Source organism: Streptomyces sp. PH10-H1 (genome assembly GCF_030063355.1).
Lineage (GTDB): Bacteria > Actinomycetota > Actinomycetes > Streptomycetales > Streptomycetaceae > Actinacidiphila.
The window spans coordinates 1-51585 of record NZ_JASISZ010000060.1 but is presented as its reverse complement, the minus strand read 5'-3'; the positions used below and the strand labels follow the sequence as shown (position 1 = coordinate 51585).

Below are 51585 nucleotides of genomic sequence, written 5' to 3'. Positions count from 1 at the left end.
TCGCGCGGGCCGGCGGGTGGCTGATGGGCCGCTTCGCGGCCTCTGAGCTGCTCTTTTGCCGCTTCGCGGCCAAAGATAGCCGCTTCGCGGCGGGCTGGCAAAGAGGGAGGGGGCGGCTCCGGTTCTTCGGGTGCAGGTAATCGAACTGAAACGTGAAAACAAATACTCGCTATGCCACAATCGCCTTTTGATTAGATATCGAATTGTTTATGAATTCGTTGGTCGCCTACTTTCTGACGCATCGTCAGTAAGGTACTTGAGGCGACTCTACTCTATCCATCTCCTCAACACAGCGTCTCGCTCTGGGACCTGACGGGATGTGATGCACCATGTAGAAACCCGAAAAACCAGGCACTACCCCAGGTGTTCCCAAGAAGTTTCGGCCGTAGGCCGTTTCCTCTTGCCCCGCAGGGGCGGGCCCCGGCCGCGAAGCGGCCTTAGAGGGGCCCTCCGCGATAGCGGCTGACCGAAGGTCAGAATCTTTTCCGCCCCTTGGCCGAAGGCCATTGCGGGGGCGGTTTCCTCTATGGGTCCGCGAAGCGGAGCCACGTCCGCCCGTGGCCGAAGGCCACTTGAGAGGCGGACCAGCCCGCAGGGCTGTCCATTAGCCGCGCCTTTTCGGGCATAGCAAAGGGCGGCGAGAGACTCGCCGCCCTTTGCTTTCTTTGCCTATTTGTTACTCTCTTTCTTCCTCTGCTACCTCCTCTTCGTAGTGCGAGTATCCGGAACGGACAATCTCCTCAGGGTCTACGTCGTTGATCCGAGCGAGGTGGAAGAGATTCGCGAGGAGGTCTCCGGCAATTTCCCTGAGTGCCTCGTCATCGACGTTGAGAGTGCCGTCGGTGTAGTTCTGGCCCGTCTGCCTGCCGAACGCTGCAAGGGCAGCGACAGCCCAGCTAGCGCGGGTCCGGTTGGCCTCGATGGGGCCTTCTTCGTCGATGCTCACTTGCCCCATCCCCACCACGAGCGGATTTCGTCGGTGGTGTCGTCGCTGTAATTGCTTTCGATCATTTCCTCGAACGATGTTCCCGGCTTTTCGAGACACGCAATTGCCGCGTTGACGGCGAGATTGATCGCGTCCGATTCCGGCTCGCCGAGCCCGAGGGAGTCATTTACGACGTCGGCACCCTCGTTCACAGCGTCATAGACCTGTACCCACGTGTAGGTAGGTCGGGGCTTGATTCCTTCGCTTCTGGCATCAAGGAACGCCATAAGGGCTACTCGGTGCCTTTCGAGGGACGCGAGCTGACCGTATGCGCTATCCGAGGATTCGAGGTACTCCTCGATTGCTTCGGACATTTCCGCGAGGGATACGGCGGGGTCAGTGACGTATCCGAGTGATCCCTCGGTGTCGACCGTCCAGATTTCGTTTCCGTCTAGTTCGATGTCGCGCGGGTCGAGAAGATTTCCGCATGTGTCGCACACGAACAGCGTGTCGTATGTGATTCGGAATTGTGTCAGTCCGCCGCACTGCTGGCAACAAATCGGAGTCACGGGAGCTTTCCTTTCGTCGGGGATTTTCCGTGTTGAGTCCGAGTCCCTTCCTCGCGATTGCGGGGAAGGGACTCGACCGATCTACTTCTGATAGGCGGTGATTCGCGCCCGAACCTGGGCGGCATCAATGCATCCGGGGTGCCGGTAGGGCGATGCGGGATTTCCGTTCCGGCCGCGCAGGTGGGACCAGTAGCGCGGTCCCTGCCAGTCGCAGAGCTGGCAGGCCATGACCCACGGGTTATCTGCGCCCGGGTAACCGCCCATCGGGGTCCAGAGGTATTCGCTCAGTCCGGCCATAGCGAGCGTGGCCGCCTCGACGTTGCGGGCTGTGGCGGGCATACGCGGGTGCAGGAGCAGTGTCGGACCGAACGTTCCGCTGGCCTCGACGATCCCGGCCTCGGTGCTGCTCTCCGGAGTGATACGCCCGGCGTCGAATTCATCGACGAGGTATCGCGCGGCGGCTTCTCCGCCGATGCGTCCGGCGGCAACGCGAACTTCTTCGCTCTGTCCGTCGGCGACGGCGAACCAAGCGCCGTGCCAGCGGAACACCAGGCCGATACGCTGCCCTGCGACGAGGACGGGATAGCGGCATTCTTGGTCGGCGTCCCCGAGCGTGTAGCGCTCGGTGTTTTGGGTCGTGTTGAGGGTGGGCGTGCTTGAGTTCACGGGAGCGTGCCTTTCGTTGTGTGCTTCCGGGGCGTTGCCCAGGAGGCCGCACGGCACGGCGTGTGCTTTTTGGCCCGGTGCGCGCCGTAGGCGCAGGGCCAAAAACCCTTTTGCCGGTGCGCGCCGTAGGCGCAGGCAAAAGGGCGGTCCGCGAAGCGGACCGAATTGCCGGTGAACGCGCCGTAGGCGCCCGGCAATTCGCCCGGAGGGCCCGCCAGGGCCCTCCGGGCGGCGCGCGGCGTGCCGTGTGGCACCCTGGGCCACGCCCCGGAAGGAAAGGTCTGTACGCCCGTTACCGCCCTGCTGCGCCTTGCTGCGCCCTGTGCTGCTCCCGGGGAAAAGGCGAGAGCCTCCGCACCGGCTGACCGGTGCGGAGGCTCTCTGTGTGGTGTGGGGGGCGGTTACGTCGTCCCGTTGGGTAGTCCGCCGGTTTCAATCCATTGGATGACGCCCTTGGACAGTTCCTCATTCTTGGCGGTTTCCAGCACGCCGAGGAGGGCGTTGGACAGGTCTCGGGCCGACTCTGGATCTTGTAGGCCGAGCTGTCGCCATGCGGTGTAGGCGTTGCTGACGCATTGCGCCGTTTCGGCGTGCGGAGCGCTGGCCTCTTGGCGGCGCTGCGCCGTGCGTAGGAGGAGCTCGGTGAGGTCGTACAGCTCGATGGACTCGCTCCGTGATCCCCACGCTTGGGTGCCCAGCCACGCCCACCCGGTCAGCATGTTGACGGTGTGAGGATGGTGGGGCCCGAACTGCTCGGCGAGCTGGCTCGCGAGGCGCTCCGCCGAGGCGAGGGCGGCGGGGTAGTCGCCCGCCGCCCGCTCCGCGTGGTGATCCCGTATGGCGGCGGCGTACGGTTCTGCGGGCGGGGGTCGCGTCCAGTCCGGTTCCGGGGCCGCGAGGGGTGCTGGTTGCGGTTGCTGCTGCTCCCGGGGAGAGGCCGGGGTGGGCGCCTGTGTTGGTGCCGGCGGGATGTAGCGGGCGCGCTGTGGGGTGGCCTGGGCGGGCGCCGGGGCGGCGGGTGGGGCCGGTGTGGGGTGCGGCGTGCTGAGGGTGGTCACGGAGCCGTTCACGGCCACTATCAGCGGCCAGACGGAGCCGTCGGCCTCCTTGGCGAGAACCCGGACAGGACGCCCGTGTAGCGCGGCCTTGATGGTGATCTCGGCAAGTGCCGCGATGCGTGCCGCGTCGGGGGTGGTGGTGGCCGTGGGGATGGGCTCGCCGTCAATGATGGCCTGACCGGTCGAGGTCACGGTGATGGTGTAGACGGGCGCAGCGGGGACCGTGTCAGGGTCGGTCGTGGTCATGGTTCTATCCGCCCTTGGGGAAATACGGCGGGGCCCAGCCTACGTAAGTGGCGCCCCATTTGGTTTCGATGTCTGTTGCGGGTACGACGTCGATGAATCCAGGCCGCTCGATATCATTACTCGCAATTTTCCCATCACCGAGGTAGAGCGCTACGTGTCCGGCGCGACTTCCAGTTTCCCAATACATGAGCGCCCCCGGTGGGGGGTTTCTGTCTTTGTCGTGCTTCATTGCTGCGGGCATTTCTTTGTAGTGGTCTATGGCATACGGGACCCCGGAGAATGTCCAGCCTTGCGAGTTGGCTACGAATGCGAGGCAGGCCCGGTACCAGCCGGGGGTACTCGAAGTGGCTTGCAGGGTCGCCCATGCGATGGCTTCTGCCGTGGATCGCGGATTCTTGACATCGGGTGGCCATCCGGCGGCGCCATCGTGGAATGGCTCGCCGGGCTTGCCTGGCGTGCCCTCGGTGTAGCACTCGGTCGAGCCGGTTCCTCCGCTTGCGGTTCCGCCTTGTGTGCCTTGGTCGACGTTGCCTTTCTCTGTGCCAGGGCGGTTGAGGTCGATCGTCGCGAGTCCTGCGATCTCACGGGCGGGGCCCTCTTGCCCTTTGTATAGGTCGGGGTAGGCGGAGTGCTGCACTGCTTGAGCGGCGGCGCCGAGGTCCATGGACGGCCAGGCGAGGATGTCGGTGAGACCTTGGGGGCTGCCGCTGTCGGCGCCGAAGAAGAACATTGAGGCGGCGTACCCCGGTTTCATGATCTGTTCTTTGGTCCCCCAACCTTGCGACGGCCGTTGCTGAAAAAGGCCGATGGAGTCCCGGTCTCCGTGATCGAGGTTGAGGAGCGTCGACTCCTGCAATGCAGTCATGAGGGCCACGAGCGTTGCGCGGCCGGGCAGTCCGCGGGCTTTGGCCACGGCGTCGATCGCCTGCGCGTTCTTGATTTGGTCCGCTCGCGTCTGTTCCCCGGGGGCGTCCGGTGCCCCGTTGCCCCCGGTGCTGCCGAGGTCGGCGCCGGGTTGGCCAATGGAGCCGCACCCGTCCGCAAAGGCTTTCCCTCCGATCCCTGCCCCGAAAATGCCCACGACCAGGAGGAAGACGAGGAAGCAGACCGCCCCAACGGCGCCGACCTTGAGCATGAGGCCGCGGCCGGCGACGTTGGCGGCGGCCCGTAGGGCGTCGGCGCCTTCCACTACAGGCCCACTATCCGCGAGACGCGCCATTTCTCGCCGTCGAGGGTCAGCTCGGTTTGGAGCACCGTGGTTTCCGTGGTGGCGGTGTATCCCTCGATGGCGACGGTGGCGGTGACCTTGCGCCAGACCCGCAGGGGCGTATCGACGGGTAGGCCGGGAGCGGCCGGTCCTACCTGCACCGCGCGTACAGTGCTGACGCCTCCTTGGCTGACGAGCTTGTCCCAGCGCGGGTCCCTGTTGCTCGCCAGATTCTCGACCAGGCTCGGGGTCATCCATGGGGCGGCCCGGAGGACGGCGGCGCTGTGGTTCCGGTCCACGGGCGGGTTACGGGTGAGGTAGTGCTCGACGGCCTGTTGAGCGACCTTGTCGGGTGCACGCAGGTCCACCGTCGGGGACGGACGCGGCGACGTCGGCGACGAGCTGGCGCTCGGCGTGCCGGCGGGCTTGTCGTCTTGCGCGGATGTCTGCGGACCGGCGGTGACCGTGACCGGTTTACGGGCGTGCTCAGTTCCCACCAGGCCGGGCCAGAGCCACTTGGCGGCCACGCCGAGCGCGAGCACCACCACCACAATCAGGAGGGCGCCGGCGGCGGTAACGGGCTCCCGTTGGCGCTCCGTTTTGATCCATTCGGCGGTCCGTCGGCGCTCGCCCTGGCGGTGGTCGCGCCGTGCTTGGCGGCGGTCGCGGCGTCGTCCCTTGCGGGCCTCCTCCGGGTAGTCGTAGCCGGTTTTGAGCATCTCCCGCCACTCCTGGGGCGAGCGCTCGTCATCGTCTTTCCTGGCCATGTGTCACCCCCGGCCTTGTCGTGGAACCCGGCGGGAGGCCGGTGCGGTGGTCCGTGCGGGCGGTTGTGTGCGTCCGGTTCGCCTCGGGGGCCCGTTGGGGGTGCTGCGGATGACCGTCGCCGGAATGATCCTGGGGTTGGCGGGGCCCGGCGCCGGGGCCTGCCGGAAACCGAACTGCGGGATCGCGGCGGATTCTGGGCGCAGCACGGACGTGGGCGCTGTTCGGCGAGCGGAGGGCGTGCGAGGGTTCGCGGTCGGGGTTGCGGTACCGGTGCCGGCCGGAAGCGCGGGGCGGGGACGGGGCGGAATGCTGCGGGGCGTTGGCGGGGTGTGGTCCCGCTCAAGGGTGATGGTCGGTGCACTTGGGGGGCCGGGCGGCAGAGGGCGCGGTCCGGGTGGATTGGGTCCGCCGCCGCCGGGTCCGGCGGGCAGGGCGGGCGGATTCCTGGGGGCGGGCAGTGACGGCGGTGGTGGGGCCGGGGGGCGGATGCTGGGCAGGGGCGGGCCGTCCCCGTCTCCGCCTCCTCCGCCGCCGCCGGGGAGGGCGTCCCGGCCGCGCAGGGTACGAACCGGCTGCGGGTGGTGGGGTGAACCTCGGCCGGGGAGCAGCCCGGACAGCGCTTGGCTTGCCCGGCGTGCGGCCAGGAGACCCATGATTGCGGTCCCGGGTGAGCTCCCCCCGCTCACTCCAACGATCTGGGACACGATCGAGCGGAATCGGAACGCGACGACGGCCGCGGCGATCGACAGGCCCGAGCTGGGCAGCCATCCGTACTGATCGAAGAGTTGGGTGGTGGCGGTGTTGATCGTCAGGACGCAGCCGAGGACGAGTGTCGCGATGAATGACTCCAGGGTCCGGCCGAGGAGTTGATCGAACCAACGCAGCCCCCATTGGCGGGGGCGGCCGGGGATGACCCATAGGCAGGCGAAGAACACGCCTGCAACCAGGAGCATCAGCGCCCCGAGGAGAGACGCCAGGCTCGTAAAGGCCAGCATGAGCACCAGGGCGGCAAAGATCACGATGGAGAGGAGCGAAGGCAGACACACCATGATCCGGCCGACGGGTGAGTGTCCTCTCCTCCACTGTGCGGAGTCACCGCCGACCGCGTCCTCGGAGACGTTGTCTTGCAGGAACTGTTTCCGGGCGTCCTTGTTCGCGCCTTTGTCGAGTACCTGTTTGCCGTACAGCTCGCACGCCTTGAAGCTCCCGAATTCCGCCACGCACCAGGGCGTGGCGACGTAGCTCCTCCACACGGCATCAGCGGACTTGCGGAGCATGTCGTCTCGCCCGTTGCCGCTGAACTGGGGCTCGTGGCCGATCTTGAAGGGGAAGTCACCGGAGCCGTCGCCCAAGCCTTGAGCGGTCGCGTTCATGGCGACGCCGGCGCCGATCTGACGGGCGGAGTCAACACCGCTGACCCAGGTCCCGGGCGAACTGAGCAGGGACACGGAAACCACGCCGGATACCAGCACCCACGCGAGCTGTGACAGTCCGCCGCCGCCGCCTCCGCGCTTGTGCTGGGCGAAGGCGACGAGGCCGCCGACGGCGAGCGCGGTTGGCAGGAGCGTGACGGTCAAGCCTTCGGACGCGCCCCCGATGGACTTCGTGATGGCGTTTTCCAGGGCCGGGATCGAGGTGAGTTGGAAAATCCACGTGACGATGACGACGACGGCCGTACCGATGACCGCGATAAGCGCCATGCAGATATCCGCGATGGCCTCGGCCATCGGGTCCAAGATGTCCCACTTGCCATAGTCGCTGTCGAGCTGCCACAGGTTCGGGTTCGAGTAGCTCTCGTACAGCGTGCCCTGTCCCGCCGGCACCTTGGATGTGGGGCTCGGCATCAGGTCACCGATACCGGCCGGGTCGATGTCTTGGGCGGATGCGTGCCCGGCAAGAACCATCAGCGTCGTGAACGCGAACAACAGCGGGATGGCGAGCGTCCGAAGGCGCAGGTAGTAGATCGGCATTGCGTGTTACCCCCCGGACAGTGCGGCGGCGACTGGTGAGCCGTGCCCGCTGTCCCCGTCTTGGACGTCCTCGTGTTGGTCGACGTGCCAGGCCCCGCCCTCGTCGACCACGCGCAGCGCGCGGCGGGCGGTGGTGGCGGGCTTGCCCGGCCACTGGACGGTGTAGGTGATCAGGACGCCGTACCCGGCCGGGTGCACCCGGGTCGCGGCTACCTGGACCGTCCCCCCGGCCGTCACAGGCCCGATCGTCGCGCGGTCCGGCCCCGTGGCCGGCGGATGCGTCGGGAGCGGTTCGGGTGTCGACCCGTCGGCATAGGTGGGCGGTGAATCGGTGGGGGACGGCGTGAGGGTGACCGTCTCGGATGGCGTCGGCGTCGGGGTCGGGCCAAGGTGACTGGCCGTGCACTGGGCCACGGTTCCGCCGCGTAGTGCGGCCGTGCTCAACTCACAGGCCCGCTTCCAGTTCTGGGCGTTTGCGGCCTGTTGGTAGGCGCGGGCGGCGGTGAGGGCGTCGGCCGCCGGGTTTTCCTGCGGCGCGTCCTTCTTCGGCGTCGAGGAGCACCCGGCCGCCAGGAGGCACGCCGCGGTGAGTAGTGCGGCCGTAGCGTGGCGCGTCATACCGCTGCCTCCTTTACGGCGCCGACGACGTCGGCCCGGGGCGTGGTGTCCAGGAGCTTGAGGAGCTCGTCGCTCGGTACGTCCCATTGGACGGTGGCGCAGGAGAACCGACGGTCACGGATGATGCAGTGGCCGTGCCTGATATCTCCGTCGCTGAGGATGCCCACGGATTGAATGAGCGCCCGAGTGTGGGCAGTTTTGGGCAGACCCAGCAGCTCGGCAAGCGCGTCCTGTTGGTCCTTCGTGGTGAGCTGGAAACCGGCAACCATGGTCAACTGCTCGATCACACCTACCAGTTTGATCAGGCTCTCGCAGTCCTGCGTGTCGATGACGAGACTCGTGGACAGCGCTCGACCCACCCGGGCGATGTACGACAGGAACGCGGACCCTTCCTTGGTCGCGGTCAAGACGTGCACCTCGGGCACCGCGACGACTTTGCGCAGTCCGCGCAGGTCACGGCGGCCTGCGGTGGTGATGCCGTAGGCGAGCATGGAATGCATGAGCGCGACGGAAAGGCGCTGCAGAACGTTCCAGTCCTCCCGGTCGGTCTCGGCCCCGGGCAAGGACAGCCCGGGAATCTGGACGACCCAGATCCCCGGTTCCGGGGTGAGTGGTGCCTCACCGGTCGGGCGGCCCATGAAGGGGGCGCCGATGCCGGTTTCGCCGAGCTCATAGAGGGCCTCGCCGGTCTCCCGTGCCAGCGGGTCATCCATGCCGCGCAGGTACTGGATCACTTTCCACGTGGCAGGCTCCCCCGCCTTGATCACCTCATTCGTGGCGTGCTGAATCGGGGTCTCGGCGCCCCGGGCCCGCAGGTGCGGCGGAACCGCAATGCCGAGCTGGGCGGGAACCTCGATCTGGGCCCGCTCGGAGCCCTCTTTGTCGAGGAGCTGGAAAAGGTCGCAGACGCCGGCGAACCGGGGCCCGGTCTCGACGAGATGTGCGTTCAACCCGTACCGGCGCGCGGCGGTGACTACCCCGCCAAGGTCGCCCTTGAAATCCAGCGCGAGGCAGTACGCACCGCGGAATCCGGCGTCGAGAATCGAGAGCATCATGGACGTGGTTTTTCCGCGTCCGGATCGGCCGATGAAGGCTGAAGTCGTCGCGTCACCGCGTTCGCTGCCTGCTGTGATGTCGTTCCGGAAGGTCCCGGGGGTGGAGCCGGTGAGGTAGCCGACGATGGGGCCGGAGTCGTCGCCGACGCGGGCGCCACCCCAGAACCAGCTACCGGACAAAGCGGCGACGTCGCGCGTGTGCCCAAAGTCGGGTACGCGGAGCTGGTCTCCGGGTTGGCTTTCGAGCCAGAGCTCGCGTTGCTCCTCCTCGCCGACGCTGACCTCGATACCGAGGCCCCCGTAGTGGCCGATCACAGCGTCTACGCGGGCGCGCAGATCCACTAGGGACACCGTGCTCGTGATGATCAGACGTGGGTGGTCATCGACGAGGGTCACGTCCTCCCGCTGCATGTCGCGCTTGAGGCCAGTCATCACCTCTTCGGTGTCGAGGATCTCTCGGCCGGGGTCTTCCGCGCTCTGCTTGGCAGCGCTTTTACGTTGCTCCTTGGCGAGCCGTCGCGCCTCGTCAACCTTCTTGATGGCGTCGCGTTTGGGCAGCACTCGAAACCGCACGCTGGCCTCAGGGGATACCGGCAGGATCATCGACGCGGGGTCGAGGCCGTCGTCGTCGAGGATGTCCTCTTCTATCTCCGGCACGTAGTTGATCTCAGACAGGATGCGCAGCCACTCGCCGGCGCCGGGGCTTTCCATCTCCTCGGGGAATCCGGTCATGGCCAGGACGGAAACCCAGGCGGCGACCTCACCGCGGCCGTTCACCACCCGCAGGTGATCAGGGTGGGGCAGGATGCGACCCCTCGTCAGACTGGCGAGCTTGGCGCCGCTAATCACGCCGTTGTTCGCCGCCGGGAGCGGTGCGGCCCGCTGCTGTTCCCGCGAGATCATCCACGCGAGCATGTCGACGGAAGCGGGTTGCGCGCGCCACGGCGAGGTTTCCAGGCGCCGACCGAGGCGGCGCATCACCGCGTCGAGCCGTGCGAGCTCGCGCGAGGAGACTGCCGCCGAGGCGACACCGAGGCCCTGTTGAATGCCACGACGGCTCAGCTTTTGGGCCTCCCCCGTCCGCTCCGTCAGCCGAACACCGAGCACCAGATGGCGGCTCGGTAGGCCGATCTGTTCCATGCGGTCGACGCGCGTTGCAGCCCACTCCGGCCAGTTGCCGGCGGTGAACATCTCCGCTGCCTCGTCCAAATAGTCCGCAGCATGCAGCGGAGACCACAGAACGCGGAGGTGGCAGTCCATCCCGGCGAGAGTTCTCGCTAGGGCAGCGTTCGCTTGATCGAGCTCCCCATCGCGGGCCGATTCCGACATCAGATCGGTGTTCGCGTCGGCCAGGACGTACCAGCCCTCAGCGTGCGTGTCCGTGATGATGAGGCCGTCCGCGAGGGCGACGTACTGCGGCGGGCTGGCGGACCGATCCCCGCCGATGCCGAGGAATGTGCCGACCTTCTGCGCGAACTTCACGCCTGTGCCTCCATGTGCTTGCGTGACCTGCGGCCCCGGGCCCTGACGACGGCATCGGGTCCGTACAGGCGGGGTCGGGCGGCCAGGCGCAGCGGGGCGCCGGCTCCGACCGGGTTCGTGTCCTCTGTGCCGAGCCACCGTTCCAGCGCGCCGCCGCCCGGTGCCTCGATCAGGGCATCGGCGCGGGTGCCCCAGCGGGCACGGCGGCTGATCCATTCGCTACGGGTTGCGGCGCGGCGTCCGCCGCAGATGATCGGGCGGTGTCCGAGGACGGCGTACCGGATGCCGATCGCCCAGTAGGCGATGTTCCAGCGGCGATCGACCTTCCGGGATGGCTGTGTGCCGTAGATGACGATGACCAGCGGGGGCAGAAAGTACGCGGTGAACGAGAACCGGTTCGGCAAGCCGAAGAGGAGGAGTAGGGCGCCGCTCCACACGGCGTAGAGGATGAGCCCCAGGACCAGGGCGCGGCGGGGGGTGCCCTCGCCGAGGTCCACGCCGAGGAGCTCATGCTGACGGGTTTCTAGGTCAAAGTGCCGGGTGTATGTCTTGCCCACACGCATCAGGCGGCGCCCGAGACCTTGCCCCAGATGCCGCCCAACATCGCCTGGACACTGTCCGGGAACCAGATGAAGGCGCCCACGAACACCGCGGCAACGCCCATGGTCACCATCTCCCCCCAGTCCTTCTTCATGAAGTGGCCGACGGCCCGGACCGCCAGGACGGCGGCGAACACATTCCCGACGACAACCAGAATCCAGGTCTTGAGTTCCGCGCCTGTGGTCAGCGCGGCTTGGTAGTGGTGCACGGAGGCCCTCCTTTAGGGCAGTGGGTTTCGGTAGGAGCCGGGTTGGTCATGCCGTTCCGCCGTGGATGTTGGCGACCTGCCAGCGCTGGGCGTCGGCGGACGATACGCGGGTGAGTTCCACCCGATAGACCATCTCGACCGTGGCGCCGCCGATCGTCCAGGAGACGCGGGCGGTGCCGGTGCGGTCGGTGCCGCTGCCCGCGTCGGCGGACCAGGACCCCAGGCCCTCGAACTTCACGCCTTCGGGAAGGGGCGGGAGGGTGGCGCCCGGGGCGGTCACTGACTCGGTGTCACCGCCTGCGTAGGCGCGAAAGAACGTCTCGACGGCGGTCTGAGTCGCGGTGGTCAGCGCGCCGTCACTTTCGGATGTCGCGAGCTCGGGCGCTTTCGGACCGGTGGCGGGGATGCCGACGAGCCCCGGGGGTCCGGTCACGATGACGCGTCCGGCCGTCGCGACCACGGGGACATCGAGGCCGAGCCAATGGCTAGCGGCCGGCGCGGGTGTCGTCGGCGGGGCCTGGCCGGTGGCGGCGGGCAGGACCAGGACGTCAACGCGTACCCGGGCCTGGTTCTGCGAACCGAGGGTGACGGCGCCGGGATAGGCCGCCAACACGTCTTGTTTCCCCTTGTTGTTCCAGCCCATCGCCGTATCTGCGGACGCGGGCAGGACTGCGGCCAGGAGCGCGGCCCGCTCGGCGGGCTTGGTGTCATCCCACGTCAGGTAGGCGCGGGCGAATCGCGCGGCGACTGCCTGCGCGTCCGCGCTCGGATAGGCCGGTGCTGATTTCACCGGGGGCGGGGCCGCCGTGCGCGCGGTCGGCGGCCAGATCCAGGCCCGCACGCCGGTGATGGCGGCCAGGATGACCACCGCCCACAGCAGCCCGCGCCCGAAGCGGCGCGCGAACAGGGCCCCTGACCGCTCCTCATGCGTGGCCCACGGCGCGGCCGGTGCGGGTGTGCTCACGGCGGCGGGCCGTCCCGCCGGCTGCCGCTGTTGCTGGAGCTGCGCGGCGGCCGACTCCCAGGGATTGGCCGGGCGCTGCTCGGGGTCACTGCGGGGTGCGATTACCGCACCATTCGGCGCTGCGTTGTCGACCTGTTTTGCCTTCGGTTCCGGAAGGCCGAGCACCATCCGGACGACTGAACCCACCGTTGGCATTGAACCGCAACCTCCCCCGTACTCAAGCGTGTTAGGTGCACGACCTTAGTCCGCGCATTGATCTATGGTCAAAGTTTTTCGTAAGAACTTTCGGAGATTTCGTGGGGCGGGACACACCCGGGAATCCGCTCCCGTGGGGTGGAACCGGAATGGTCGGCAGACCGCTACAGTGCGGCCCCATGCGCGACAACGATCAAGGGACGACGCGGATACTCATCCGAGACGCGCGCACCGCACGGGGCCTGACGCAAGCACAGGTGGCCGCCGCCTTGGGCTGCTCTCGCAGCGCCGTCGCGACCTGGGAAACCACGGGCGGCTTGCCCCGGCCGGACCGCCTGCGCCAACTCGCCGAACTCCTGGGCGTGGCCGTCGCGGAGCTCCTCCCGGGCGGCGCGGCGCCGTCCCTCCGTCGATTCCGCATGGTTGCCGGCCTGCGGCAACTCGACGTCTCGCGGATGCTGCGTGTGGCGACGAGCACGTATTGCGATGTAGAGACGGGACGCCAACGAATCCCCGAGCGCTGGATTCCCCTTCTCGCTGCGTCCTTTTGCGTTTCCGACGGATCTTTACGCGCCCTATCCGAACGGGCGACCGGCAGTTGACGAGAGCGGCATGGGGGCAGCCGGTTGCCTGTCCAGAAGCGTACATCAGCACTTCGGCCCATCACTGGCCCCCTCCATATTTCTCCTCCCAGGTTGCCGCACACATTCTCTGGATGGCGTCGAGCGACGCTCCCGCCCCGCCTTCCAGGACGACACCCAGACCCCGCCTAATCCTGCTTTTCTTGAGAAGCCAACGCACGCGCGGCGCAATCTCGTCGAGAAGATCATTCGCACGATCGTTGGAAATCGGGGCAATAGGCCATCGCATGTACCAACAGGCGCCGATCAAGGCCGGGGCGACGTCGTCAGAATGTTCCGCCTGATAGGCCCACAGTCGACCGCCCTCTAGATCCAGAGTCACGAAACAGGCCCCAGTGGTCCGGAGATCGGATCGGCCCTTCGCTAGGTAGTTACGGATGACATCCGGCCGAGTGTTACTTTCCGGCACGCTGCGCCCCTTCGGTCTCCGGTTCGCCTGCGCTGGTTTCCTGGCGCGGAACCGTTCCGTTTCGCTCCTGCCATTGACGCCATTGCGTGAGCCAGGCCGTGAGCTCCGCCTCGGTGTAGAACGAGGTCTGCCCATCGGTGACACCCTCAGGGAAGGTGATTCCCCGGGCAATGCCGCGCTTTCCGTATGTCCGCACCGTGGATGCCTTCCACGGCACGATGCCCCGCTCGAACGCCTCGGCCAGAGAGAACGTTTCGGGCAGTGCCTCTTCGTCGATGGCCGCGCCGGCCTCGGGTACGGCTCCTGTTGCGCCCCCTGTTGCGTAGGCCGGGACGCCAGGGCCCGTAGCGTGCTGTGAGCTGGGAAGAGACACCGTTTCCCCCGCCCCTGAACCGGACGCAACAGGCGGCAGCGACACGGGTCCGTACTTCCCTCCCGGCAGGAACGCCATGACGCCCGCAGTCTCGTTGACCTCGGCCAGGAGCTCGGGCGTGATCCAGGGCGCCATTTCCCCGCGATCGAACCAACCGGGCGCCTGCGGGCACTGCGCCAAAAGGCGGGCAACGTCCGGAGTGATATAGCTCGCCTGAAACTCCCGCACATACAGGTAATCGGCGTTGGGGTCCTTGGTCTTGTCCGAGTAGGCCCCCCGGCCCTTCACTTTGGTATCGAATCCGAGAACCGGTGTGCTTTGCCCAAAGGCCACGCCCCACGAAACGCGGTCTTGTCCGCCGACGATAAAGCGTGCTCCGATCTGTGCCCGCTCCATAGTGCCGCCGAAAAGGGAGTTGGCGAATTGCTGCGTTCCGACGACGACACGGTGATCGGATGATCGGCCCTGCAAAAGGATAATGCCGAGCCAGTCGAGAAACGGCGGTGACCCCTTCGCTTTCAGGCCGTGTCGCCACCACGTATAGGCCATCTTGATAAGAGTCGGAAGTTCATCGACAACGAGCGTGCGGGGCACCAAATGACGCCGCAATGCGGGATCGGCACCCTTTTCCACCGCAGCCTCCGCAGCCATCATCGATGTAAGGAATTCACCGAAGGCGGAGATACATGCACGGGTCGTTTTGTGCACGCGGACGCCGGAGAACCCCTCCGCTTCGCGCAGGCTGTTTCTCTTCGTATCAAGAATGTCGATGAGTTCGCCATTCTGGCGCCCGTGCACTACGGGAATGTAGAGAACGGTGGACTTCCCGGAACCGGTGTCACCGGCCACCCCCCAGTGCGGGGTGGCCGTTTTCGTCTGGACAACCGCGTCAACGAGCATCCCGTTCTCGACCGCCTGCCCGACGTAGACACTGGACGGATCTCCCGTGGGCTTCCACGAAAGAGATTCAGGAAGTCGTGGGATCGGTTTCGGCTTTGGTTTCAATGTCCATCGTGCGTAATGCTCCGTTCCGGTGCGCTGCCACACAGCAACCCAATCTCCCGGCATACGCTCGTCGATGACGCGCTCGATTGCCGCTACCGCCTCGGGCCCGCCCATCCATTTCACTGGCACACGAAGCACGATTCGGGCGTCCGGTTCTGAAATGTCGGCCGAGACCGACAGCCACCGATTGCGGGCCTCGGTCTCCTCCATCCGTAGGATTTGGCGCAGCGCCACCCAGACGCCGGGCGCGAGGATTTCCTCGTCGGTCCACTCGCGGGGCCGCCACCAATCGAGTCCGGCCGGTCCGGTCACCGCAGCAACTATCAGCGCGCCCGCAATGCCCAGGAGCACCAGAGGAGTTGTGTCGGGATACCGCCACAGTCCCCACGCGAGCGGGAGAGGGGCCAGGCGGACCGCGGAGCGCGCCACCCGGGGCCATCGGTGCCATACCGCCAGGACGTGCCCGACGCCCACTAGGAGGCGCCACACGGCGCGGACGGGGGCGGTGACGGCGCGGGTGACCTTGGACGATCGGCGGAGGGGGGTGGCCTTGATGAGCGAGACGGATGAGGCGTGCGCGCCGAGCTCCTCGACGGGCCGTTCGCTGGGCTCGTCGTCGGGCAGGGGCGCCCCGGCCTTCCACCAAGTGGACTCGCTGCGGGGCGGGCCGGTGAGGTCGCGGCCTGAGACGTAGCGACCGATCCCGCCGACCACGGCGCCGGCTCTGCGCTCGATTCCCTCGTTGAACGCCTTGCGTTCGGCGCTGCCGGGCTTGCCCGATTGGTTGGCGAGCACGGCCAGGAGCACGAGCGCGGTGAAGGCCGCGCCGCCACCGGTCAGGGCTCCGCCGGGCAGATGAGCCAAGAGCCCGTGCAGATCCGGCATGGCTGACGTCATGTTCCCCTCCGTTCGCGCGGTTCTGACGGACTGAGATCATTCCGCGCCATTCAGTGATCCTCGCTCATACGTCCGACAGTCCGTGACCTGTTTTCCTGGCATAACGAGACGCCCGGCCCACAGGGGGCCGGGCGTTGGGTTCTTTTTGATCGGATCAGTTCGCGGACTCAGCGGGCAGAGCGGCCATGGCAGACGCCCACGGATACGCATCGAGGTTGCCGTGTTTGGGCGGATGCGGAGTGAATCCGTCGCCGCCGAGGAGCACACGCACGCCCTGTGCACGGAGGAACTCCACGCTGAGATCGAATACGGGGTGTGCGGCCTGAGCGTTGTTCAGGTAGGGCAGGGCGACGATCGGCAGGTTCAGGCCGAGGCCCTCGGTAAGGAGACCGAGGGCGAGAGTGTCGGCGTGCCCGCCCGCCCATTTGTTGGTCGTGTTGAAGGTCAGGGGCGCCACGAGAAGGGCGTCGGGGGCGGGCAGGATGTCCGACTCGGAGGGCAGTTTGTAGCGGTGCCGCACGGGATGGCCGGTGAGCTCGCGCAGCTCGTCGAGTTCCCCCGGGTCTTCCTCCTCCGCCCACCGATGGGCGGAGGGCGTCAGGATCAGGCAGACGTCCCATCCCGTGCTCTGGGCGGCGCGAATACCGGTGGCGATACGACGAGCGGGCGGGGCGGCGCAGGCGATCAGGTACAGGGTGCGTGGTGTAGTCACCCGGGCAGTCCACAGCGATCAGCCAACGCCCGCAACCGCCCTTCCGCGCTGCCCGCGCCGAGTAGCCGCAGGTCGTCGACGAGTTGCCGGGTGCGTGGCCGACACCGGACCTCCTCGGCCGCCTCCTCCTCGGCGCGGAGCAGCGTGCTCACGGCCTCCTCGCGTCGGCCTGCCTGAGTCAGCCCCCGGGCGAGGTCGGCGAGGTGATGTGCGCGGCGCTCGCGGGGCAGTGCGTCGAGGGCGCCGACGGGGATTGCGTCGGCGGCGGCGACGGCTTCCGCGCCCTCGGAGAGCTGGACGTGAGCCGCCGCCCGGTAGAGCGCGCAGTTCGTCGGACCGTAGGCCGTCCACAACGCGTTGCCGTCGCCGCCGAGCTGTACGGCGTGCTCGTCGGCCTGGTCCAGGAGCAAGGGCACTGCCCCGGCCGCAGCGTGGCCGTCGTCGAGGTCGGCCGCCGCCGCCGAGGCCATGGCCGCTTTGAGGTAGAGCATCCCGAGGGTGGACAACCCAGCCGGGCCGAGCGTCACCAACGCGGGCTCAAGGCGGCCGGCGGCGGCGATGGCGAACGCGGCGGCGGCCTTGGCCTGGCCGTGGCTGGTCATCGCGTCGGCCAAATGCCGGGCGGCGCTGGCCATGATGACGGGGTCCTCGGACCGCTCGGCGCTGGCGACCGCGCGATGACCGGCGGTGCATGCGAGGTCGCTGTCACCGGCCTTGATGGCGGCGGCCTCGGCTAGCTGGAACGTCATGGAAAGGGCCCGGAACGCCGCGAGTTGGTCATCGCCGCGGTAGTGGGCGGCGGCCCGGTTGGCGTCGACCAGGAGGACGGGCACGAGTCGACCGAGCGAGGCAAAGTGGCTGCTTTGGAAGGAAGTCCAGCCATACGCGACGGCCCGCCGCAACGCCTCGATGGTGACCGGTTCCCCGTCGCTGGCGTCACACGTACCGGTGATGACGTCGTGGCGCTGCACGGCTGCGCGGATCGTCGCCAATTCGCGGGCATCCACGCACTCGGCACCCGGCACGTCGGACAGCAGGACGTCTAGGCGTACCTGGAGGACGCGGGCGGCGTTCTCCAGGACGGACAGTCGGGGATCTCTCTGCCGTAGGCCGCCTTCGAGATCCTGAACCCAACGGCGGGACTGTCCCATGAGGGCCCCGAAGTCCGCTTGCGTCATATGGCGGCGCTCGCGCCAGTAGGCCACGCGCCGGCCGATTCCCCGACTGTCCATGTGTGGTGCTCCGGACTTCTGCGATGCACGCAGTGTGCGTGCCTACAGTCCGTTGTACTCCCCTTACGGTGCGGTTATGAACCAGTCCGCAAACCCCGTCAAGTCGGCCTGGTCTGCGCTGATCAGACCCGATACCCAGACGGTGCGTCTCCTGCGCAACGCCCCGCCCAATTCCACCGAGCTCGTCACCTGCGGCACGGCGTGGGACGCGCTTGTCATCGCGCCGCTTGAGCGCGGCCTCGCCGCCCTGGACGCCTTGGAGCTCCCCCACGATCGAGGGTATCCGGTGATCGCCGACTACACCCGCGAGGAGCTCATTCTCCTCGTTGCCCCGGGCAGTGCCCACGGCTGCACGATCCAGGGCGTACGCGTCCTGTCGCGCGGTTCGTGGCTCTTGACCCCGGTCGGCGTCCGGGGGTCCTGGTCCGCCACCTGGCTCAGCCGTCCGGCACCCGATGCGCCGTGCCATTACGTCGATGCGGACGACGTGCAGGCGGCGTTGGTCCGCGCCGACACGGAGCAGTCGACGGATTTCCGCCGCTCCCCTTGATCCCGCGCGCCGCCCTCCCCCCGTGGGGGCCGCGCGCGGCATTGGAGCCCCTAGAGCCCCCGTCTCGGCTCTAGGGGCTCTCCCCTTGCTCTGGTCCTGCGGGGCGCCCAAGAGGACCCTGGACATGTGGCGAGGAAGAGCGTCCGGACGTGCAGCCAATGCGGCAGCCAGCTACCAGAGGGCTGCCGGCGGTCGCGCCGGTACTGTTCAGCGGCCTGCCGCACGAAAGCGTGGCGATGGAAGCGTGAGCGCGAGGAATGGTGGCGGAGCAACATCGAGTTCGCCGCCGCCCTGCGCGAAGGCCGCCCGTACCACCGCCCCCGGCACCGCTGCCCGGTCTGCAAGGGCTGGTGGTTCACCGGCGAGGCCACGGGCGGCAACCGCAAGCGGGTGGATGCCCTGTACTGCTCGCCGAGGTGTCGCACTCGGGCCTACCGTCAGAGGCATTCGCGTTCAGAAGGCGTCACCCCGTGACGCCTTCACGTGACGCTATGGGGTTCTCGCATCGCGTCCGGCGGTCATGCCGAGTGCTCATATTCTGTGAGCTGGGGACATATGGGGTCGGGGCCACGATGCACGCACGCTGCGTGCTCTCCATCCGCTCGGCCGCTCGTACCGTCCCGCTATGGCCCACACAACGAATACCCCCTCGAACTTTGGCCCGCGCGACGGGTCCGCGGTCGAGCTGGCGAAGAGTGAGACCTCCCCGGTAGGGCATGAGCCGCCCGCCTTCGCACATGACCTTGTTCGCACTCTCCGCGCGGCGGGCTCCGCCGTGGGCGGACTCGTCACCCTCGGCTCGTCGAGCGATGTCTCAGTGAACGCACTCACCGCCGTGGTGTGCGCCGGCTCCACCCCGGCCGCCGCGCTGCAAGCGGCAGCAGACTTCGCGCGACAGGCCCCCGGCCTGGAACCTCACTCCCTCGCGCTGGCCCGAGTACCCGGACCATGCGAGGGAGTGTGGGAGTGGCACATCACCATGACCGTGAGTTCACGCGATCCCATGACCGGCGAGTACGGCGGTTCCACCCATCACGCCGACCCGGGGTCAAGCTGATGCAGTGACCGCCGAACGGCGAGCGCGACCCTAGGGGCTCTTCTCTATCCAGACGCGGGAGGTCACGCTTCGCCTGAGATCGGGCTCCGGCGCTTCTATCGGGAGCTACGACGGCCGAGGATGCCGGCCATCAGAATAAACGGGGTCAGCGCGACGACGGCGAAGAGGACGAGTCGGCCTGACCATCCCAGTACGGCGCCGAGCAGGCCAAGAACAGCAGCCGCAGCGCCAGAGGCAGCCCCAGCCGCCTGTACCAGGCCGTACCCTGCCGCTGTCGCCGCCAGGGCCATGACCGATACGGCAACGGCGAGCGCCGCCGCGTGGTGACCTCGGCGGTGCAACGGGCCAACAAGCCAGCCAAGCAGCCCAGGTACCGGCCTCACTCCAGGGCTGGACTCCACTTGGCTCACGAGTGACTCCTTAGTATTCAGTCGGGACAGGCCCAGTATCCCCGTCACGGACTGTCGCTGTCGTGAGTACGGCTACCTATCCGTGGGCCTTGGTAGCGCCTCCTCCCCCCGCCCAAGCACGAGCGCCCGACCCCTCACCAGGGGTCGGGCGCTCGCGTGTTTACCGGGTGCGTGCTGGGCCTACCGCTTGACGACGTCCCGGTGAATGTCGCGGTGTTCGGCCGTGACCCTGGCCTCGGCGCCGTACTGCGTGGCGAGGTAATTGATCATGGCGGCCGAACGATGACGGCCCCCGGCGCAGCCGACGGCGACGCGCACCGTTCCCGCCGAGGGACCGGCGCGGAAGGACTCGACGGCGGCGAGGATCGCGCGGGCAAGCTCGGGGACGCCGTCGGTGTCGAACACCGTCCGCATCACGAGTTCGTGTTCGGCGGTGAGCTGCCGCATCTCGGGGTTGATGTGGGGGTCACGGAAGTGCCGGCGCATGTCGACGACGAGATCGGCCTCGGGGGCCGGACCGTGTAGGAATCCGAAGCTGACGAGTTCGATCTCGGCGGGGCTCTTGCGCAGCTCCTCCGCGAGCTCGACCTCGGCCTCGGCGACCCCTTCCGCGGCTCCCTCGATCCCGGCCTCGGCGATGCGGCCGAATACCTCGATCCGGCGGCGGGCGTGCGCGATCAGTTCGGCCGAGGAGACCGACGGCGGAACCGCCTTGCTGCCATTGAGATACGGGGCGGCCTCCTCGCGGATCTCGGCGAATTCTCGCAGATTGGTCCCCGTCTTCTGGAGTTCGTCATGCCGGGCGACGACGTCCTCGAATGCGATCCGGGCGGCGGTGGCCACGCGCAGCCGGTCCGACTCGCGCTGTAACTCGGCGAGCTCGCGCAGCGCGTCGAGCGTGTGGCGTCCGGTGTTGCTGGTCATGCTCTCGGGTCCTCCCCCGGCCGCCGGGCGTGCTGCACGGCGGCTCTTGCTGATGCGGAACATGGTGTCGGGTCCTTAACTCTCGGCCGTGCCAGCGGCGGCTGCTGTCCGACCTGCCTCGGCGATGCGGCGGTGGTATCGGGTCAGTCCCGGACGGCGAGGTACGCGGCGATTGCCTCGGCCAAGTGGTGTGTTGCCTGGTCCAGGAGATAGGCGCCGCCGAGCGGGCCGCCGAGGTTGTAGAAGTTGGCTTTTCCGATGGCCTCGGCGGTCTTGCGCACCGGCCAGCGGCGATCAATCACGTAGTGCGTGGCACCGGACAGGGCGAGGGCGGCGGCGATACTGCGGGGCCGCAGGCCGAGGCCGAGGACGTGGTTTCCGACCAGGAGCGCGGCGGCCTGTGTGGCGACATACGAGGCGGCGTGTCCCCCATTGGCCTTGTGCCCTTCGGCGCCCGGCTTGGCCTTGTGCTGCGCTTGGTGGTCTGTTTGCACCCAGTGGTCGGCGACGTCGGCGGCGGCGCGCAGGAGGGCGTATACGGCGGGGTAGGCGGCGGCGCGGTTCACGGTCATGGTGGCGTTCCTTCCGGTTGCGGGACCGGGGCCCCGGTCGGGGCCCCGGCGGCGAGTGCCGGCGCTACTTCCGGCGGTCGCGGTCGCAGTCGTGGGCCGCCGGGTCAGCGAGGTGGGCCTCGAACGCGGCGGCCTCGTACGGGGTCCACAGGCGAGCGGCGATCGTCCGGCCGCAGTCCTCGCACGACCAGGTGCGCGGGCCGTTGAGGCGGCCGTATGCGAGGCGGTGCGCGGGCTCGGTGAGGTCGGTCACCGTGCGGTCGACGGCGGCCAGGGCGACGATCGCGACGACGACGATGTACGCGACGCGGGCGAATCCGCGGACGTGGTCCGCGAGTTGCGCATCGAGGAGCCACGCGGCGCCGAGAGCGGCGGCGGGTGCGGCGGCGACGTGCACCAGGCCGAGGCCGAGGAGGAGCAGCCGGGCCGAGGCTGCCGGGATCGTGTGCAGGACGTTGCTTTGGCTGGACGTGTTCATGTGGTCGGTTCCTTCCAATCAGTTCAGCGGTGGGCGGGTTGCGGAGTCAGCGGCCGGTCTTGCGCATCTCGTGCGAGTGGCACAGGACGGGGCCGATCAGGAGGCCGATTCCGTTCACGGTCCACCGGCCCTCGGTGAGCGGGCCGGGCTCGACCTCGTCCACGATTCGGCCGGTCTTACCGACCGCGCGGGAGTCGTCCGCACACGCGGTGATTTTGACTTCGTCGCCTGCGTCGAATCGCGGCATGGATTTCTCCTTGATCAGCGGTTCAGGGGCCGGGCCTCGGTCGAGGCCCGGCCGTCGAGCGGGGGCGGTCAGACGTGGCCGTGCAGGAGGATGACGGCCGTCACGATGGGGAGAGCCACCATCACGACGAGGCACAAAGCGCGCATGGCGCGGGACCTTTCGGGAGGACGGCAGGCCGGGCGCTACTTGCTGACGCGGCCGTTGCGGGTCGAGGTCTGGACGTCGAGGCCGGTCCGGTTCGTGCCGTGCAGGCGGATGTTTCCGTTGTAGGAGCGGGCCTCGATCTGCCCACTTGCGGCGGGCGAGGCGGCGAGGCGGATGCTCCCGTTGTGGGTGATCAAGCGGGCGGCGGTGCCGCTGTACGTGCCGATCTCGGTGTCTCCGTTATGTCCCTCGATGTCGGCCCACTCCTGGACGACGTCGGCGTCGGTGTGCCCGTTGTGGGTGCGGACCTTGATCCGACCGACGACTCCCGTGCGGATGTGTCCGTTGTGGCCGCTGTAGTCGAGGGCGGCGAGGACGCCGGACACGGTGAGGTTGGCGTTCCGGCCGTTCATCCGTACGCCGGAGCCGGCGGGGAGGGTGACGCGGACCTCGATCGGGCTCACGACGGCGCTGCCCCCGGAGATCCCGCCGGAGATGACTCGGCCGTTGACGATCGTGACGCCGGTCATGGTCTGGCCCCGGCCGACGCTGGTCACGTTCTGGATGAAGTTCCCGCTGCCGTAGACGCTCACGCCGACGTTGGACCCCTCGACCTCGGGGACCGTGATCGACAGGCGGTTCCCGTCCTGCGTGATGCGGGTGCGGCGGACGGCGTCAGCAGACGGGCCCTCGGCGTCCTTGGTGCTGATGACGACGCGGGCGACGGTGGCGGCCGGGTCGATCGTGACGAGCACCTCGCCCATGTCGGCTTGGACGGCAGCGAGGATCGGTCCGGCGGCGGCGGCGGTGTGGGTCTGCTCGGTCATGTCTTCCCCCTGTTGGGTCGGGTAGTTGGTGCGTTTCTTACGATGACATAAGTCGCAGATGAACTACAAGTTGAACTGTAAGTTGGCTTGAAACTGTCGAGACCTTCGGATACTCGCCCGACATGACGGCGCCCCCGGGCCCGGCTCTCGGCTCTTGGCTCTCGGGGGCGCACACGGGCCGGTGCCGGCCTGGTCAGTCCTCGCCGTCGGCGTCCTTGGCGCGGCGCATCTTGCGCTCGTGCCGGCGCTCGCCCGCGGCCCCGGCCTCCCGGATTCCATCTCGTGCGGCGCCGATCCCCTCGCGGCCCAGGTCGCTGACCGAGCTGACGGCCGCGGCCCCGGCATTGGCTACCTGTCCAGCGGCGGCGGCGGTCTGCCCGACGGCTCCCGCCACGGCGGCGACGGCGCCGAACGCTGCGGCGAGACTCCCGCCGGTCGCGCGCCCGGCGGGCTTGGCAGGTCCGGCCGGGGCGGCTTTGCCTGATTTCGCGGCAGCGGCGGCGGCGGCGCGAGCGGCTTTGGACTGCACAGCACCCGGGCCCTTGGCGACGAGAACGCCCTCGATGTTTCCGCTCTTGAGCTCCAGCCGGAACGGCTTGCCCTCCTGAGCCTGAGTGAGCGTGTGCAGCTGTGCCGTGGTCAGGTTCTCGACCTGAAAGAAGCACTGGGCCCGACTGCGACGTTTGCCCGTGGCGTCGGCGTGCATCTCGCCGCACGAAGCGTTGATGATGCCGCCCGAGGGGATGAGCGTCAGCTCGCGCGGGATGCTGCCCGCCCCTCGGCTCGGGCAGCGGACGGGGGCCCCGCCGACAGTCAGTTTCCGGATTTTGAGCGCGCTCATGGCCGAGGCTCCTATCGGTTGTTGATCGTTGCCGTTGCGGTCGCCTTGGCACGGCCGAACAGTCCGGCGGTGGCGGTGGCCGTGGCGGTGGCGGTCTGCTTCTTGCCGCCTCGGCCGCGCTGGACGACGGCGGCCACCAGGGCGACGACGAGCGCGAGGACTACGGCGATCTTGGCGAGGAGGACCAGGGCGGCGGCGAGGGTCGCGGCGGCCTCGGCAAGGAACGTGAGGGCGTAGGCACCCAGGGCGAGCGAGGCGGACGCCGAGACCAGGAGGAGCGCCGTCGTCTTGGCCCATGCGGGGATGGCGGTTGAGGCGGGGGCGGAAGCCGCGGGCGCGGCGCCAGCGGGGATGGACGGGGCGTAGTGATAGGCCGTGCGGCCGTCGAGGAGGCGGACCTCGACCACGGTCGGAATGGCCTCGGGCGCGGCGGTGGGGCGGTATTCGGCGGGGTGGCCCGACATCGGCTCGGGCCGGTACACGGGGAGGGCCTCGGCGCGCGGGGGGATGGTCTCGGCATAGGCGCGGGCGGTGTATTCCATGATCGGCGGCACTCCTCGGCATGATCGCTTTACGGGGGGTTTGTGACATCAGTACGGGCCGGGTCGGATCGGGTTACCGCAGGTCAGAGGCCCGTACGGGGCCGGTACGCGGGCCGGTGGACCGGTTCGACGTACCGGGCCGGGAGGGGCCCGTACGTACGGCGTACCGGGCGCTGACCTGCGGCGTTCCGATCCGTACGGACCCCGTCCCGAGGGACGTTTCAGGCAATCCCGGCGGCCTTGCGCAGGTCCGCGAGGTAGTAGCCGTTCGCCCTTCCGCCGCTGGTCCAGCTCCGGACGGTCAGGGTGCGGTCCGAGTTGGCGAGGGCCTCGTCGAGGGCCTTCCGCAGGGCCGTTCCGCCGGTCCGGACGTAAGCGGCCTGGTCCTCCTCGCCGACGGCGAGGGCTGCGGGCGCCCACGTCGAGGGGTCGAGTTCGGCGAGGCCGTCGAGGATTTCGGCTGTAGCGAGGCGGTCGGGGTTCTTCCGTTCCTCGAACACGGCGATCAGGTCGGCGAGGACCCCGCCAACGCGGGCGGCGCGTCCGGCCTGCCCCGCCGCCTCCCCGGCCAGCGTGCCGGCCTCGATGCGCAGGGCCCGGCCGCGCTCGCAGATGGCCCGGAAGGCGGGGAGCTTGATCAGCAGGGAGCGCATGAACCGGAGTCCGGTCTCGTCAGCGTGAATGCCCATGCCCTTGAACGCGGGCGCAAGATCCTTCGCGTTCCAGCCGCTTGCGCTCGAACCGGTGCCGAGGACGGAGTCACTCATCTGGTACGTGGCGCACAGATGGGCGATGCGCTGCGGAATGGCGTCGCGCAGCGCCGAGGGGACGGCGTCCCCGGTCGGCTTCTGCGAGGCGAGGAGCGGGATCAGACCGACGGCCGGGCCGACCTTGGCAAGAGTGATGAGCGCCTTCTCGATGCGCTTTCCGTAGGTGAGCTTGTCGTCCTCGTTCTCCTTGTTCTCGTCCTCCAGGTACCGCTGCAACTCGTCGATGATCAGGAGGACCGGGTAAATCTTGTAGTCGCGGGTGATCTCGGGCGTGAGCTTTCCCTCGGGGCACACCTCGTCGGGAAGCTCGAACAGCGCGTCGTATCCCTCTTCCATTTCGGCGACGAGGTCTTCGAGGACGCGGGCCAGGCGCCGGACGGCGGGCTCGGTGACACCCCGGACGTATGCCTCGGCAATGAGGGCCGTAGCGGACCAGTCCTTGCCGCCCTTTCCGTCGGCGACGATCACCCGGCAATGCGCGTCGAGGACGGCCGCAGCAGCAGCCGCACGGGCCGTGAACGTCTTGCCCTGGCGGGGCATCGCGCCGACCAGGAGGCCGAAGAACAGGAGCTCGATCGCGGTAATGCTGCCGGTCTCGTCCACGAACGTCGGGGCGCCGTCCCAGATGTCCCAGCTCTCGGCCGTCTCCAGCGGGGAGCGCACCGCGTCGCCTCCGAAGGGGTGCGAGTCAGCAACGCGCATGTATACGCCGCCCTCGTGCCCGTCCTGACGGATCGAGAGCTGGATCGCGTCCACGGCCAGGGCCGCCGCGAGGGCCTCGCGCTTGGCGCCGACTTCCTTCGCGGTCTTGCCGGCGGACCGGGGGAGGTCGAACCGGACCACACTCGCCCTGTCGGCGGGCTCGCGGGCGATGAACCCCCGAATGGTGACCTCCTCGCCGTCCTTGAGGATGCCGACGTTCCGGGCGCGCAGCGCGGCGTTCAGGCCCTCGTCGGTCAGGACCCCGGCGCCGGTGAAGTCGGGGGTGTCCATCAGCGCGAACGTTCCATCGGGCTGGCGGCGGATCAACTCGCGGCGGCCGAGGGCGTACAGGACGCCGAACACCGGCAGGAGAGAGGGCGCGGCCATGACCCATCCCCAGGTCTGACCGAGGGCCAACAGGGCGGCGGTGTACGTGGTGCAGCCGGTCAGGCCGTAGACGGTGATCGGCTCACGGCGGCGGGCTTTGGCTTCCTTGCGGCGGTCGGCGCGCAGATCGGCGATGTGCTCGGGCCCCGCTTTGGTGCGCCTGACCTTGTCCGCGATCTCGCCGTATTCGGTGGCCCCGAGGTAGGACCAGGCGTCACGGCCGCCGACGCGGGCACCCAGAGCGCTGACCTGGACCGCGCGCCACAGGTAGACCGGGGAGCGCAGGGCGTGGAACTGCGCGGCGTTGGTCCACTCGGCGCGGCGCTGCCGCCATGCCCCCGGGTCGGTGAGGGACGCGGGGATAAGGGTCCGCAGGGTCCAGCCGTCGCGCTCGTCGAGGATTTCGAGGACCCCGGCCTCTTCCTCGGCCGGGGCGCCGGCGGGGGCGTCCGCCTTGCCCAGGTGCACGGTCCCGGTGGTCAGGTCGGCGAGCCCGGCCGGGGAGGTTCGGGCCGCCTCGCGGGCGGCCTCCGCGATGCGGGTCAAGGTCTCGGGGTCGCGGTAGGCGGCGAGGTCGACGAGCTGCGCCTCGGTCTCGCTACCGGGGGTCTCGGTGGTGGTGGACATGCGATGTTCCCTTCTCGGGGCCCGGCCGCCGGGGGCGGGCGGCCGGGCATGGTGCATGGGGGCGGGGCGCGGTATCAGGTGGTGGGGCTGAGGTCGGCCGCGTCGAGTTCGCCGAGTGCGAGGTGAAGCCGGGCGCGGGCGGTGTCGGCGGCGCAGCCGACGGCCGTCCCGTAGGCGAGGGACTGCCGGGCGTCCTCGGCGGCCTTCCAGGCGGCGGCCACGTGGCGGTTCGACAGAGGCGCGGTCTCCAACGCGAGGTACACGAGGCCGAGTTCGGCGCAGGCACGGCCGAGGTGCGGGTGTTGCGCGGCGGCCTCGGCGTCGGCCCGGTCGGCGAGCTCGGCGGCGATCTGCCGGTACACGCTGCGGTCGGTGGCGATCACTTCGCACTCTCCTTCTTGGCGGCCTTGGCCGCCTTGGTGGCGTTGCGAACGGCGAGGGACTTTGCACCGGCCCGCAGGACAGCGGGGCCCCAGAGAAGGAGGGCCAGGAGGAGGGCGCCGATAAGGGCTGCGGGGCCCCATCCGTGCGCCGGAACGAGGCGGATCATCACGTACGTGCCGGCGGGGGCCGCGAGGATCAGGGCGCGGGGCGGGGTGTGGGAGGTGGCACTCATCGGGCGTTCTTCCTCTCGGCCTTGACGTGGTCCCGCAGCCGCATCGCGTAGCGGTAGTTACCGCCGCCGACGGCCTGCCGGACGTTCTTCACGGACAGGTGCGCGGCGCCGCCGAGGAGGTCGGCGAGGGCTCTCACCTGCGCAATGTGCGCGGCGTCGAGGGGCCTGTCAGGGACCTTCGGAGCGGTCCGGCCGGAGACTCGGCCGATCGCTTGCTTCCCTTTGCGCCCAAGGGTTTTCGCCGTTCGACCACTCTTGTTCGGCCCGCCGCTCGGTCCGCCCGAGGAGCGGCGCGCGGCCGGTCCGTCGTCGCCTCCGTCCGGCGGGAACAGCTCTCCGAGGAGCTGCTCGACGACAAGGGTTTCGACCCCTACCCCGTGGGCTGCGGCGAGCGCCTTATCGGCGTGGCCTCGGCGGGCAACAACGCGGGCCGTGGTGGCGAGGTCGGCTCCGTGCTCGTCACGCCACGCGGTCCGCCATGCCTCCTCCGCGTCGACCGTGGCGAAGGGATGCGCGGTCAGGATGTCGAGGTACCGGCTGTAGACCGTGGGAAAGCGAGTCCGGCGCTTGCGGTCATGCCGACGGCGGCGGCGGTCCTCCCGGCGCTGCGCCTTGGTGCGGGTGGCCTTGGTTCCGTGACGGCCCCAACCGCGGACCTCCCAGAAAAACACGGCGGCGTAGCTGGCGGCGGCGAGGACCCACGCGAGCCAACCGCCGGACGACTCGGGAGCGTGCGAGTAGTTGATGAGCGCGGCGAAGCTGGCGCAAGCCCACATGACCACCCGGAAGCGGCCTGCCGGGCGGCCCTCCCTCTTGGCCCGCTCGCCGGACGTGGTGGCCACCCACGCCCCGGCCTCCAGCATCACGGCCAAGCACAGGGAGATCACGCCGGGGAGGTTCTCGCCGTTGAGGGCGCGGAGCTGGAAATACAGGGCCGCAATGATGCCCGCCGCCATGACGATCAACGCGCCTGTGGTGTCGCCCTCGCGGCGGAGCTTGGCGAACAGCTCGCCGCGTGCCGCCTTGCGCTCGGCCTTGCGGCGGGCCCGCTCGCGGTCGGTCTCACGGCGGGTACGGCGGCTGCGCTCCTCGCGCTCGGCCTCGTCCTGGCGGCGCAGTTCAGCGGCGGCGAGCTCGCTTTTCCGCTTCTGCTCGGCGGCGGCGAGGGCGTCGGCGCGGTCCTGTTCGCGGTCGGCAACGCGGTCTCGCCGGCGCTCGTTGTAGAAGTCGTTCACTGGGGGGTCTCCTTGCGGGGGGAGGCGAGAGAGTCGAGGGCGGCGCGGTCAGCGCGGCGGCGGCTTTCGGCGGCCCAGAGTTCGGCGCACTGGGCGGCCCGGTGGGCAGTGGCCCGGTCGGTGAGCCCGTGGCGGGCGAGGGTCTCGGCGGAGACGTCGCGGACCAGGGCGCACACGGCCGTCACGGCGCCGTGGTCTGGGCGGGGATTTTGGGGGCCGTGGCCGGGGTGCCCGTGGCGCGAAAGTCGGCGGCCAACCGGAGGGCGAGGCGGAAGAGCACGGCGCTCCCCGCGAGGTAGGCGGCGGACTGGACCGCAGTCACCACGGCGGCGAGGAGGGTCACCATCACAGGGGCGGTGAAGTGAACGACGACGCCGAGGAGGAGGACCAGGACCAGGAGCGCGGCGGGGTGCAGCCGGTCAGCTCGGTGGATCAGGGCGCGTGCTGCGGTCGGGAGGGCGCGGCGGTTGATCCTCATGCGGCTCGCCCCCCGAGGACCTCGTCGAGCTCGTCGCGCTGGTAGCCGTCGGCGTCGTCGGCGGCCTGCAACTCGTCGGCGAGGACGAGGAGGCGGCCGTACGCGCGGGGGACGTCCACGAATCCGGAGTCGAGCATGTCGACGAGGGCGGAGACCCGGGTGTACTGCTCGGTGAAGCTTTCGAAGCACGCGGCGTCGTGCTCCTGGTCACTCAGACCAGCGGGGATCTCGCGTCCGGTGCCGAGTACGAGGTCGAGGTCGAGGCCGATCACGGCGCCGAGGTCGAGCCGCTCGTCTGCGGTCAGGGTGCTGAGGGGAAAGGCTGCGGAAGAGGGGGCGATAACGGCGATTCGCGAGATCGTCGCGGTTTCGGGCATGGTGGTGCTCACGCGGATCAACTCCCTATCGAGTCGGTTCGCCAGCGGCCCCGATGCGTCTAGCCACGCTCGGGGCCGTGCCCCGTTAATGGGGTCGGCGGTCGTACTGAGCCGGAAGCAATCCTAGGATTACTCTGGCACGTGACGACCATGACACCTACCGTGGGGACTGTCAAGCAATCCTAGGATTGAGTGTGTTGTACTTGGGTGCAGACGACAGAGGGAGTGACCACATGGCCGCGAAGTGGCAGGCGCTGGCAGAACGAATCGCGGCAGAAATTCGCGATGGCACGCGCGCGCCTGGTACGGCCCTGCCGTATATCCGCGAGTTCGTCGCCCAGGGCGAGGGATCGAAGGCGACCGTGAATAGGGCGTACCAAGAGCTAGAGGCCGACGGATACGTGATCTCGGTGCGCGGGCAAGGGACCGTGGTCCGCGACCGCACGCCGGTACGCGTCCCACTCGATCGGTACAGCCGCACTCTCGATCCCACCAGCACGCGGGGCCCGTGGGAGACGGCTACCGCCGAGCAGGGCCTCGACGGGCGGATGGTGGTCGACGATCCAGCCGCCTCAACTCTCGACGCCCCGGCCGATGTCGCCGAGCTCCTCGAACTGGCGCCGAGCTCCCCCGTCGTCTGCCGCCGCCGGCGCGCCATGATCGGCCGCGACGTCGTCCAACTGCAAGAGGCGTGGTACCCGCTGGACGTGGCCGAGGCCGCCCACCTCGACCGCCCAGAGAAGATCATCGGCGGCGTCCTCGCCGCCCTCATTGCGGCCGGCATCACTCCCGCCGCGATGTCCGAGTACGTCACCGCGGAAGCGCCCACCGCCGACCAGGCCGCGCGCCTTGCCATAGGAGCTCGGGTCTCCGTGCTCCTGGTCGACCACGTCACATACGACCAGACCGGCCGTGCCGTCGAGCTCGTGCGCATGGCAGGCGCGGCCGACCGGCTGCGCCTGGCGTACGAGCGCCTCCCTCTCCAGATCCGTCGCCCTCGAACCGGCCGCCCGACCACGCCGTGATACGCAGCCCTGACCGCGAACAGGAGCGTTCATCCATGCCCGATCTGGCACCAGCACAAGCCGCGTACGTCCAGGCGGAAAACGAGCTGCGGCTCGCCGGCACGCTCGCTGAACTCGCCGAGTCAACCGGCCTGGCCTTCCGCTCGATCACGAACGATGACGACCTCGGCCCGTACCTCGTCGCGGTCGACGGCGAACTCGTCGGCGAGGTCCGCCACCACGGCCCGGGGGCCGTCCTGCACTGGCGCGCCCACCCGCTCATCGGCGGGCGCCGTGCACCGGACGACGACGAGGGCCGCGGCTCGTACGTCACGCTGCGCGCCGCCGCCGCGTCCTATCTCCCGGGCCACCAGTAGCACCGCCCGACCCCAGCACAAGAGCGCCCGGCCCCGGAAGGGGTCGGGCGCTCTTGCGTTCCCGGGCTCCAGCTCGCCGCCCGAGATTTCCCTCGCGTATCAAGGCCGAACGTGGTCCCCGTCGTACAGGTAGGGAAGGTGTGCGTTCACCGTGCGGGCGGGCGGCGTGAGACCGGCGGCGTTCTCCAGCTCGGCAGGAGTGCGGTACTGCTGGCCGGAATCGGGGTCCAGTTCAAAGCCGGGTTTGGGCCGTACGCCATCCGTGCGGCCCAAACTCATGAGTCGCTGGGCGGCGTCGAGAGTGGCGGGCGTCATTTGCTGCCCGTCGGGGTTCGTCGGCATGGGCAACTCCTGTTGGCATGGGCCGTTGGCCTCGGTCGCGGGTCAGGGGCCGGAGACGATGACGACGATGAGCACCTCTCGCCGGCTCTCATCGATCCGATAGAGAACACTCGTCCATGCGATCCGGTCCGCCACGGTGAGTAACGCCGTGTAGAGCCCGCCGACACGGTCCGGGTAGAGCTCGCCGAGGCTGTGGGGGCGCTCGGCGAGCTGCTTTTCGAACGCCAGGATCGCGGCCCGTTCCTCGGCGGTGGCCGAGGCGAGAGCGGCCCGGCCGGTGTCGCTGTAGACGACAGACCAAGAAGCGCTGGCGCTCACCGGCCGAAGCCCTGGGGGCCCTCGTCGTCGAGGATCTGGGCCGAGGTCCACCGAGGCGCCTTCGGGTCAGCGCTCGCGGCGACGGCCGCGAGGATGCGCGGCGCGGTGCGCATGACGAGGCGGTGCCGCCACACCCGGACCAGGGTCGCGTACGCCTGGGGGTCGTCGAGGTCCAGCTCGCCGAGGGCGGCCTCGAACTCCTCGCGATCTGCCGGGCTCGCCGCGGTGAGGGCGGCGCGCAGTTGGGTCACGGTCCGTGGGCCCCCGTGCGGGTGGGTGTGGAACAGGTCGAGGGGTTCCTCGGCGGGTGCTGCGCTCATGGGTTCGTTCCTCTCAGCTCTCGGCCTTGGTGAGGGTGAGGCGGTGGCTGGACTCCAGCTCGGCGGCGGCCTGGTGGGGAATGACGAGGATGCCGTCGAGGAGCTCGCGGGCCTTGGCGTACGCGGCGTGACGCTCGTGTTCGCCGCCGGCACCGTCGAGTGCGCGCTCCAGGAGGGCGCGGGCCTTGCTGATGGCGGCGCGCTCCTGCTTGGGCAGGTGACGGACGCCGGTCTTGCGGGCGTGCTCGTCGGCCGCCTGCCATGCGGTCTTGAGGATGCTGACGGCTTCCCGGTACACGATGAGATCGTTGCCGCGCCGGGCATCCTCGGCCCCGTCCATGGCGTGATGGAACCATGCGGTGGTCGGGACTGTGACATCAGCGAGGGCGGGGCGGTCGAGGAACGCTAGGACGTCGGCGACGTACAGGCCGTATGCGTCACGAACCGTGTCGTGGTCAGCCTCGATGGCACGGCGGCGGCCGAGGTCGGCGGCGGCGCGCTCGCGTTGCGCAGCCTTGCGGCGCCGGCGGCGGCGGCCCATGGACACGGTTACTGCGGCGATGCCGAACGAGAGCGCGCATCCGCCAACTGCGAAGAGCAGCCAGAGCGGGAGGCCGGAACCGTCATCGTTCTTGTGGCCGCCGGTTCCCTTGGTGGCCGAATCGATCTCATGGGCATTGCTGAGGAAGACGTCGGACCCGAGGTAGAGAGCGCCTGTCGCGACGCATCCGAACACCAGGAGAGTGAGCACGCGTCCCCACTCGGCGCGCATCCATGCTCTGAGTGCACCGATGGCGACCCCGAGAATGACGAGGTTCCCCAAGACGAGAACGCCCCAGTGGGCCGTGTCGCGCCCGGTCATGCGGCGGACTTCCTGCCCTTCCCGGCCTCCTGCTTGTTCTTCTCGCGGTTGGCGGCAGCCTGGGCGAGCCAACCGGGATGCGCTTCCTCAACAAGGGTGCGCAGGTATTGGGAGGTGATGCCGGCCTCGCGGGCAACGGCGGACAGGTGGCCGTATCTCGTGGAGGTGACCGCCGCCTCGACAGCGGCGTCGAGAAGGGCAGCCTTGTCCTCCTCGGAGGTTTTGGCGGACTTCTCAGCCTTCCGACGCAACGCGTCGAGCGATGTAGTGGTCATGCTGCGAGGATCGCACGGTTTGCATATCCACTACAAGCACCACTTGTAGATCGGATTCAACCATGGAAGAGTGGCGGGCGTCGGTGTGGCGTGTGTCGCCACACTTCTCTGTCTGGCACTATGACCAACGGTCATACACAGTGAGGAACCGTCATATGGCTAAGGGCATGAGTAGCGAGCAGACGTTGCGGGTGACCGTGGCCGCACTGATGCGCGCTACGGGTGAGAACCAGACGTCGCTAGCGCGTGGGCTGCGAGTCACCCAGGGCGCGATCTCCCGGAAGCAGGTCGGCCGGTCGGCATGGTCGCTCGGCGACGTTGACCGCTTGTCCGCGCACTACGGCGTCCCGGTTCCGGATCTTCTGTGTGGGCCGACCCACGCCGTTGAACAACTTCCCCACGTCCGCCGCGCCGCCATAGTCGGCGGCTCGCAGCAGGTCCTTTCCATCGTCTAGCCACAGGTCACGGCCGGTGGTCAAGCCACTACAGCCACGGCATAGCCTGTAACCCGCCAACAACCGATCTACATGCACAAAGCCCCATCGGACTCCTCGGGAGTTACCAGCTCCCGACCGATGAGGCTTCGCGCATGACCGCGCTTAGGTCTTCTGCGAGTGTACCCATGGCATCCCGATGCCCACACCCGCAGCAGGCCGGAAAGGCCATTTCGTGACACCGCATCGGGCGATCAGTCCGGATGACTGCCCCGCATGCCGCAGAGTCATTGCGGCATTGGAGGACCGCCAGCAGGCGACTCCCGAGATTTCGATCACCACCGAGGAACTCGGTCGCCTGGTCGGTCTCAAAAAAAGAGCCACCCAGAATCATCTGTCACACCTGTTCCAGCAGAGTCGTATCGACGCCGATCGGCGCACTCCCCTGCCGGGAGTCGGCGGCGCGAGCCAGCCCGCTCTTCCTGGTGCGATCGAGTGGGCGGCCCGCGTCATTGAAGCCGATCCCGTTTTCGCCCCCGATCCGACGTGCGCTAAGTGCCTGGTAGCCCTGGCCGGGTTCGGCTGGTCCGGACAGGTCGACCCTGCCGAGCTCGCCGCAGCCGCCGGGGTGTCGGTCCGGTCAGTGGAGCGGCACCGGCCTCACCTCGTCAAATGGGACTACGTCCGTTTCACCATCGCCACCGTGCCCACTCAGGGAAGCCGACGATTCGGGGGCCGCGCGCCCTCGCGGTACGAGCTGATGTCCGGCTTCTACGCCCGGCCGCTGTCCGATGAAGAGCGGGTGCACGTGCCGGCGAGAGCGGCGGCGATCGTCTGGGGTATCCGCTGGTACGAGGGCGTGTCCCCCGAGGAACGCGAGAACGCCGAGACCGCCGTCGGGTTCGTCCTGCGGGCCGGGTGGCCCGAGGCGGCGATCCTCAAGGCGTTGGACGCGACCGAGGATCGCAACGCGTTCAACCCGACCGGCTACCTGCACACCCTTTTGAGGAAGCTGCGGGGTCAGCGCTATCTCATCCCGGCGCAGATCGCGTTCACCGGCGAGGGACAACGGCGGCTGACGGAGTGTTCGGTGTGCCACAACATCACCTGGTCGACCGCGCCCGAGGGGCGCGTCCTGTGCGGCGGCGGCATCTGCCTTGAGGCCGGAACCGACCACGACACCCGCGACGTCCTGCCCCTGCACCGGTCGGCCTGAGAGGAGAGGGCACAGTGAAGATCCTGCAAGCGCTCAAAGCCAAGTTCCAGACACGCGACATTCCCAAGACGGCCCGGGGCCGGTTCAACGCGCTCATGCGCAAGGAGAAGGGGAACACCGCCCGCGTCGCCGAGCGCCTCGGCGTATCGCGTCGTCAGGTTCAGCGCCTGGCCAAGGGCGAGCGGAAGATCGAGAACAGCAAGGCCGAAACCCTGGCGCGCCTCGAAAAGGAGGTGACCCGGGACCATCAGCCACGCGTTACCGCCAAGGCGCAGAAGGAGGCGCAGCAGCGGGGCATGGTCATCGAGACGCGGGCCTCGGTGGGGTTCACCGCCGACGGTGACACGACGGACGACGCGAGGATGCGGCGCCTGACCGAGGCGGTTCCCTCGAAGTTGATTCCCGAGGTGTTCGAGGCTCTGCGCAACGGGGACGAGAAGCGGCTCCATGAGCTTGCGTCCCAAACGGTGGCGCAGTACTTCCGCCTCCCGGGCACGCACACGGCCGAGGACGAACTCGACATCGAACTCAACGATATCGACTACATCGAATGGGACTTCAGGGGATGACGACCGTGGTTGAGCAGACGTACGCCGCTGCCCTCGCTGTCCTCGACGCCGCAGAGGGCGCCCTCGTCGCGCACCTTCCGAACGTCCAACGCTCCGAGGTCCCGTCGGACGTCACCGACTTGTCGACGGCCGCCGAGTGGGCCCTCGCATCGGGCTTCGGCGCGGCCAAGTTGTCGCAGTTCGGCGAGGACACCGGACCGTTGATCGTCCTCACCGAGTCCGCGGTCGAGTTCCTCGGTCTCCCGGCGCGACTGGACGACCGCAGGCGCCTACGGGTGCCCGACGACGATCCCGCTATCAAGGCCCTGGCCGAGTCGGGTTGGACGCTCAGTCGTGCGGGTCTCGGCCCCTGGTCGTTCCTGTTTCGCGAGCGCACCGAGGTGCATGTCGCCGTGGTGCCGTGGGGTGCGTTCGACGACAACATGCGGTGGGGCGCGGTGGCGGATGTCGCCGCCGATCCCTCGGCGCTCGCGTACACCCTCGGCATGTACGCCGAGCGGGTGGTCAGCCCGACCGGCTCGACGGCCGGGTGCAGCCTCTCCCTGATGACGGCGGTACGGCCGCCCACCGTGGCACGGTTCGACCGGGGCAGCGGGCGCATGCACCGGGTGCCCGTGCCCGGTTCCCTGCACAAGGCCGTGGCCCCGGCGCCACCCGAGGCGCCACCCGAGCACCCGCTCGCCGCCGAGCGCACCCGCGAGGAGTCCCAGAGCCCGGCTCACGTGCTCGTCGAGGAGGCCCTCACCTGGCATCGCGAGGCCACCGAGGAGGAGGCCAAACTCCCTTACGTCGTCGGCCTCGACGTGAACACGGCGTTCCTCGCGGCGGCGAACAGGCTGACGGTGGGGATCGGCGAAGCGGTCTACACCGACGGCCCGAGGTTCGACAAGAAGGTGCCCGGTTCGTGGCTCGTTGACCTGTCCGGCGCCCCGCTACGCACGAAGGATCTCCGCACCAAGGAGTGGAGGCAGCTCCCTGAGACCTTCCCTTCGCCGTTCACGCCGGACGGACGTCCGCCGGCGGGCCCGGCCTGGTACGCGACGCCCACCCTGGCGTATGCCGTCGAGCTCGGTATCGAGGTTCGTCCGCTCGCGGCGTGGCTGCGCCCGGACGCCGGCGGTTACCTCGACCTGTGGCACAACCGCCTGCGCGCGGCCTACATGGACACGCTCGCTGATCTTGGCGTCACCGAAGACATGGACGAGGAGGCGTTCATCGCCTCCTTTGCGACGCTCAAGCAGCGCGATCCCGAGGCGTATGCCCTCCTGACGGCGATTAAGCAAACCGCGAAGGGCGGCATCGGGAAGATGCGGGAGAAGCCGCAAGGGAGCGTCAAGCGCGAGGGCCGTCACGCGCCGTGGGCCGCGCTCAAGCGGCCGACCTGGAGGCCCGATATCCGCGCCGCCGTGATCAGCGCCTCGCGCGTCGGCCAGCATCGGAAAATGGTCAAGGTCTGGAACGCCCTCGGCCTGGTCCCGCTCGCCGTTCTCGCGGACTGCGTGCTCTACCCCTCGGCGCATCCGACGGCCCGCGCTGTGATGGCGCGCAGGGAGGACGGTAGCCCGCTGCCGGGCGCGTTCCGCCTCGGCCCGAATCCCGGGTTCGTGAAGCAGGAGGGCGTACAGGAGATGCAGTGGTACCGGGCCCAGACTGCGAAGAAGGCGAACCCGGGGCGGTTCATCAAGGAGGGCCGCGACGCCGTCCGCGATGGCGAGTGAGCGCGCATCGTCCGAGTTAGAAGGCGGGGCCCGGGTGCATGGCACTCCGGGCCCCGCGTCGTTGTGTGCCACTGGCGCCAGGGAAGACGTTCACGCTGTGGGGCGGCCCGGCATCTATATTCGAACTATTATTCGATGCATGGGTGAAGATCCGGCACCACGGAATGACGGGCGGCCGGTGGCGGTCGTCCACCTGCCGAGCGGGGAGGCGCTGCAATGCGTGGTGGGCCGCCGGCATCGGGCCGCGAATGGATCGTGGTGGTACGAGCTGGCCACGGCAGAGCCGCAGCCGAACGCCGCAGAGAGCCCGGAATCGGAGGGGTGGCCCCCACTCGCCCGGGGCTGGCGGGCCGGTAGCCACCATTACGCGAACGGCGAGAACTGGACCCTCCACCGTGGCGGATGCTGGCTCCCCGGAGAACGGAAGCTCACCCTGGCCCAGGCGCACGCCCTCATGGCGTTGCCACTGTCGGAGGGCTGCACGGTATGTCACGCGGAGGACGGCCTACGGGCGGCGGGCGGGTACGCCATCGGCGACACTCCCCCGGCCGTCGAATAGGGCTCGCCGGACCGCGCTCAACGATCGACCCACGCCGACACCTCTCAACTTGTAATTCAACTTGTAGTTGACTTTAGAGTGTGGGAGGGTGATCGAACCGCCGCCGACGAGGAGCCGCACCGAATGCCTACCGAGTACGTCACCCGGACCGGGATCGCCATCGACCACCACGGCCGAGGAGGAGCCCGCCTCGACTTCCCCCGTGCGGCCGGGAAGGGCAAGCCCCGGGCCGCCGCCGCCCGCCGTCTCGCCGTCATCTACAACGTGACGGCCCGGTATCCCTGGCGGACGCTGCACTACAACCCGGCGAGCCGGGCCGCCCCCGCGCCGACGCCCGACGAGCTGCGCCTCGACCTGTCGGGCGATCCCGAGCGCCTCGCCCGGTACCTGTCCGCCGTCCCGCGTTACCTCGCCCGTGTCGAGGCCCTCGCCAGCAAGTCCGCCCGCCTCTATGGCCGGTGGGCCCGCAGCGTGGCCGCAGAGGACGCGCTCGAATACGTGGATGCCGGCGGACGCCGTGCCTACGCCGCGCGGTTCCGCTCCGAGGCGTTCGCGGCCGTGGCCGACTATCTCGGGATCACGGGCTTGCCGCCCCGTCCCCTCGACTCGTCCCGCCCGATGTGGGACCAGGCGCGTGCTGCGGCGTACGACGTCGTCAAGGCCGAGGGTTCGGTCAAGCTGCGCGCGATGCACGACCAGGACGAGGCCGAGGCGATCCTCGCCCACGCCGACCGCACGCCCGACCCGGCCGCCGAGGCGTTCGAGAGCGAACTCGCCCAACTGCACGACGCGCAGGCCCGGCGTCGAGCCCGCCTGACCGTCGCGCTCGACGGCCAAGAGCTCAGCGCCGACGAGAAACCGGTCGAGGAGGCCGCGGCCGAGGACGTCATCGAGGACCAGGAGGACGAGGAGCGCGCCGAGGCACCCCTCAGCCGAGTGCAGCGGCGTTGGCTGCACACCGCCGCCGCACACTCCGCCGGACACGTCCCGGGCGGCTGCAACCTGCGGACCCTCGCCGCGTTGGAGTCCGCCGGATATGTCGAGTGGGCGCCGCCGTACAACCACGGCAGCCGCCTCCCGATCGCCGACTCGCTCAAGCCGCACCCGGGCACGGTCCGAATCACCGGGGCGGGACGGCGGCGGGCAGCACGCGAGGAGCGCGAGCGCGTCGTGATCGTGCCGTGTGGTGGCCGTAAAGCAGTGCGGGCCGACGGCCCGCGCAAGGGTGAGCCGATCCCGGTCCTTCCAGCCGGCGAGATGTACGTCGGGAGCTATCACCGCGCCGCGCGGCGTGCCGCCGACGCTCTCACTCGCGGCGGCCGGTCCGGTCGGGTGTTGATCCTGTCCGCGAAGCATGGCCTTGTGGAGCTCGCGGAGTGGATCATCACGTACGAGCTGCGGGCCGGTGACCCGGGCACGGTGGACGGAGAGGCGCTCCGCAAGCAGGCGCACGAACTCGGGATCTCCGGGGCGGCGGTGACGGTGCTCGGTGGCCGGGCATACGTCGATCTCGCCCGCGAGGCGTTCCCCGACCTTGACGCGCCACTCGCCGGTACGCGGGGGATCGGCGAACAGCTCGCGCGTCTGGCCGCGATCTACGATCCCGGCCGCCGTCCGGCCGAGGCCGCCGTCGCGCAGCTCGCCGAGGACCAGGCCGACGAGCTCGCCGGGGCCGAGGCGCCGGTCGATGCCTCCGCCGCTGCGCTCCTGGCACATCCGGCCGAGCTCATCCCGGCCCCGGCGGGCGGGCGCGGCCGGCACTCTCGGCCGTACTGGCGGCCGGTGTCGCGCACCCTGTTGCATGGCTCCCTGTCGCGCCCTGTGACCTGTGCAGACTCCCCCGACGCCCCCCGCCTGCGAAGAGCAACAGGGGGCCGGACGGAGCGGCGGGGCGCCCTGTCACCCGTACCGGTGGACCGCAGCGCGGCGGGGCGACGAGCTCCCGATAATCGGGCACGGTGACGTGATGCACCGCCCCGTGATCGCCCTTGCCGCTCTCGCCGTTCTCCTGACCGGATGCGTAGCCGTCACTCCCCCGGACGCGTCTTCACCGCGCCTTTCCCACCGGCGCACAGACCCCCATCCGATGCTCACCCCGAACCCCGTCGCGCTCACCCAGGGGCCCACCCGTCAAGAACTCGCCGCTACCGGCGCCGATCCGGTTCTCATCCGGGAATCCGCGGAACCGCCGTCACCTTCCGGAACGCGAGGGCATGCCGCCACCGCTCCCCCGTCGCCCCGGAGGACGACATCCCGCCCCCGCCGGGCGCGAGTTCAGCCGCCGGCCCCGCGCCGACATGGCACCCCGACCGTGCGCCGGACCCCGCCCGCGCCCACGTTCCGCATGTCCGACGTCTGCCAGGCCGCCCGGGGGGTCACCGATCCGGCGCTCGTTTCGCTGTGCCACAGCGCGTACGACGGTCGGTGACAGCCGGTCAATTTTCCGCAGAAAATCTCGGCCGCGCAGTCGGCATGTCCTGGACTGTCCGCGATCTTCTGGAATGCTATCCGGGTCCGCTTCGCCGCTTCGGCGAGGCGGAAATCCGAAGTACCGGGCGAACCCGCCCGAGAAGCCTACGGAGAGAACGGAACGTTCGTGACGTCATCTGTACTGGTCGTGTCTACCGACCCCCAAGGGTCAGCCATCGTGTGGGCCGAGAAGGTCGGCGACAAGCTGCCGTTCGACTTCATGGCGGCGCACGACAAGGCCGACCAGCTCGTCAACTTGAAGGCCACCGGCGCGAAGATCCACGTCGTCGCCAACCAAAAGGGCGGCGTCGGCAAGACGACCACCACTGTCAACCTGGCCGCCGTGACTCACTCTGTTCTCGGCGAGAGCAAGAGCTATCAGCACGTCTTCATCGACACCCCGGGCACCCTCGCCGATGAACAGATCCTGTTGGCGGCGCTCGACATCGCCGACGATGTTCTTGTGCCGATGATCACCGAAGCACTGTGCTTCGACCCGACCGCCCGCACAATCAAGAAGGTCATCGAGCCCACCGGCTTGCCCTTCCATGTCGTGATCAACGCTTGGGACCCGCGAGACGGTCACGCCGACCTCGACGAGACCAAGGAGTACATCGACGCGAAGGGGTGGCCCCGGACCAAGAGCGTTCTTCGGCGCTACAAGGTCCACTCACGAGCAGTAGCCGAGGGAACAGTGGTGACCCAGTACAAGGAGAGCGGTACGGCGTACCGGGCCCGCGAGGACTTCTTTCGGCTCGCACTCGAACTCGGGTACGGGGGCAAGTGATGGGCAAACGCGTATCCCTCGCCTCGTTGGCCGCCGATCCGGTCGAGGACGCCCCCGGGGTCGACAACTCCCCCGCCGCCGGACAACCCCTCACCTCGGCCCGATGGGTTCCTACCGCGCGATGCCTCCCCAACCCGCGAAACCCCCGCGATGAGCTGGGCGATCTGAGCGACCTGGCGAGCATCAAGGAGCGACAGCTCCAAAGCTGCCTGGCCATCACTCCCGAGGCGTATCTCGCCCTTTGGGAGGAGGACCGCGACCGCCTCAACGCCGGTCCTGATGACGTCGTCATCATCAACGGCAACCGCCGCGTTGCTGCGGCTCATGCGTACGGGCAAGCGCGGCTCATGGTGGTCATTGACGACGGCATCGCCTCGTCGAAGGCGAGTGTTCTGCGTGCGGCCTTCGACGAGAACATGAGCCGCAAGGACTTCGACCCGATCGAAGAGGCGAAGGCGGTGATACTCGTCGTCGCCGAGTACGCCACGGCCAAGGAGGCCGCCGAGCGCGAGGGCTGGTCTCAGGCGTGGATCTCCCATCGGAAGAACCTGCTCAAGTTGCACCCCGATCTACAGCAGCAAGTACGGGCTAAGGCGCGCGGCGAAGAGGGGCTCTCGATCCACGCAGCGCGGCGCCTCGGCTCGGTCCGCGGTATTGAGACGATGACGCTCGCCGACCAGTCGCAGGCGCTCGCCGAGCTGCTCCGTTCCGATGCGGAGGCCAGCGCCATCAAGAAGGGCGCTCGGCGCGAGGTCCGGCGCGAGGCTGCCATCAAGGAGCCGCCGGCCGATGTGTCACCCACCGTGCCGCCCGGTGCCTCTCTATCGACAAGTGGAGAATTTTCCGCGGAAAATTCGGACGCCCCGCCCGTTCCCGAGCAGCGCGTTCCCCCGGCGGTCTCGGTCAAGGACGAAGTAGGGGCAACCGCGGACGCTGCTCCTGACGGCCACTGGTACATGCCGGAAGAGGGTGTCTTGCACTTCTCCGACATCTTCATTGACCAGGCCGCAGCCACCGGCACGACCCCTGATTCAACGATGTGGGAAGCCCTCAAGATCCTTCAAGCGCACTACCGGGAAGCTTCGGCCACCCAGTAGAACCGATCCGCCACGGCACGGACACGGCCCCGGAGCTCCATAGCTCCGGGGCCGTGGTGCGCCTGCATGTGCGCGTCTTTGGGGCGCGCGCGAGACCGGCCGCGCTCGACCGTCCGGCCTCCATGGCTTTCTGCGGATCGTCCTACGCGCTCATGCCTGCGTCGATCCCTCACACGGATGAATGCCGGCGGGGATGCGGCGGCCGACGTCGGCGAGGAGCTCGACGGGAAAGCCCTCGCGGCACCAGGTCACCGCGAGATCCGAGGCAAGACCACCGGACCCGTGCAGCAACGGCCCACCCTGTTCACCCATCAGCCGGGCCGCTTCCTCGGCCCGTACAGGGATGCCGAGGTACGCACGCCCCGGGCGCCGCCACGTCAGATCACGTGCGCCCCCGTCCTCTCCCGCGCACCAGGCGTGTTCCATCGGCCACGCGGTATCCCATGCCCACCCCTCGACGTAGGCAAGTTCGCCGCCCGCTGCCCACGCCCACGACACCGATTCGATGTAGCACCGGCCCGGCTCGCCGGGCGGCTCCCCTCCATCCGGCCAGGGCGCCGGGGTGAACAAGCGCCCGTGCACCAGGAGCAGAGACGACAGGCCAGAGTGCAGCCACCCGGAGCGCTCGCCCCGGGCGACGGCATCTACGCGCAGGTAATCGACGAGCCACCCCTCGGCCTCGCTCGTGGCGGTTTCGGTGTCGGTCATCGGCGGCGGCCTCCTGGCGGTCCGGACGGCACGGGTCGAGTCTCCCTGTCCTGCGGGACCCGGGTGAGGCCCCGGCTGAAACCGCCACGGTGGGCGGTCCGGCGCCCGCAGGGGAGGGGTTGCCCGCCCGAAGCCGTCACGTCCTACCGAAAGGCGTGCGTCGGGCCTTCGCGCTGCCAGAAAACCGCAGGTCACCCCCGAAACCGCCAAACGATGCACCCTCTGGGGACCGAAACCGCCAAACGATGCACCCCCTCCCAGCAGGGGGTTATGACGATTGCGCATGTTCTGTGAGCTGGGGACATACGACCTGCCCCTCGACCGGCTGCGCGCCGAGGGTCGGCGTATCGAGCTGAGTTCCGTCCGGTGCGTATTCGCCTCGCGGCCGTCCGCCGAGAGATAGCAGGAACGCCCGGCCCCGAAGGGCCGGGCGCCGATAGAGGGGCCCCGCCGCGCACTGCGGCGGAGCCCCTCTATTCACCAGTCGAGCGCAGGACCGGCGAGGCGGCCGTCATGCGTACTCGGCTCCTCGCCGTGCACCGGTGCGCCGTACGTGTCCCACCGGGGCGGCTCGTCCTCGTCCGGGCACGTGCAGATGCCGCCCTCGTACATGAGGAGCTCGCACTCCTCGTCGTGGTCGAGGGAACCGCGCCTCAGCATGCGGAGGGCGGCGCGTTGTCGAAGTCGAAGGCCGGGGACCAGTTGGCGGCCGTGGCCCGCAGCCTGGCGGCCGGCACTTCCGAGGGCGGGTCGAGCTCGTCCTCGCCGGGTTGTTCGTCGTGCTCCTCGGGCGGGTCGACGTCGTCGCCGTCGGGGCCGTCGTCGAGGTAATCGGGTTCGTGCTCCTGGTCCTCCTCGGTGAACGGCTCCTCGTCCTCCTGGTCCTCGTCGCCGTAGTAGTCATCTCCGGGGGCGGGGTAGTCGTCGGGGTCGAACTCGCCCTCGTCCTCTGCCTCATCGAACACGGGGAAGGCGGGGTGTCGTGCCCCGTCGTAGATGAGCGTGGTGAAGCCCTCGGCACCGTTCGGGTTCGGGCGGTGCTCGCCCCATGGGATGTCGGGGAGCTCGGCCGCCGCTTCGGAAGCCTCGCCGCACTCGCCGCACTGGTAAACGTCCCACCACGACGTGATGCCCCAGAGCGACCCGGGGAAGCGGTCGGCGTGAATGAGGCGTCCCTCGCACTGAACGTCGGCGCCTGACTCGGTGCTGTACTCCTCGGTGCAGCGCTTGCCGTGGTGGCACTGGACCCCGGAGCACCGGCACGGCCGGGCCGGGTCTAGTTCGGTCCGCCATACGGCTTCGGCGTGCGCTCGCCGCCCGGGGGCGGCGTTGGCGGGAAGTGCCCGGATGCCCAGCTCCTCGGCGGTGATGCCGAGTTCGACCTCGGCGGCGGTGGGTTCGAGTACGTACACCACTACGGCCGGGGCGGGTGCCGGCGTCTCCTCGGTGGCGGTTTCGGCGAGCTCGGCCCGCGCCCGGTTCAGCGCGTCGTGATACCCGATGCTCTCGGTGTCTTGGATCTCTCGCGCCCGCTTCTTTGCGGCGTCACGCTTCGGCATGGCGATGCCCTCCCAATGCCGGGCCTCGGTCCCCACGCCACCCGCCCGGTACGGAACGGATCGTCAGTTCACTGCCTGCGGACCGGTTTCCCGAGGGACCTTCTACCGTCGGTGCCCTGGCACGGCGTGGGCGCGCGGACGGCGGTATGGGCGGCGGTCCCGCCCTACCGAAGACCGTAGCGGAGGGCACCGACAGTGCGGGTACCGAACGGGGCGGCCCTACTTCCGGGGCAGGCCGGTGCACCCGGAGTAGGGCAACCATCGGCAGCTCGGCGCGCGCCCGTTGCAGCGCGGGCATACGTCCGTGGTCGAGGTGAGCGGAAGGCCGTAGACCCACATCAAACAAGTGGGCGCCCGCAGCGGTCCGTGTTCCTCGGGCCGCGGCCGGTGATGCAGCGCGGGGAGGCGATTCCAGCGTCGCTCAGCGACGCTGCGCCCCGCAGGTTTCCCGGCCGGCACGGGCCGGTGCTGCTCTAGCCAGTAGGTCAGTGGGGCCCGCTCCCTGGGGGTGAGCGTCCCGGCGGGGGAGAGCTTCGCGGCGGAGTCGAGCCACCGCTCGGCCGAGGCACCCGGGCGGGCGCGCCGCTCTTCCCACGTCCACATGAGCTCGGCCAGGGCGACAGCTTCGGGATAGACGCTGACGGGTGCCGCTCGGCGGCGGTGCCGTGCCATGCCGAGGGCGTCCTCGCGTACCCGCCACGCCTCGGCGACGAGTCCGGACCACCACCACCAGAGCATGACCTGATGAGCGTCCGTCACCAACGCATCGGCAGCCGGGCCCACGCGGTGCACCAGTGCGCGGTGTCGGGCCAGGGCCCGCCCGAGGTCCGGCACGGGGCCGGTGTCGATCGTGTATCCGCCGTCGTCTCCGGCCATCCATCGACGGCCGCAGCCGCAGGGGCGCCACCGGTGGCCCTCGGCGGCGAGCCACGCCCCGGGCTCCATGCAGAGCGGGCAGGCGGGCAGGGGAGGGGCGCCGAGGTCTCGCGGCCAGACCTCGACGCGCGGTGCGTCAACGAGGCCGGCGGGGCGTACCCCGGGGATCGCACGTGCGAGTTGCTCGGGCTCGCGGACCACCAGGGCGGCGAGGTGCGCGAGGCTCTCGGCCGAGAGGCGGACCTCGTCGCGCTGCGGTGTGAGGCCGTCCTCGGGGATGTCGGGAGCGGCTTCGGTGAGCGTCCCGAGGAGGGCCTCGACCGGTAGGCCGTTGGCGGTCGAGGTGCGGATCAGGAACGAGGCGAGGGTCTCGTCCTGAATCAGCGGGACGCGGATCGGGAGGTCATCCGCGGTGAGTGCTGCGGGGCCGGTGGTCATATCGGCACCGTGCCACACACCACCGTCAGGGCGCGTCGGTTCGGGCGACGTCGGCGCGGGGGCGAGGTCCGGGCATCACGTTGAATTGACGCGCTCCTGACAAGTTTTGCAGGAAGCGCCACCGCCCGACCCGAGGCCGGGGGAGGGGGGCGGACCGCGCCCCCTGGCCGTCGATAGCCTCCGCCCCGCCTCGCCCTTTTGCTGTTGCGTGGCCTGTTGCGTGGCCTGTCGCATGGCGCCCTGTCGCGCGCTGTGACCTGCGCGAAGACCCTCCGAGCCCCCCGTCAGCGCCCGGCGCAACAGGTGGCGGAGGACAGGCGTCCCCGCCGGCGCCGAGGCCGCCAGGGCGGGCACCGGCCCCGCCGCCGAGGCGGCGGCCAGGACCCCCGCGAGCGGGACCGCGGATCGCACCCGGGGCAGGGTGCACGGCACGTCCGGGCGAGCGGTCCGACCGTACAGCGCATCCGCGTACGCCCGCGCCCGACGCTCCCACCCGATGATGTCGAGCACCCGGCCGATGATCGCGGCGGCCACCATCGGGCACACCGCGTCGGCCGCCTGCTGCGCCCGGTTGCGGATACCGGCGCCGCGTCCCACATGACGCCACGGGTAGTCACCCGGGAACCCGACGAGTCGCCCGATGGTGGCTTGCGCGATCTTCTCGCCGCTCTCGCCGTCCTTCCATCCGTACGCCGTGGCCGTGATGCACCCCGCCGGTTTGTCAGCGCTGAACTCATTCCCGCCCTTCGGCCGTCCGGTCCGGGGGTCGAGCCCACGCACCCCGCGCGTGTTGACCATCCGGCCGCGCTCCCATCCGGCGCACTCCGCGAACGTGGCCACGGGGAACGGCGCGGCGGGGCGGGCGCTGACGAACGGGGTGCCGGTGCGGTGCGCGGTGAGGAATCGGCGCCGTCGGTGGGAGGCCGCGCCGTAGTCAACGGCGTCGAGGGTCTCGGCCTCGACCGTGCCCCAACCCGCCTGCACGAACTCGTCCATCAGCGCGCGCTCGATCTCCGAGGGCAGCGCGCTCGACTGCTCGACCGCCACCCACTCGACCGACCCGCCCCGGGCGAGCATCGCCAGGGGCCAGACGACAACCTCGGCCATGAGACCGGCGCGCTCGTCCGCGAGCTCGGCCAGGGGCGCGCGGACGTCCTCCCACGTCTCTCCAGAACGGGGAGCGGTGCCCGCGTCCTGGCCCTCGGCGTCCACCAGGGCGAGGAACCCGGCCGCCGCACCAACGCCCCGGATCACCCCGGCGATGAGCTCGATAGCGGATGCGTACCGGCCCATGCGGAGACCGGCCGGGCTGAATGCCTGACAGGGAGGCGAGAGGACGATGCCGGTCACCCACTGGAGCGCCGGGCACTCCGGGTCGAGATCCGTCACGCTCGCGCGGATCATCTCGAACCCGGCGGCCTCGGCCGTGGCCACCGCGCCGGGGTCGAGGTCCACGCCGACCATGTCCACGTCTGCGCCCAGCACGTCACGGATACCGACCGACCAACCACCGGGGCCGTGGAAGAGCTGAACGACGCGCGGCGGGGCATCCTCCTCCGGGGGCCAGAGCCACCGGACCGGCCACGGGCCCCCGTACCACTGGAGGAGCGCGAGCGTATCGGCGTCGAGAGCGGCGAGACGCTCTGGAGTCATCGGGCCCGCCTCGTCGAGCCGACCGAGGGTGACCGCCGCGCGCTCCCCCCGCGCCTCACGGGCGTACTCGGCCGCCCCCTCCTCGTCGCCCTCCTCAAGGCCCCATGCGCACATGGCGACCCGCTCAACGGCCGTGAACGCCCACTCTTCCGCCTCCTCGTCGTGGGGGCGCTCCTCGGCGTATGCAATGAGGAGGTCGGCCGCCGCCTGGCACTCGACGAGCGCCAGGTGACCGGCCGCCCCGTCCAGAGGGGTGACGTCCTCGGCCTCTTCGGCGAGACCAGCCGCCGGCGGGACTGCCGCCGGGGTTTGGACGTCGGGCACGGCGCCGCCGTCGGCGTCCCACGTGCCGACCGCGCCGGGGTCGTTGATCACGTCAGGCGCCCATTTGATTGACGCGTACGCGTCAAGTTTCTGGGAAATCCCCCCTTCCCCACCGGAGACGTCTCGCTCGACTGACGTGACCTCGTCGACTCCTCCGGGCTGCGCCGGCTCATTCACCGACGGCGCGTCATCCTGCCCCGGGTCCGCGACGGTCCGGCCGCCCCGGGTCCGTGACAGCACCTGGTCATACCGGGCCTTGATGTCGTCGATCGTGTGCATGTTCCGGAGCGTGAGTGTCTTGCCGTTGGCGCGGACCACCACGTACGAGGCGGTATAGATCTTGCGGACCTCAACGACGTCCCCTCGCTGGAAGTCGGCGCGCTCCCACGGGCGAGACCGCCCGTGCACGATCTCGGCGAGCTCGACCGCCTGCCGCGCCTTTCGCGCGGCGCTCTCCGCGCGGTTCGCCTCCTCCGTCGCCTCGATGGCCCGACGCGTCGCAGCGTCGCCGCGCGCACGATCCCGCAGCGCTCCCCGCTCGGAGTGGTGACCCCTCAGGATCGGTTGACCACCCGCAAACCGGCCGTAGTGCGCCGAGGCGCCATCATGGAGAGCTTCGGCCCGGCGCCGCGCCTCGGCTGCCCGACCCGCCGCCTCCTCGGCGCGGCGCCGAGCCTGGCGGACTGCCCGCGCCTCGCTTGACGCGCACGCGTCAAGTCTTCCGGAATTCCCCCCTTCCCCAGCGGGAGCGGACGCCTCCGCTGACCTGTCCTCGGCGCACTCCACGGGGAGCGCCGCCGGGCGGGGAACCTCGATACCCGGCACCGCGCCGCCGTCGCCCTCCCACGCCTCGACGGCGCCCGGGTCGGACACTCCCGCAGGCGCCGGCGCGCTGGCACCCGTCGGCGCACCGCCCGTCACGATCTCCCCCGCCTCCGCGTCCTGGCCGACCGTGGCGAGCACCCGCGACAACTCCGCCGCCCCCTCCATCCGCCGTCCGCCCACGTACCCCCCGGACCGGCGCGCGTCGTACATCCCGTCCGTCCACACCGCCACGACTTCACCGGCCACCGGTCCGACCGTCCGTGCCAGCACACCGGCCACGCGCACGGTGACTTCCCCCGAAGCGTGCCGCTCCATGGCAACCGCCCACCCGTTCGCCGCGGCCGTCTCAGCCACGCACACAGCCGCACGCGGCAGCCACACCCCGGGCGCCGTCTCTACCTCGGCGCACACCCCATCGGCGTCCAACACGGCGAGCGCCGCGCCGTCCAACGGCTTACCTTCCGCCGGAATGCGGGGAGCTTTCCAGGGCTGCACCAGCGCACGCGACGCGCGGACAACGGCTTGCTTGAACTCCGTTCCGGGGCCGCGCCCGTGCTTTGCCTTGCTGGGGACATCCGTCGACTTCAACGGCCGTCCGGCATCCTTCGCAGCAACCGCACCCGCCACGACGTCAGCAAACCGCGCGTCCGCCTCCGCTACGGTGCCCGCACCGCTGGACAGTGCAAGCGTGAAGACCGTGCGGCCATCCGCCGACACCCAACGGGACCGGCCGCCACCCTCAACGTGCGATCCCGTGGCTACCGGCGCAGTGCCGGGGGCGACATCGACCGGCGCCTCGGCACGCTCCGCCGCCTCCGCCCCGAAGCGCTCCGCGTACTCCACCCATGCGAAACGCTCGGCCACGCGCCGCGCGTCAGCCTCGCACGCATCGGCCAATACCCGGGCACGGTTGGCACAGTCGCGGGAGCGCTGCGGGTCCGTCACTCGCGATCCGTCGAGCCGCTCCCACCGTGCCGAAAAATCCACGTCGTGCGCCGCACGCGACCGGCGGTCGAGGACCCGCAGCAACGCGCGCGCCTCCTCCGCCGCCGCCCTCGGCAACAGGTCGACCGGCCGCGCCGCCCACGCACTGAGCGTGTACGTCATCAGGTCATGCGTGATCGTGTACGCCTCCGCCGCCCGTCCGGAGTGCTCCTCCGCCGCCCCCGCCGCCTCCGCGCACTCCGCCGCGCGCTGCGCCGCTTCACACTCGGCCGGACGCTGCGCCGCCGTCCGAACGTCCGCCGCCGCCATACGGGCGCGACGCTCCGCAGCCTCCGTGGCAGTCTCTACCGCCGCCGTAACCGCCTCCGCCACGACATCAGACACACCCCAGTGAGCGCGCGCCAACGCCACCTGACGACGATCCGCCGACGCCCCCAGGGCGAACAGTGCGTCAGTCTCGGCGTCCGCCTCCGTTTCCGCAGCGTCCGCCCACGCCTCCGCCTGCTCCGCCGCCGCCTCCGCAGCGTCCGCCGCCGCCTCCGCGTGCCGGACCGCAGCGGCCATGTCGCGCGAGTGATCGCAAATGATGCCGCACGCCGTCTCGGCGTCGAACCGACCGGCGGGGGTGGAGCGCTCAAAGGTCGAGTATTCGATCATGACCTCTGCATGCGCGTGATCTGCGCTCTCACGCGCTGCATTGGCGCCGGTGCACGTCTCCCCCTCCTCTGTCTCCCACTCGTCCGCAGACGCCGCGCGGGCAGCCTCCGCGTACTCCGCCGCCTCCGCCGCCGCCTCCGCAGCGGGCAGACTCTCCGCGTCGAACCGTGCGGCCAGAAACGCGCCGAACGCTGCGCGGTACTCCGCCGTTCCGGGGGCGTGCGACCACATCAGGGCATCCGCCTCCGCCACCCGCACGTGTGCGCGCTCGCTCTCCGCCGCCTCCGCCACGCTCGCGCGCGCCTGTGCAGCCTCCGCACGCTCCCAAGCTGTACCGGCGCGCTCAACCGCAGCAGCAACCCGCTTGTGACCCTTCGTTACACGGTCATGGGCACGGGTGGCCTTGACCCGGAATGCCTCCGCCGCCTCCGCCGCCTCCGCCTCCGCGCTCTCCTCGGCGTCCGCGACCGGGTCCGGGACAACGTCGACCGCGGGTGCCCCCATGGCGTTCAGTCGGGGTGTCCCCGTGGCGTCCGACTGGTAGAAGGCGACCGTTTCGCGGTAACCGTGCGCGTTCCCAGCCCACTTGCCACCGGCCCAGGTGTACCGACCCGTACGCGGGTCGGACGGACTGCCAATGACCAACGTCCACGCGCCGCCGTCCCGCTCCACCATGGCACCCCAGCCACGGGCAGTAGCGGTAGCGGCCAGCGCTCCCAAGTTCCGGGGCGCACCGAGCGCGAGCGCCTCAGTAACGGGCATCGGGAGTGCGTTCGTGCTGGTCAAGGTGGGTTTCCTTCCGTCCGGTCCGCCGGGGCTGTCCCGGCGGGTTTCGGTGCGGTTCCCACCCTAGGCTAGTTGTAGTTGAACTACAAGTTCATCTGTGAGTCGTGTTGCGTCTTGGATCACCGTGCACCGACACCGCCACGGGCGCGGCTAGCCGGCCCGGTACGCCCAACCCCCGCACGCCTAAAACGCTTCGCCCGTCCCCCACTCCCCCCTGCCCCACGGGGCCACCACGGGGCCCGTGTGCCGCGCTCCCGCCCATTCGTTACCCCGCCGGACAAAGGAGGGAGCTGGGGGCGGGCGAAGCTGCCACGGGGCGCACAGCGGCTTTCCGCCTCGGACCCGATCCGTGGATAAGGGGTGCACCGTTTGGCGGTTTCGGATCTGACCAGTGGAGACGCTCCCTACGGGCCGAAACCGCCACGGGGTGCACCGTGGCCGGTAAGGGCTGAAACTTTGGTGACGTCCCTTACTCGAACACTAAGGTGGAAATCATTGCCAATAGGCACGGGTCGAGACGGGGCGTTTTCGCTGGTCAGGACCGAAACCGCCAAACGGTGCACCTCCCCCCGTCTGTTCGATTTCTAGAGTGTGGAAAAAGGGTGCACGTATTGGCGGTTACGGTGATCACTCCCGGAAGGGGTTCGAGGGCAGGAATGATCGAAAACGGTGTCTGACCTGCGAAAACACGTTATCCACAGGGGTGCACCGTTTGGCGGTTTGCAACCAAGATCCATCCCTCAACTCGCAGGAAGAAACCAGTGATCCGCGAAGCGGATCACCAGGCCCGCGAAGCGGGCCCATAGCAGACAGCGTGAAACGCTGTCAAGGGATCGGCGAAGCCGATCACCGGTTGTACCACGCGCAGCGTGGTACATACCCG

The 51585-nt window shown here is 69.5% G+C and carries 52 protein-coding genes; 13 read left to right on the top strand and 39 right to left on the bottom strand.

What is annotated here, in order from left to right:
• Positions 1 to 676: 676 nt before the first annotated feature.
• The 12 genes from QMK24_RS29675 to QMK24_RS29620 form a co-directional block, all read right to left on the bottom strand.
• A complete protein-coding gene (locus tag QMK24_RS29675) occupies positions 677 to 946 on the bottom strand; it encodes a hypothetical protein (RefSeq protein WP_283469903.1) in 270 nt (89 codons plus the stop codon).
• Positions 943 to 1425, bottom strand: a complete 483-nt coding sequence (locus tag QMK24_RS29670) for a hypothetical protein (protein WP_283469902.1) — start codon at positions 1423 to 1425, stop codon at positions 943 to 945. The genes QMK24_RS29675 and QMK24_RS29670 overlap by 4 nt, the downstream gene beginning before the upstream one ends.
• Before the next feature lie 150 nt (positions 1426 to 1575).
• Positions 1576 to 2160 carry a hypothetical protein gene (locus QMK24_RS29665; protein WP_283469901.1) on the bottom strand — a complete coding sequence of 195 codons (585 nt, stop codon included), beginning with the start codon at positions 2158 to 2160 and terminating at the stop codon, positions 1576 to 1578.
• A 401-nt stretch (positions 2161 to 2561) separates the two neighbouring features.
• Positions 2562 to 3464 (bottom strand): hypothetical protein, encoded by a 903-nt coding sequence (locus QMK24_RS29660; protein ID WP_283469900.1) that lies wholly within the window; start codon positions 3462 to 3464, stop codon positions 2562 to 2564.
• 4 nt (positions 3465 to 3468) lie between these two features.
• Positions 3469 to 4653 carry a C40 family peptidase gene (locus QMK24_RS29655; RefSeq protein WP_283469899.1) on the bottom strand — a complete coding sequence of 395 codons (1185 nt, stop codon included), beginning with the start codon at positions 4651 to 4653 and terminating at the stop codon, positions 3469 to 3471.
• Positions 4653 to 5438, bottom strand: a complete 786-nt coding sequence (locus tag QMK24_RS29650; protein WP_283469898.1) for a hypothetical protein — start codon at positions 5436 to 5438, stop codon at positions 4653 to 4655. Before QMK24_RS29650 ends, QMK24_RS29655 begins: the two co-directional genes overlap by 1 nt.
• Before the next feature lie 3 nt (positions 5439 to 5441).
• Entirely contained in the window at positions 5442 to 7409 is a 1968-nt protein-coding gene (locus tag QMK24_RS29645) for a hypothetical protein (RefSeq protein WP_283469897.1), read from the bottom strand.
• 6 nt (positions 7410 to 7415) lie between these two features.
• Positions 7416 to 8027: a hypothetical protein gene (locus tag QMK24_RS29640; protein WP_283469896.1), complete on the bottom strand. Its 612-nt coding sequence runs from the start codon at positions 8025 to 8027 to the stop codon at positions 7416 to 7418.
• Complete coding sequence (locus QMK24_RS29635; RefSeq protein WP_283469895.1) at positions 8024 to 10564, bottom strand: ATP-binding protein; 2541 nt, start codon at positions 10562 to 10564, stop codon at positions 8024 to 8026. Before QMK24_RS29635 ends, QMK24_RS29640 begins: the two co-directional genes overlap by 4 nt.
• Positions 10561 to 11061, bottom strand: a complete 501-nt coding sequence (locus tag QMK24_RS29630; RefSeq protein WP_283469894.1) for a hypothetical protein — start codon at positions 11059 to 11061, stop codon at positions 10561 to 10563. The genes QMK24_RS29635 and QMK24_RS29630 overlap by 4 nt, the downstream gene beginning before the upstream one ends.
• Positions 11062 to 11126: 65 nt before the next feature.
• Positions 11127 to 11372: a TcpD family membrane protein gene (locus QMK24_RS29625; protein WP_283469893.1), complete on the bottom strand. Its 246-nt coding sequence runs from the start codon at positions 11370 to 11372 to the stop codon at positions 11127 to 11129.
• 46 nt (positions 11373 to 11418) lie between these two features.
• The gene (locus tag QMK24_RS29620) at positions 11419 to 12522 is read right to left on the bottom strand and encodes a conjugal transfer protein (protein ID WP_283469892.1); all 1104 of its coding nucleotides are present in this window, start codon (positions 12520 to 12522) and stop codon (positions 11419 to 11421) included.
• A 188-nt stretch (positions 12523 to 12710) separates the two neighbouring features.
• Between QMK24_RS29620 and QMK24_RS29615 the strand changes: the two genes are divergently transcribed.
• Complete coding sequence (locus QMK24_RS29615) at positions 12711 to 13133, top strand: helix-turn-helix domain-containing protein (RefSeq protein ID WP_283469891.1); 423 nt, start codon at positions 12711 to 12713, stop codon at positions 13131 to 13133.
• 434 nt (positions 13134 to 13567) lie between these two features.
• Here QMK24_RS29615 and QMK24_RS29610 read toward each other — a convergent pair whose 3' ends face one another.
• The 3 genes from QMK24_RS29610 to QMK24_RS29600 form a co-directional block, all read right to left on the bottom strand.
• Positions 13568 to 15856: a type IV secretory system conjugative DNA transfer family protein gene (locus tag QMK24_RS29610; RefSeq protein ID WP_283469890.1), complete on the bottom strand. Its 2289-nt coding sequence runs from the start codon at positions 15854 to 15856 to the stop codon at positions 13568 to 13570.
• Positions 15857 to 16010: 154 nt separating this feature from the next.
• Positions 16011 to 16568 carry a flavoprotein gene (locus QMK24_RS29605; RefSeq protein ID WP_283469889.1) on the bottom strand — a complete coding sequence of 186 codons (558 nt, stop codon included), beginning with the start codon at positions 16566 to 16568 and terminating at the stop codon, positions 16011 to 16013.
• Positions 16565 to 17800: a helix-turn-helix domain-containing protein gene (locus QMK24_RS29600; protein WP_283469888.1), complete on the bottom strand. Its 1236-nt coding sequence runs from the start codon at positions 17798 to 17800 to the stop codon at positions 16565 to 16567. Before QMK24_RS29600 ends, QMK24_RS29605 begins: the two co-directional genes overlap by 4 nt.
• Positions 17801 to 17876: 76 nt before the next feature.
• Here QMK24_RS29600 and QMK24_RS29595 point away from each other — a divergent pair, with 76 nt between their 5' ends.
• A complete protein-coding gene (locus QMK24_RS29595) occupies positions 17877 to 18350 on the top strand; it encodes a hypothetical protein (protein ID WP_283469887.1) in 474 nt (157 codons plus the stop codon).
• A gap of 625 nt (positions 18351 to 18975) precedes the next feature.
• Complete coding sequence (locus QMK24_RS29590) at positions 18976 to 19407, top strand: hypothetical protein (protein WP_283469886.1); 432 nt, start codon at positions 18976 to 18978, stop codon at positions 19405 to 19407.
• Positions 19408 to 19997: 590 nt separating this feature from the next.
• On the opposite strand, the gene QMK24_RS29585 is transcribed toward QMK24_RS29590, so the two are convergent.
• From QMK24_RS29585 to QMK24_RS29520, 14 genes are all read right to left on the bottom strand, one after another.
• A complete protein-coding gene (locus tag QMK24_RS29585) occupies positions 19998 to 20741 on the bottom strand; it encodes a RapZ C-terminal domain-containing protein (protein ID WP_283469885.1) in 744 nt (247 codons plus the stop codon).
• A gap of 143 nt (positions 20742 to 20884) precedes the next feature.
• Positions 20885 to 21313: a DUF3307 domain-containing protein gene (locus QMK24_RS29580; protein WP_283469884.1), complete on the bottom strand. Its 429-nt coding sequence runs from the start codon at positions 21311 to 21313 to the stop codon at positions 20885 to 20887.
• 64 nt (positions 21314 to 21377) lie between these two features.
• Positions 21378 to 21791 (bottom strand): hypothetical protein, encoded by a 414-nt coding sequence (locus tag QMK24_RS29575; protein WP_283469883.1) that lies wholly within the window; start codon positions 21789 to 21791, stop codon positions 21378 to 21380.
• A gap of 46 nt (positions 21792 to 21837) precedes the next feature.
• Positions 21838 to 22038: a hypothetical protein gene (locus QMK24_RS29570; protein ID WP_283469882.1), complete on the bottom strand. Its 201-nt coding sequence runs from the start codon at positions 22036 to 22038 to the stop codon at positions 21838 to 21840.
• Positions 22039 to 22220: 182 nt separating this feature from the next.
• Positions 22221 to 23009, bottom strand: a complete 789-nt coding sequence (locus QMK24_RS29565) for a DUF4097 family beta strand repeat-containing protein (protein WP_283469881.1) — start codon at positions 23007 to 23009, stop codon at positions 22221 to 22223.
• 193 nt (positions 23010 to 23202) lie between these two features.
• On the bottom strand, positions 23203 to 23850 hold the full coding sequence (locus tag QMK24_RS29560) for a hypothetical protein (protein ID WP_283469880.1): 648 nt from the start codon (positions 23848 to 23850) through the stop codon (positions 23203 to 23205).
• Positions 23851 to 23861: 11 nt separating this feature from the next.
• Positions 23862 to 24392, bottom strand: a complete 531-nt coding sequence (locus QMK24_RS29555; RefSeq protein WP_283469879.1) for a hypothetical protein — start codon at positions 24390 to 24392, stop codon at positions 23862 to 23864.
• Between the two features lie 221 nt (positions 24393 to 24613).
• On the bottom strand, positions 24614 to 26878 hold the full coding sequence (locus QMK24_RS29550) for a hypothetical protein (RefSeq protein WP_283469878.1): 2265 nt from the start codon (positions 26876 to 26878) through the stop codon (positions 24614 to 24616).
• A gap of 74 nt (positions 26879 to 26952) precedes the next feature.
• Complete coding sequence (locus QMK24_RS29545) at positions 26953 to 27261, bottom strand: hypothetical protein (protein ID WP_283469877.1); 309 nt, start codon at positions 27259 to 27261, stop codon at positions 26953 to 26955.
• On the bottom strand, positions 27258 to 27494 hold the full coding sequence (locus tag QMK24_RS29540) for a hypothetical protein (protein ID WP_283469876.1): 237 nt from the start codon (positions 27492 to 27494) through the stop codon (positions 27258 to 27260). Before QMK24_RS29540 ends, QMK24_RS29545 begins: the two co-directional genes overlap by 4 nt.
• Entirely contained in the window at positions 27491 to 28729 is a 1239-nt protein-coding gene (locus tag QMK24_RS29535; protein ID WP_283469875.1) for a DUF2637 domain-containing protein, read from the bottom strand. The genes QMK24_RS29540 and QMK24_RS29535 overlap by 4 nt, the downstream gene beginning before the upstream one ends.
• Positions 28726 to 28914, bottom strand: a complete 189-nt coding sequence (locus QMK24_RS29530; protein WP_283469874.1) for a hypothetical protein — start codon at positions 28912 to 28914, stop codon at positions 28726 to 28728. Before QMK24_RS29530 ends, QMK24_RS29535 begins: the two co-directional genes overlap by 4 nt.
• Complete coding sequence (locus tag QMK24_RS29525) at positions 28911 to 29207, bottom strand: hypothetical protein (RefSeq protein WP_283469873.1); 297 nt, start codon at positions 29205 to 29207, stop codon at positions 28911 to 28913. The genes QMK24_RS29530 and QMK24_RS29525 overlap by 4 nt, the downstream gene beginning before the upstream one ends.
• On the bottom strand, positions 29204 to 29596 hold the full coding sequence (locus QMK24_RS29520; RefSeq protein ID WP_283469872.1) for a hypothetical protein: 393 nt from the start codon (positions 29594 to 29596) through the stop codon (positions 29204 to 29206). Before QMK24_RS29520 ends, QMK24_RS29525 begins: the two co-directional genes overlap by 4 nt.
• Positions 29597 to 29817: 221 nt before the next feature.
• Here QMK24_RS29520 and QMK24_RS29515 point away from each other — a divergent pair, with 221 nt between their 5' ends.
• Both QMK24_RS29515 and QMK24_RS29510 read left to right on the top strand, forming a co-directional pair.
• Positions 29818 to 30609 (top strand): GntR family transcriptional regulator, encoded by a 792-nt coding sequence (locus QMK24_RS29515; RefSeq protein WP_283469871.1) that lies wholly within the window; start codon positions 29818 to 29820, stop codon positions 30607 to 30609.
• A gap of 35 nt (positions 30610 to 30644) precedes the next feature.
• Positions 30645 to 30965: a hypothetical protein gene (locus tag QMK24_RS29510; RefSeq protein ID WP_283469870.1), complete on the top strand. Its 321-nt coding sequence runs from the start codon at positions 30645 to 30647 to the stop codon at positions 30963 to 30965.
• 99 nt (positions 30966 to 31064) lie between these two features.
• On the opposite strand, the gene QMK24_RS29505 is transcribed toward QMK24_RS29510, so the two are convergent.
• From QMK24_RS29505 to QMK24_RS29485, 5 genes are read right to left on the bottom strand one after another with little or no spacing between them, the layout of a single operon-like run.
• Positions 31065 to 31307 carry a hypothetical protein gene (locus QMK24_RS29505; protein WP_283469868.1) on the bottom strand — a complete coding sequence of 81 codons (243 nt, stop codon included), beginning with the start codon at positions 31305 to 31307 and terminating at the stop codon, positions 31065 to 31067.
• Between the two features lie 42 nt (positions 31308 to 31349).
• Positions 31350 to 31625: a type II toxin-antitoxin system RelE family toxin gene (locus QMK24_RS29500; RefSeq protein WP_283469867.1), complete on the bottom strand. Its 276-nt coding sequence runs from the start codon at positions 31623 to 31625 to the stop codon at positions 31350 to 31352.
• Entirely contained in the window at positions 31622 to 31945 is a 324-nt protein-coding gene (locus QMK24_RS29495) for a hypothetical protein (protein ID WP_283469866.1), read from the bottom strand. The genes QMK24_RS29500 and QMK24_RS29495 overlap by 4 nt, the downstream gene beginning before the upstream one ends.
• 13 nt (positions 31946 to 31958) lie before the next feature.
• Entirely contained in the window at positions 31959 to 32807 is an 849-nt protein-coding gene (locus tag QMK24_RS29490) for a DUF2786 domain-containing protein (protein WP_283469865.1), read from the bottom strand.
• A complete protein-coding gene (locus tag QMK24_RS29485; protein ID WP_283469863.1) occupies positions 32804 to 33082 on the bottom strand; it encodes a hypothetical protein in 279 nt (92 codons plus the stop codon). The genes QMK24_RS29490 and QMK24_RS29485 overlap by 4 nt, the downstream gene beginning before the upstream one ends.
• A gap of 167 nt (positions 33083 to 33249) precedes the next feature.
• On the opposite strand from QMK24_RS29485, the gene QMK24_RS29480 reads away from it, so the two are divergent.
• The 8 genes from QMK24_RS29480 to QMK24_RS29445 all read left to right on the top strand — a co-directional run bounded on the left by QMK24_RS29480 (position 33250) and on the right by QMK24_RS29445 (position 41931).
• A complete protein-coding gene (locus tag QMK24_RS29480) occupies positions 33250 to 33537 on the top strand; it encodes a helix-turn-helix domain-containing protein (protein ID WP_283469862.1) in 288 nt (95 codons plus the stop codon).
• Positions 33538 to 33814: 277 nt separating this feature from the next.
• Entirely contained in the window at positions 33815 to 34732 is a 918-nt protein-coding gene (locus QMK24_RS29475; RefSeq protein ID WP_283469861.1) for a hypothetical protein, read from the top strand.
• Positions 34733 to 34746: 14 nt separating this feature from the next.
• Positions 34747 to 35301, top strand: coding sequence for a telomere-protecting terminal protein Tpg (gene tpg / locus QMK24_RS29470; protein WP_283469860.1), 555 nt, complete (start codon positions 34747 to 34749; stop codon positions 35299 to 35301).
• The gene (gene tap / locus QMK24_RS29465) at positions 35298 to 37019 is read left to right on the top strand and encodes a telomere-associated protein Tap (protein ID WP_283469859.1); all 1722 of its coding nucleotides are present in this window, start codon (positions 35298 to 35300) and stop codon (positions 37017 to 37019) included. The genes tpg and tap overlap by 4 nt, the downstream gene beginning before the upstream one ends.
• 139 nt (positions 37020 to 37158) lie before the next feature.
• Positions 37159 to 37578 carry a DUF6233 domain-containing protein gene (locus QMK24_RS29460; RefSeq protein WP_283469858.1) on the top strand — a complete coding sequence of 140 codons (420 nt, stop codon included), beginning with the start codon at positions 37159 to 37161 and terminating at the stop codon, positions 37576 to 37578.
• A gap of 123 nt (positions 37579 to 37701) precedes the next feature.
• Positions 37702 to 39540, top strand: a complete 1839-nt coding sequence (locus QMK24_RS29455; protein ID WP_283469857.1) for a DUF6884 domain-containing protein — start codon at positions 37702 to 37704, stop codon at positions 39538 to 39540.
• Positions 39541 to 40174: 634 nt separating this feature from the next.
• The gene (locus QMK24_RS29450; RefSeq protein ID WP_283469856.1) at positions 40175 to 40834 is read left to right on the top strand and encodes a ParA family protein; all 660 of its coding nucleotides are present in this window, start codon (positions 40175 to 40177) and stop codon (positions 40832 to 40834) included.
• Complete coding sequence (locus QMK24_RS29445; protein ID WP_283469854.1) at positions 40834 to 41931, top strand: ParB/RepB/Spo0J family partition protein; 1098 nt, start codon at positions 40834 to 40836, stop codon at positions 41929 to 41931. The genes QMK24_RS29450 and QMK24_RS29445 overlap by 1 nt, the downstream gene beginning before the upstream one ends.
• Before the next feature lie 150 nt (positions 41932 to 42081).
• Here the strand turns inward: QMK24_RS29445 and QMK24_RS29440 are convergent, their stop codons facing one another.
• From QMK24_RS29440 to QMK24_RS29420, 5 genes are all read right to left on the bottom strand, one after another.
• Positions 42082 to 42639 (bottom strand): hypothetical protein, encoded by a 558-nt coding sequence (locus tag QMK24_RS29440; RefSeq protein WP_283469853.1) that lies wholly within the window; start codon positions 42637 to 42639, stop codon positions 42082 to 42084.
• A 477-nt stretch (positions 42640 to 43116) separates the two neighbouring features.
• Complete coding sequence (locus QMK24_RS29435) at positions 43117 to 43299, bottom strand: hypothetical protein (RefSeq protein WP_283469852.1); 183 nt, start codon at positions 43297 to 43299, stop codon at positions 43117 to 43119.
• Complete coding sequence (locus QMK24_RS29430) at positions 43293 to 44198, bottom strand: hypothetical protein (protein ID WP_283469851.1); 906 nt, start codon at positions 44196 to 44198, stop codon at positions 43293 to 43295. Before QMK24_RS29430 ends, QMK24_RS29435 begins: the two co-directional genes overlap by 7 nt.
• Before the next feature lie 219 nt (positions 44199 to 44417).
• A complete protein-coding gene (locus QMK24_RS29425) occupies positions 44418 to 45512 on the bottom strand; it encodes a TniQ family protein (RefSeq protein WP_283469850.1) in 1095 nt (364 codons plus the stop codon).
• Positions 45513 to 45587: 75 nt separating this feature from the next.
• Positions 45588 to 50702 carry a DUF3560 domain-containing protein gene (locus QMK24_RS29420; RefSeq protein WP_283469849.1) on the bottom strand — a complete coding sequence of 1705 codons (5115 nt, stop codon included), beginning with the start codon at positions 50700 to 50702 and terminating at the stop codon, positions 45588 to 45590.
• Positions 50703 to 51585 lie beyond the last annotated feature (883 nt).

Bases quoted from the DNA above. Each gene is read 5' to 3' on its own strand.
- QMK24_RS29660 (WP_283469900.1), bottom strand. From the start codon at position 3,464: ATGACCACGACCGACCCTGACACGGTCCCCGCTGCGCCCGTCTACACC.
- QMK24_RS29650 (WP_283469898.1), bottom strand. From the start codon at position 5,438: ATGGCCAGGAAAGACGATGACGAGCGCTCGCCCCAGGAGTGGCGGGAG.
- QMK24_RS29645 (WP_283469897.1), bottom strand. From the start codon at position 7,409: ATGCCGATCTACTACCTGCGCCTTCGGACGCTCGCCATCCCGCTGTTG.
- QMK24_RS29640 (WP_283469896.1), bottom strand. From the start codon at position 8,027: ATGACGCGCCACGCTACGGCCGCACTACTCACCGCGGCGTGCCTCCTG.
- QMK24_RS29615 (WP_283469891.1), top strand. From the start codon at position 12,711: ATGCGCGACAACGATCAAGGGACGACGCGGATACTCATCCGAGACGCG.
- QMK24_RS29610 (WP_283469890.1), bottom strand. From the start codon at position 15,856: ATGACGTCAGCCATGCCGGATCTGCACGGGCTCTTGGCTCATCTGCCC.
- QMK24_RS29600 (WP_283469888.1), bottom strand. From the start codon at position 17,800: ATGGACAGTCGGGGAATCGGCCGGCGCGTGGCCTACTGGCGCGAGCGC.
- QMK24_RS29595 (WP_283469887.1), top strand. From the start codon at position 17,877: ATGAACCAGTCCGCAAACCCCGTCAAGTCGGCCTGGTCTGCGCTGATC.
- QMK24_RS29590 (WP_283469886.1), top strand. From the start codon at position 18,976: ATGGCCCACACAACGAATACCCCCTCGAACTTTGGCCCGCGCGACGGG.
- QMK24_RS29585 (WP_283469885.1), bottom strand. From the start codon at position 20,741: ATGACCAGCAACACCGGACGCCACACGCTCGACGCGCTGCGCGAGCTC.
- QMK24_RS29580 (WP_283469884.1), bottom strand. From the start codon at position 21,313: ATGACCGTGAACCGCGCCGCCGCCTACCCCGCCGTATACGCCCTCCTG.
- QMK24_RS29575 (WP_283469883.1), bottom strand. From the start codon at position 21,791: ATGAACACGTCCAGCCAAAGCAACGTCCTGCACACGATCCCGGCAGCC.
- QMK24_RS29570 (WP_283469882.1), bottom strand. From the start codon at position 22,038: ATGCCGCGATTCGACGCAGGCGACGAAGTCAAAATCACCGCGTGTGCG.
- QMK24_RS29565 (WP_283469881.1), bottom strand. From the start codon at position 23,009: ATGACCGAGCAGACCCACACCGCCGCCGCCGCCGGACCGATCCTCGCT.
- QMK24_RS29560 (WP_283469880.1), bottom strand. From the start codon at position 23,850: ATGAGCGCGCTCAAAATCCGGAAACTGACTGTCGGCGGGGCCCCCGTC.
- QMK24_RS29555 (WP_283469879.1), bottom strand. From the start codon at position 24,392: ATGGAATACACCGCCCGCGCCTATGCCGAGACCATCCCCCCGCGCGCC.
- QMK24_RS29550 (WP_283469878.1), bottom strand. From the start codon at position 26,878: ATGTCCACCACCACCGAGACCCCCGGTAGCGAGACCGAGGCGCAGCTC.
- QMK24_RS29540 (WP_283469876.1), bottom strand. From the start codon at position 27,494: ATGAGTGCCACCTCCCACACCCCGCCCCGCGCCCTGATCCTCGCGGCC.
- QMK24_RS29525 (WP_283469873.1), bottom strand. From the start codon at position 29,207: ATGAGGATCAACCGCCGCGCCCTCCCGACCGCAGCACGCGCCCTGATC.
- QMK24_RS29515 (WP_283469871.1), top strand. From the start codon at position 29,818: ATGGCCGCGAAGTGGCAGGCGCTGGCAGAACGAATCGCGGCAGAAATT.
- QMK24_RS29510 (WP_283469870.1), top strand. From the start codon at position 30,645: ATGCCCGATCTGGCACCAGCACAAGCCGCGTACGTCCAGGCGGAAAAC.
- QMK24_RS29505 (WP_283469868.1), bottom strand. From the start codon at position 31,307: ATGCCGACGAACCCCGACGGGCAGCAAATGACGCCCGCCACTCTCGAC.
- QMK24_RS29495 (WP_283469866.1), bottom strand. From the start codon at position 31,945: ATGAGCGCAGCACCCGCCGAGGAACCCCTCGACCTGTTCCACACCCAC.
- QMK24_RS29490 (WP_283469865.1), bottom strand. From the start codon at position 32,807: ATGACCGGGCGCGACACGGCCCACTGGGGCGTTCTCGTCTTGGGGAAC.
- QMK24_RS29485 (WP_283469863.1), bottom strand. From the start codon at position 33,082: ATGACCACTACATCGCTCGACGCGTTGCGTCGGAAGGCTGAGAAGTCC.
- QMK24_RS29480 (WP_283469862.1), top strand. From the start codon at position 33,250: ATGAGTAGCGAGCAGACGTTGCGGGTGACCGTGGCCGCACTGATGCGC.
- tap (WP_283469859.1), top strand. From the start codon at position 35,298: ATGACGACCGTGGTTGAGCAGACGTACGCCGCTGCCCTCGCTGTCCTC.
- QMK24_RS29460 (WP_283469858.1), top strand. From the start codon at position 37,159: ATGGGTGAAGATCCGGCACCACGGAATGACGGGCGGCCGGTGGCGGTC.
- QMK24_RS29455 (WP_283469857.1), top strand. From the start codon at position 37,702: ATGCCTACCGAGTACGTCACCCGGACCGGGATCGCCATCGACCACCAC.
- QMK24_RS29445 (WP_283469854.1), top strand. From the start codon at position 40,834: ATGGGCAAACGCGTATCCCTCGCCTCGTTGGCCGCCGATCCGGTCGAG.
- QMK24_RS29440 (WP_283469853.1), bottom strand. From the start codon at position 42,639: ATGACCGACACCGAAACCGCCACGAGCGAGGCCGAGGGGTGGCTCGTC.
- QMK24_RS29435 (WP_283469852.1), bottom strand. From the start codon at position 43,299: ATGCTGAGGCGCGGTTCCCTCGACCACGACGAGGAGTGCGAGCTCCTC.
- QMK24_RS29430 (WP_283469851.1), bottom strand. From the start codon at position 44,198: ATGCCGAAGCGTGACGCCGCAAAGAAGCGGGCGCGAGAGATCCAAGAC.
- QMK24_RS29425 (WP_283469850.1), bottom strand. From the start codon at position 45,512: ATGACCACCGGCCCCGCAGCACTCACCGCGGATGACCTCCCGATCCGC.